The organism is Chachezhania antarctica (assembly GCF_003646465.1).
In the GTDB taxonomy this organism is placed as follows: Bacteria; Pseudomonadota; Alphaproteobacteria; order Rhodobacterales; family Rhodobacteraceae; genus Chachezhania; species Chachezhania antarctica.
On record NZ_QZEX01000018.1, the window covers coordinates 1 to 54,930 of the forward strand.

Consider the following 54,930-nt stretch of genomic DNA (forward strand, 5'->3'; position numbering starts at 1 on the left):
CAACGATTACTGGGTGGCGGATGGCGGCGCGGCCGAAGAGGGCGTGATCTGGCAGTCGCGGCAGTGGAGCGGGCCGACCGGCGGATACCTGTTCATCCGGCGGGTCAGCCGCTTCTGAGGCCAGGCCCGCGCTGATTCCGCCCAATTCCGCGGCAGCGTCCCCGGTTTCGGCCACAGGGAGAGGCCATTCCCGCGCATTGGCGGCCGGGGCCGGGTCCAACCTGTATCGAATTGGTAACGGTGGCAAATTTAGCGCGGTCGTTCCCCTCTGATGCGTCTTGGCAATTGAACCGCGAAAACTTCTCGTCTATGAATTAACGAAACGTAATCTCTATGGGAGTTCTCCGGCCATGAAATCGGGTATCAAAGTTCTGGCTACGGCCAGCATCGCATCGCTGGCACTGGCGTCCGTCGCTTCGGCCGGCTCGCTTCAGGAGCCTGTTGTTGAAGCTCCGATCATCGTCGAGGAAGCCACCGGCTCCTTCGGCGGCATGAGCACCGGCGCAGCCGTTGCAGCAGGCCTGGCCGCTCTGATCGTGGTTGGCGCCATTGCTGACGGCGACGACGACGACAACAACACTCCGGCCACCTCCACCCCCGGCACCTGATTGATCGTACTGTCCACGGCGAGCAGCGCATGGCGCTCCGCCGCGGGCACCGCGACCGCAGTGCACTGCTGTCTGCCCCGGCGGACGGCAGTCATCGAGACATAGAAGGGCGCACCCGCCGGGTGGGCCCTTTCTTCTTTTCCGGACGGACCATCCGCGATCCCCGGTGCGCCGCGGCCGTGGTCCGCAGGACCCTGCCGCCGTGATCCCTGCCGTCATCGGCGCCTCCGGGCGCCTGCCCGCGGCAGGGGCGGATTGGCGCCGGGCAACTTTGTCGTCTGCGCAACGGCCTGTTAATTGATCGGAAAGGTCCTTTGGTCTAGGCCTGACCCAAGGCAATCTGACCAACAAGGAATTCCCGCAATGAAACCGGTTCTCAAGGCAATGGCCCTCGCCTCCGCTGCATCGCTGGGTGTGGCCTCAGCCGCCTCCGCACAGCAGGAAGGCGGCTTCGGCGGCGTGGGTACGGGCGCAACCATCGCGGCGGCCTCTGCGGCTTTCGTCGTGCTGATCGCCGTCACCGACGATGAAGGCAACATCGTGGGGACCGCCACCACCACGACCGCCGCGAACTAGGCCGGTCACCCTGCGGCGGCCTGTCGGGCCGGTCAGGATCGAAAGACAAGTCGACGGCGGCCCCACCGGCTGCCGTTATCGGGGCGCGCTCCTTTCCCGGGAGCGGGCCTTTTCTGTTTGTGGCCTCCGGGGTTTTGCCATCTGTTGTGCCGGATCGGCGGCTATTGCGCCCCATTGCCCGGGGAGGACAGCCCGGATAACGGAATGACGTCACCCGCGCACACCGCGAGGATCATCGGGAACAGGCCGGCATGTCACGACTGAATATCTGGCGCGAACGGCTGGTAGGGATCTGGATCGGGGCATTGTGCCTCGTGCTGGCGATGGGGGGCTTCAGCCACCTTGTGCCGGGGAGCGACGAACTGTTCGGCCCGTTCAGCCGCACGATCGAAAGCCTGCGCGTTCACCTGCTGCTTCTGGGGCTGGTCCTGTCGCTGCTCTTGGCATGGATCGGGCGGTCCCGGGCCGGATATGTCTTCGCGGGGGCGGCGCTGGTCTTGCTGGTCGTCCTGGCCGCCGATTACCGGCAGCGCACGGCCCCGCCGGGCGCCGGGGCCGATCTCGACATATTGTGGTTCAACCTGCTCTTTAAGAACAAGACCCCGCCCGCCACCCTCGTGGCAGCGCTGCGGGGCAGCGGGGCCGACGTGATTGCCCTGGGCGAGGTGCAGCCGCTGCGGGGAGAGATGGACATGCTGGCCGATCTCTATCCGTTCCGCCTGGACTGCGGTCCGGGCGTGGCCTGCGACATGCTGATCCTGTCGAAATACCCGCTCGAGGATCCGCGGATGCGCGAGACATGGCTGGGCCCCGGACGGTTCGCATCCTTCGGCGTCCATCCCCCGGGCCAGCCGGCGGTGCAGGTCATGGTCGCGCATCTGATCAAGCCCTGGTACCTGCCGATGAGCCTCCGCGACGACCGCATCGTGACCCGGGCGCTGCGCCGGGCCGGGCCCGGTCCCCTGATCCTGGTGGGCGATTTCAACGCCGCCCCCTGGAGCCGGCGGATCCTTGACCTGGAGCGCCGCAACGGCCTGGAACACGCGGCGCCCCTGCCGATCGCGACCTGGCCCGCGGCTTTGGGGCCGGCGGGGATTCCCATCGACCATGCGCTGGTGCGGGGCGGGGTCGCGGTCACCGCGATCGCGCCCTGGGGCCGTGGGCTGGGATCGAACCATCGAGGCCTGCTGCTGACGGTCGACCTGGGCGGGACATGACCGGGCCGGCGCAGGGGCTGGACAGTTTGCGGATTTTGCGGGCAGATCGGCGTGAAGCGCCTGCACTTCGGCTGCCAAAGGCGGCATATCCGTGGCCGGCCCCGGTTTCCCGTCCCCCGGAGGCCGGATCGCGGCGGCTGCGACATCACAACAATTGAGCTTTGCCCGAAGACAGGTAGTGAAACAGGACGGTCTAACGGATACGGATGAGACGATGGCCCCCACTCTGATCACACCCGTCATTCTTTGCGGCGGATCCGGGACCCGGCTCTGGCCGCTGTCGCGCAAGAGCTACCCGAAACAGTTCGTGCCCCTGACCGGCCCCGAGACGCTGTTCCAGGCCTCGGCCCGGCGGCTCAGCGGTTCGGGCTCGGGCCTGTCCTTTGCCGCGCCCATCGTGCTGACCAATTCCGATTTCCGCTTCATCGTCACCGAGCAGTTGCACGCCGCGGGCATTGATCCCGGCGCGATCCTGATCGAACCCGAAGGCCGCAACACCGCGCCCGCGATCCTGGCCGCCGCCCTGCGCCTTGCGGAAACCGACCCGGACGCGATCATGCTGGTGGCGCCGTCGGACCATGTCGTCCCCGATGCCGAGGCCTTCCGCGCGGCCATAGCCAAGGGCATCTCGCCGGTCGAGGCCGGCGACCTCGTGACCTTCGGCATCGCGCCCACCCATCCCGAAACCGCCTATGGCTACCTGGAACTGACAGGCCAGCCGGGGGAGGACGGCGCCGCGGTGAAGCTCTCGCGCTTCGTCGAAAAGCCCGACGCCGCCACCGCGCAGACCATGCTGGAAGCCGGCAATTTCATGTGGAACGCGGGCATCTTCCTGTTCAAGGCGGCCGATCTGGTCGCCGCGGTGAAGGCCCATGTGCCGGGGCTGATGGAACCTGTCGGCAAGGCCGTCGCCGACGCCCAGGTCGATCTGGGCTTTCTCAGGCTCGATCCCGAAGCGTGGTCGGGAGCCGAAGACATCTCGATCGACTACGCGGTGATGGAACGGGCGACGAACCTGTCGGTCGTGCCCTTCACCGGCGGCTGGTCGGACCTTGGCGGCTGGGACGCCGTCTGGCGCGAGGCCGGCCCCGACGAGAACGGCGTTGTCGCCAGCGGCGAGGCCACGGCCATCGACTGCACCAACACGCTTCTCAGGTCCGACAGCGAGCGGCTGGAAGTTGTGGGCATCGGGCTCGACAACATCATGGCCGTGGCGATGAACGACGCGGTGCTGGTGGCGCCGATGGACCGGGCGCAGGACGTCAAGCTGGCGGTCGCGGCGCTGAAGGCAAAGGGCGCGGCCCAGGCCACCGCCTTCCCGAAGGATCACCGCCCCTGGGGCTGGTTCGAAAGCCTTGTCGTGGGCAACCGCTTCCAGGTGAAGCGGATCATGGTCCATCCCGGCGCGTCGCTGTCGCTGCAAAGCCATTTCCACCGGTCCGAGCACTGGATCGTCGTCGAAGGCACCGCGCGGGTGACCGTGGATGACGAAGTGAAGCTCGTGACGGAAAACGAAAGCGTCTACCTGCCGCTGGGCTGCGTCCACCGGATGGAAAACCCCGGCAAGGTCCCCATGGTCCTGATCGAGGTCCAGACCGGCGCCTATGTGGGCGAGGACGACATCGTCCGCTACGAAGACGTCTACGCCCGCAGCTGACCCCCGTGCCCGTCGGTGCCACGGCCGGGGTCCGCCCCCGGCCGGTCCGGCAGACCGGGTCAGCCCAGCCGCTGGAGAACCGCCTTGGTCGAGGTCGAACTTCCGGTCGTCTGCGTTGCCATCAGCGCGTTGGAGACCAGCGAGAAGCTGACATTGGCGGTGGCTGCGATGGGCAGCATGCCCACGGTCGCCGTGCCCTGGCGGCGGAAAGTCAGGCACTCCCCGAAGAACGATCCGTCGATGCCATAGAGCGTGACCCGCCAGGCGGCATTGCCGGAAATCTGGGTGTCGGCCGTGCCCAGGATCTGGGTCGCGGTATTGTCGGGCAGGGTCAGGTCCGCGCGGTAGACAGGGTAGAGATAGCCTTCGCCGTCGGTCGACACGACCTTTTCCGCGTAGCTGGTCTGGCTGGCCGTGAAGCTGAGCCCGCGGACCTCGCCCACGGCATCGAGCGCACCCATGTTGTAGCCCCGCGGTTCGGGGTTGCTGCCGGTGTAGCGGGCGAGGTTGACCAGCAGGTCGCCATCGCGGTTGTTCAGCTTGGAATAGATGAACTGGTGCGCGGCCGAGCGGTCCTCGTAGCAGACCGTCGACGAGACCGTGACCGTCGTGTCCGTCACAGTGGTGCCGGCGGCATGGTTCACCGCGACCTCGCTGCCCGAGACGTAGCCCGTGATCCAGGTCACCAGGTCGGCCCCGCCGCCGCCCGCGCCCGCGATCGTGACCGGCATGCCCTGGACCATCCAGTCCTTGAAGGGCGTGCCGGAGGTGACCGTCAGGGTGGTCTGTCCCGCGGTCATCTGGCCGGTGGTATTGGTGACCTCGGACTCGCCCTGTTCGGTCTTGACCTCTTCGAGATGGGTGCCCCCCACCGCGCCACCGGTATTCAGGATCGCGGCGATCTTCTGGCCGTTGCCCTTGATGTTGCGGATCACGCTGTCATAGAGCCCGGGCGCCGTGTTGATCACCGCATAGGCCTTGCAGCTGCCCCCGAACAGGTTCTCGACGCGGGTCCGCGACATCGACGATGTGCCGCCCGCGGTCGGGTGGAGACTGGTGTAGAACCAGGTATCGCATTTGGTGAAGGTGTGGTTCTCGTGGACGTTGTTTTCCGACCAGGTGTCGTAGTTCCGCTGGTGGATCGCATAGGTGTTCTCGGCCGGGGAGGTGCGGGTCCAGTCGTGGAAGTGGCACCCGTGGAGCCGGCTGTGTCCCAGGTCGTCCCACAGGATGCAGCCCGCCGGGTCGGTCGCCTCCGAGCCGTCGAAGAAGCCGCCCCGGACCTCCAGCCCCAGCCACGCGGCCTTGCTGCCCGACTGGTAGGCGCGCAGGAGATAGGTATCGGGCGTGCCCGCGTAATTGATCGTGGCCCCCGAGAAGTTCAGGACGGTCGGCAGGCTTTCCGATTTCAGAACCTCGAGAAACAGCGCCGCTTCCCCGGTCGGGTCGGCCGGGATCGCCGGGAATTCGATCCGCAGGGTGCCGCTGATCCTTGCATAACCGCCATGTTCGGACAGGTAGTCCAGCATTGCCTGCATGGCCGGCTGGGCATTCGTCTGGCCCGTCAAGTCGGCGCCGAACTGGGCCGGCGACAGCGGCGCGCTGCCGCGCAGGACGCCCAGTTTCACGCCGCCGGCGGTCACCAGGTGCGGGCCGGTCTCGCCCGAGGGCAGCACCTGGTAGAAGAAATCGTCCTGGAAGGCATGCACGATCTGGTTCTCGGTCACCTTCTGGCGGCCAAGACCGGACGTGTAGCTGAGCGACGTATCCGCAAGCAGGTCCGAGACCCGATCGAAGCTCCGCTCCGCATCGCTCATCCGCCGGGAGCGGATCTCGACATTGTCCTCGTCCAGAAGCGTCTTGCCGGTCCGGCTCAGGATGCGGATCCGGTAGGCCCCGTCGGCCAGGAAGAACCCCGCGACATAGCCGTTGGCATCGGCCACCACCGGATTGGCCTGGGCGAAGGTCAGGTTGCTGTCCTTGAAGATCGGGCTGAGAGATTCGCCACCCGCCAGATAGACGAAGATCCTGGCATTGGGTGAAGGTGCATCGGCGTAGCTGCGCAGCTGGCTCGTCTCGCCAAACGTGAAGTATCCCAATTGAAAGCCCCCTTTGAGAACGGACGTGTTCGGGGGGAATGTGTAAAATTTGACTTTAGGTTTTGTTGATGCACCGTTCGCACCCCCTGCGGGACCGGGTCGGGGGCCGGATGCAGGGGACCATACGGGGGGAAGGGGCCAGGATCCGACACATCCCGGATTAACCCGGAGCGGACTATCCCCGGGCGCGCGCCGAAACCCTGTAGGCATTGTTATGTTAAAATATGCATCCGTGGCCCGGTTCTGCCCCTCCCGTGACCTCCCGGATGTCCGAGCGTCGCAGCTACGGGGTTCGTCCTTGCAAAGGGTTGGAAACACGGCTTTCGTCACGGGGCATTCCAACCCTTCCAGCCGCGAGGCACGACGTGAAAGTTGCCATTGTCCACTACTGGCTGATCAGCATGCGCGGCGGCGAGAAGGTGCTCGAGAAGCTGCTCGAACTCTATCCCGATGCCACGCTGATTACCCATGTCTGCGATCCGGAAGCGGTGCCCGACATCGTCCGCGACCGCGAGGTCCGCGAGACCTTCATCGCCGGCCTGCCGGGGGCGCGGAAGCATTACCAGAAATACCTGCCCTTCATGCCGCGGGCGCTGGAACAGATGGACATGCAGGAATTCGACCTGGTCCTGTCCAGCGAGAGCGGCCCCGCCAAGGGGATCATCCCGCGGCCCGACGCGGCGCATGTCTGCTACTGCCATTCGCCGATGCGCTATATCTGGGACCATTACCACATCTACCGCGACTCCGCCGGCCGGCTGGCCCGCCTGGCGATGCCGCATATCGCGCACAACCTGCGGATCTGGGACGTGACATCGGCCGCGCGGGTCGACCATTTCATCGCCAATTCCAGCTTCATCGCCCAGCGGATCGAGAAATACTACCGCCGCGAGGCAGAGGTCATCGCCCCCCCGGTGGCGGTCGACGATTTCCGGATCGCGGACGCGGTGGACGATCACTACCTGCTGGCCGGAGAACTGGTCAGCTACAAGCGCCCCGACCTGGCGATCGAGGCCTTCAACGCCAGCGGCCGCAAGCTGACCGTGGTCGGCGACGGCGAGATGCGCAGCCGGCTGGAATCCATGGCAGGGCCCAATATCACCTTCCTGGGCCGGGTGCCCTTCGACAGGCTCAAGGCCGAATTCGCCCGGGCCCGCGGACTGATCTTCCCCGGCGAGGAAGATTTCGGCATCGTGCCCATCGAGGTCATGGCCTGCGGCCGCCCGGTCGTCGCTCTGAAACGCGGCGGGGCGCTGGATTACGTGATCCCGGGCCAGACCGGCGAATTCTTCGACAGCCCCACGGTGACAAGCCTGAACGCCGCCATCGACCGGCTGGAGGCGCATCCCACGCTGACCGACAGTGCGGGCGCGATCCGCGCCCATGCCGAGAAGTTCCACGGCGACGTGTTCAAGGAACGGGTGAAGGCCAGCGTCGACGCGACCTTGGCCGCGCGGAACCGGGTCTAGGCTCCTGCCCCCGGGGCCGGCGCGGGGCGTCAGGCTTCCGCGTCCACCGCGGCCCTGGGCCGCCAGGCCGACAGGTCGCGGCCGAATTCCCGCTCCGCCCAGTCGATTTCCGGCGCGAAGATCTCGTCCAGGCGGGCGAGCTCCCCGGGCGAAGGCATGGCCTCGGAGCTCTTGTCGATGGGCACGTAGATCGATCGCCCCAGCGCCCCGTGCTTGACCCGCCCGACGAAGTTCTGCAGCCCCATCTGCCGGGCCGCGGCGGCGCCCAGTTTCATCGTCCGCGCCAGTGCGAAGGACCGTGCGCGCGAGGCCGGGCGCACCACGCCCACGTCCTCGGCCGGCCGCGGCGCGATCCCCAGGAAATCGGTGATCTGGCGGGCATAGCCGTTCGGGTCGGTCTTCAGGTCGTCGAAGAACAGGCAGCACAGCCGGTCCTCGGGGAAACGCGCGCGGTAGCGCGGCACCAGGACCGAGTAGCGGGAATTCTCGATCAGGTCCGGGAAGCTCTCCAGCGCCTCGCCCAGGGGCTGGCGGGTCATGCCGCTGCGCTTGAGATAGAGGTAATGGGACACCGTCCGGGCACGGGGATTGCGCATCGACAGCAGGATATTCACACCCGGCAGGTCGGCCGCGATCCGGTCGGCGGTCTCGTCCGACAGGATGTAATCGTGCGAGATCTCGCCGCGCGCGATCTGGTCGGCCGTGGCGGGAGCGAAGAAATCCGCGTACCAGCCCAGCCCGCGACGATATTCCCGGTCAAAGAAGTAGATGTCCTTCGCGTCCGGAATGAAACATTGCGGGTGCTGGCGGAGATATTCGAAGATCCAGGTCGATCCGGTCTTGTCCGGCCCGATGAAGAGAAAATTGGGAAGCTGCATGATATCCGCCTCAGCCGGCCGAGCGGCCGGAACCCCGGGCGGGGAGCAGCGCGCTGTAGAGGGTCAGGTAATCCTCGGCAAACCGGGCCGAGGTGAAATGGCCTGCCTTCGACAGGCAGGCGCCGCGCATCGCCCGGGCCCTGTCCGGGTTGGCGATATAGGTCTTCAGAACCCCGGCCAGCGCCGCGGCATCGCCCGGTTCGACAAGGTCGCCGGTCGTGCCCGGTTCGATCATTTCCGGGATCCCGCCGATCCGCGATCCGATCACCGGGAGCCCCGCGCAGAAGGATTCGAACACCACCCGCGGCAGCGGATCGTTCCAGATCGACGGCACCACCGAGATGTCGATGCCCGACAGGAAGGTTCGCGTGTCCTGCCAGCCCAGGAACCGGACCCGGTTGTCCTTTTCCCCGAGCGCGGTCAGCCGCGCTTCCTGTTCGGGGCTGCCGCTGCCGGCGATCTGCAGTTCCCAGCCGTCGGTCCCGGCCAGCTTCTCGCAGGCGTCGAGCAGGACGTTCAGCCCCTTGGTGGGATGGAGCCGGCCCATGAAGCCGATCTTCAGCGGTCCGGGCGGCCGGGGGGCGTCGGCATCGTCGGGTGACAACGCCGCGCCGCCGGCAAAGCCGCAATTGATCACGCCCTGCTGCGGCACGCCGCCGAAATAGCCGCTGTCGAGATGCCGGCCGAGCACGGCCCGGCTGTCGCCCATGACCGCGTCGACCAGCGCGCTGTCGCCGCGCCGCCGGGCCGTCAGCAGCTGGCAGTCGCGGCACTGGGTGCCGCAATCGGCGCCGCCGCGGAACATCGGCCCGCGGAAGCAGACGAGGTAGGTGCCGAAGAGCGTATGCACGAGCGGCAAGTCCAGGGCGCGGACGGCATGCCAGATCCGCGTGGTCACCCCGGCCAGGTTGAAGGTGTTGACGATGTCCGGGGAAATCGCCGCGATCTCGGTGCGCAGCCGCTCGGTCCAGCCGCGGTCGGCGGCGGCGCTCAGATGCCAGTGCAGCCGCCCGATCGAACTGCGGGCCTCGGCCGTGGGGCCGGTGCCCGACAGGGTCCGGCCAAGCGCCGTGACAGCCATGCCCTCGTGCTCGAAGCGCTGGGTCTCGGCGGTGCCGGAATGGCACAGCACATGCACCTCGTGGCCGCGGGCCACCAGTTCCCGGCCCAGCGTTTCGACCGATTTCTCGGCCCCGCCCAGCATGTTCGGGTAGAAGAAATTGTTCGACAGCAGGATCCGCATCGCTCAGCCCTCCTTGCCGTCGACCATGGGTGTCTCTGCCAGCATGGCCGCCGTTTCCCCGGTCAGTTCGCCGACCCGGGCGGCCTCCTCCTCGGTCAGGACCGAGGTCCAGTAGGAATTCACCTTCGAGATGTCGCGATTCTGGTCGTGGGCCTTGTTTTCCTTCGGTTGCTCGGTCGTGGCGCTGCCTTCGGCCGGTGCGGTGTAGGCCGCGCGGATCTGCTGTTCGATCCCATCGGTCCAGGGAATGTCGAGATGGCGGTAGAGCGTCCGGTAGACCCCGACCGGCTGGGCGATCACGTCGTCGATGTCGACGAACCACAGGTTGTCGCGGGCGCGGAAGGCCTCGACGGCGCGGCGGTAGTTGACCGACCAGAGCAGCGCCGCGTTCTCGGCCGCGGAATAGCCCTCGGCGCCGAAGGATTTCGGCAGGCAGGGCGCGCTCCATGCGCCGAGCGCATCGAGCCGGCCGGCCACCTCGTCGGCATCGTTGCCCCAGCGCATGCGCTTGTAGCTTGCCGCCACCGCGAAGGGGTTGCGCACCGTGACGACCGACGGGATGTCCTGCATCGCGGGATGGCCCAGCAGCGGCAGGGCGAAGGGATCCTTCCAGATCAGCCGTTCGATTCCGAACCGGTACTTTGCCGCCAGGTAGGACAGCCGCGGACGGTGGCCGACAAGACGGGCCGCGATCTTGCGGTGGATCTTCTCGCGGTCGTAGCCGCGCTTCTTGTACGTCAGCTTCAGATGCCGGATGCCGTGGACGATCTCTTCGAGGTCGGTATCGTCGAACCCGGCCGTGCCGGGGATCTCGTAATGCCGCGAGACGCGGGAGAGGCCCGTGATCCCGTTCAGGGGCTCGTGCAGGGGCGCCGTGTTCCCGGGCAGGGACAGGTATTGCCCGATCGCCGTCGTGCCTGACCGTGGCGATCCCGTAACGAGAATGACCCGTTTTGGTGCGCTCATGAAATGACCTTTCGGCATGGGTTGCCGGTGGGCCCCGCAGGGCCCTCTGCCGGAAAAAATAAAAAAATCGCAAACAAACCGGGGAGGTCACCTTCCCGACCTGGCGCGCGCTCAGAGTTAAACAGACTGGGTTACGCCGCAAGCCCTCTCGCCGGCGCGAAATGACCCACCGGGGCGGCGCGACAGCATGGTGGCTGGACGACGCCCGCGCCGCCGTGACAGGATATTTCCAGACCCGATGAGAGCGCCATGATGACCGCCTTGCCCCTGAACAGAAGCGACCGCGCCGGCTTCATACTGCTCATGCTGTTCGTGGCCTCGCTCTTCGCGCTGTCGGTGCCCTACCTGGCGATGCTGTTCCTGTTCGCGGGGGCCGGGCTCTATTTCGGCCAGGTCGTCATCAGCAAGAAGATCAACAAGCAGGCGTTCTGCTTCGCTCTCCTGCTGGGCTATGTCACGCTCTGGGGGCTCATGTCCGGCGGGCTGGTGCCGTCCTCGTTCCTGGATCCGGCCTATTTTGCTGGCGAAGGCCGGATCTATGTCGCCTACCTGCCCATCTTCCTGATCTTCGCGCTGCCGACGCGGCTTTTCACCGAGCAGAACATCCTGCTCCTGGTCAAGCTGATCATGGCCCTGGGCATCGCGCTGTCGCCGCTCTGGGCCACCGGCCACATGGAAGTGCTTTTCGGCAGCCACCATGCCAACGGCTACGCGTCCTCGAACATGCTGATCATCTTCGCGGCGCTCTATGCGGCGCTCCGGCGCAAATGGCTGCTGGCCGGGCTCTGCATGGCGCTCCTGATGTTCATGTTCTCGAACTCGCGGACCTCCTTCATCGGTCTCGCAGCCGCCTTCATGATCTATTACCGCCGCGAGCTGCTTCACCCCAAATATATCATTCCCGCGGTGATCTTCATTTTCGCAGCGGGTTATCTCTGGTCGTCCATCAGCCCCTTTTCCTACGACCGTCTGATGGTCGTGTTCAAAGCCGAGACTTGGAACAGCATCATCACTCAATTCGCGATGGCCTCCGAGCTTTCGGACCCCAGTACACAGCAGCTCGACCGGGTGGGCCGGGAATATAATATCCTGACGCGTATCAATCTGTGGGCCCGGGCGCTTTGGTTCTTCGAGCAGTCGCCCATTCTGGGAATCGGCAGTTTTCGCTACAATGATTACATGCCATTTCTGCATCAGGTGATTCCCGGTGTGGCGATTGTATCCTCCGATTATCCTGCGTATACTGTTGCGACGGCACACAACTCTTATTTTCAGGTGCTTGCGGAAGGCGGGCTTGTCGGCATGGCGATCTACCTCATGCCCTGGCTGTACGCGCTTTACACGTTCGGGCAAAAACGTAAACCAACCCCGTTTGCCCGCGCCATAACCCAAATCGGCTCCCTGTCGACCCTATTCCTGATGTTTGGAGCCTTGACAGGACATCTCTTCGCCTCCCCGTCGGGGACACTCTGGGTGGTGCTCCTGATCGGACTGGCGCTGCAGCATCTGCGACTGTGCGAACAGAAGACCGTCGCCGCCCGGCAGGAGGAGGCCGGCAGGGCTGGTGCCGGCGCGGCGCCGCCGGTCCCGGCGGGCTACCCGGCCTGAATACCGGGCACGATGTCCACCGGGAAGGCAGACGCGCTTTTGCCGCGGGGCCGGTCGTCGCACCGGACATCGTGCCAGCTTTACAGGGATGCGCGAACTTCACAGAGTGCGGCCGGGAGCGCGCTTGGACACCGGCGCACCAACCTAGGAAAGTCGCCCCGCCATGGATGCCTCACCCCGTACCGACACGCCCGAGACCGGCCCATCGGTCCTGCCGAATTTCCTGATTGCAGGTGCGCCCAAATCCGGCACCAGTTCGGTGCATCGCTGGCTGGCAGAGCACCCCGAGGCAAAGGGATCGATCCGGAAGGAGACCTATTTCATGGTCGATCCGGGCACCCACATGTTCGATGCCGAAAACCACGTGTCGGCCACCGGGCTCGCCGGATATGCTGACAATTTCGAGGAGGGCCCGGACATGCCCGCGATCCTCTTCGAATCGACTCCGTCCTACCTCTACAGCGACACCGCCCTGCAGACGGCGGCCCGCTTCCCCAGGCCGGTGAAGGTATTCTTCGTTCTCCGCGAACCCGGGGACCAGATCTATTCGCTCTATCGCTACTTTCGCAGCAACTGGGACTGGATCCCGGCGGACATGTCCTTCGGCGATTTCCTGGAGCATGCCCACGCCGGCACCCATCCCTTCAAGGGCAACGAACTGGCGGTGAACTGCCTGCGCTTTGCCTGCTATGTCGATTACCTGCGCAAGTGGCGCGATGTCGTCGGCCCCGGAAACATCCGCGTCGATCTCTTCGAACGGGTGCAGTCGGATCCGCGCGGGATGATGCAGGATCTGGCCGCCTGGCTGGGCATCGATCCCGGCTTCTACGACGATTACGCGTTCCCCAGCATGAACCGCACCTACAAGGCCCGCAACAAGATGCTCCAGGCGATCAACCTGCGGGTCCGGCGCGCGATCCCGAAAAGCGCGCTGCGCCAGAAGATCCGCGCGGCCTATCACGCCGTCAATTCCGCACCGCCCGACAGCGCGGCCAGCGAGGATGAGCATCTGAAGCGGCGCATCTCGGAAGAATTCGCGGCCTGCAACGCGGCCCTGGCCGCCGAATTCGGCCTGGATGTCGGCGGCTGGCCATTGGCCGCCGGAGCCAGTTCGGGCACGGCAACACCATGATCGGAATCTCTGCGGCCGGATTGTCAGCGTGAGCACGTCCAAGGAACCCGAAGATCTCAGGCGCAGCATGTCGTGGTCGGCCATCGGCTACGGCGTGTTCATGCTGAGCCAGATCGCCATGATCATGATCATGACCCGCCTGGCCCCGATCGAGGATATTGGACGCTACGGTGTCGCCCTGTCGATCGCGACGATCGTGCTGACCTTCACCAATCTCAACCTGAGAATGGGCAATGTCACCGACACGACGACGCTTTTCTCGCCTGGCGTCTATGTCGCGACCCGCATCCTGTCGACGGCTCTGGCCATGGCCGGCATCGCGGTGCTGTCCTGGTTCTTCGGCGAGGATGTGCGCGCCTTCGAGATCGGCCTGATCATCGGCGTGATGAAGTGCGCGGAAGCGATGTGCGATCTGTTCTACAGCAATTACCAGAAGGCGGGACGGATGGCACTGATGGCCCGGTCACTGGTGCTACGCGGCCCGATCGCCATCCTCTTGTTCGGCATCGTGCTCTACCTGACGCGGGACATCCGCATAGCGCTCGTCAGCCAGATCCTGGTCTGGTGGTCGGTCCTGCTGTTTCACGACGTGCCGCAAGCCAACCGCCTCTTCAGCCTGCGGCCTGATTTTGATTTCGGCCAAATCCGCAAGCTGGTGCGGGAATCCATGTCGCTGGGCATTGCCGGGCTCTTGACCGCCATCGCCACCAATGCGCCGCGCCTTGTCGTGGCCCAGTTCCTGGGCCTGACGGCCGCCGGTATCTTCACCTCGGTGGCCTATATCCTGCAGGTCGGCACGGTCTTCGCAACTTCGGTGACCCGGGCGATCGCCCACCGGCTTGCCACGCTCTTCCAGGCAGGTAATTCGGTCCACTATCGGCGGCTGATTGCGAAGGTCTCCGGGGCAATGGGGGCTCTGGGCGTGGGCCTCTTCGTGCTGGCGCTGCTTGGTGGGCAGACCATCCTCACCCTTGCCTTCGGTGCCAAGTTCGCCGACCAGAAGACCCTGTTCGCGCTGCTCTGTATGGTGCTGTCCTTCCGGTTGGTTATTGCGGTTCTGCAAACCGGACTCCTGGCACAACGCGAATTTGTCCGCTTCGCGCGGCACCGTTTCTGGGTTGCGGCTCTGATGGTGGGTGGCTGTTCGGCAGGTGCGCTAATCTGGGGTATGATCGGTGTCGGAGCCGCGCTGCTTCTAGTTTCACTCTACCAGATCCTCACACTGTACGTTCTTCTGGGACAGCACCATCCCCGACAATCCGGCAAAGAAGGCTAAGACTCATGAACGAAGGCTATTTCTCCAAACAGCGCGCGGCAGTGATTCTCGATCCCGCGATTGCGACCAGAAATGCGGGAGATGAAGTGATCTCCCAAGCTTGCAGGCACTGGATACGGAAGGCACTGCCAACTCATTTCCTGAGCCCGGTGCCGACCCATGAAAAAATGGGTACCCGCAGCTGGCGGCTGCTCAAGCAAAGCGAATATGCGATCGTCGGCGGCAGCAATATCCTGACCTCCAATCTGCTCTTCGACCGAGGATGGCGCCTGTCACCGCGCGATGCCTTCTTTGCGAAAGATCTCATCTTACTTGCTGTTGGCTGGCGCGAATACCAGAAGCCCCCCAACCGAAGCACCAAGGCTCTGCTCAACCGGGTCCTGAGCCGCGATGGAGTGCATTCTGTTCGCGACTCACATACCTATGAAATGATGCGCAATGCCGGCTTCGAAAATGTCGTCATGACTTCTTGTGTCACGATGTGGGGCCTGACACCGGACCATCTTGCCAGCATTCCCAAGGAAAAGGCAGATGCCGTCGTCACGACCTTCACTCGCGGCAAGCCTTCTCCGGCAGACAAGGCCATGATCGACCTGCTGGTTCAGCAATACGGCAACGTCTATATCTGGCCACAGGGCTTCAACGACTATGATTACGTTCTGGAAATGTCTCAGGGTCGAGCTACGGTGCTGGCCCCGACTCTGGAAGCCTATGACGAGCTTCTGATGGGCGACGAGCCGGTAGATTATGTCGGGGTACGCTTGCATGCCGGAATTCGGGCGCTGCAGAAGAAGCGCCGCGCATTCATTATCGCAATCGACAACCGCGCCACGGAAATTTCCCGCGACACAGGGTTGGGCGCAATCCCGCGAGGAGAAAATCCCGATATCATTGCCGCTCGTCTGAACAAGCCCTTCGTCTCGGAATTACGCCTGCCCCAGGATGCGATTGATACCTGGCTCTCCCAGTTCTCCTAAACCGGGCCAAAGGCGCCTACACCCGTGCCGGAGTGAAGAACTTTTGCGCGGTTACCTGTTCGCCTTGGCCAGCGCGTCGAAGGCCTTCATCCGCGCCAGAAGCGGGGCGAGGTCTTCCAGCCGCAGCATGTTGGGCCCGTCGGACGGCGCGTTGTCGGGGTCGTCGTGGACTTCGAGGAAGACCGACGCCGCGCCCACCGCCAGCGCCGCGCGGGCCAGGACGGGGACGAATTCGCGCTGCCCGCCGGTCGAGCCGCCCAGGCCCCCCGGCTGCTGCACCGAATGGGTGGCGTCGAAGACCACCGGGTAGCCGGTTTCGGCCATCACCGGCAGCGACCGGAAATCCGAGACCAGCGCGTTGTAGCCGAAGGTCGTGCCGCGTTCGCAGAGCATGATGTTTTCATTGCCGGTCGAGGCGATCTTGTCGGCCACGTTGCCCATGTCCCAGGGCGCCAGGAACTGGCCCTTCTTCACGTTGATCGCGGCGCCGGTTTCGCCGGCGGCCAGCAGCAGGTCGGTCTGACGGCACAGGAACGCCGGGATCTGCAGCACGTCGACGGATTTCGCCGCCTGCACGGCCTGTTCCGCGGTGTGGATGTCGGTCAGGACCGGGCAGCCGAATTTCTCGCGGATGCCCGACAGGATCTCCAGCCCCGCGTCGATGCCGATGCCGCGCTTGCCCGAGAGCGACGAGCGGTTGGCCTTGTCGTAGCTGGCCTTGAAGATCACGGGGATGCCCAGCTCTCCCGCGATGCCAACGATCCGTTCGGCCAGCATTTCCGCGTGATCGCGGCTTTCGATCTGGCAGGGCCCGGCGATCAGGGTGAAGGGGCGGTCATTGGCGATCTCCAGATCGCCGACTTTGACAGATTTGGGGGTGACGGTTGTCGTGCTCATGACGTGCCCTCCCGGGCGAATATGCTTTCGATGCGGGCGACGTCCTGCGGATTGTTCAGCTCCCAGAAGACGCGGCCCTGCCCCTCGACCTCGACGCATTGCAGCACCGCGCCGTTTTCAAGGAAGCGCAGCTGTTCCAGCCCTTCGAGCTTTTCCAGCGGGCCTTCGGGCCAACCTAGGTAGCGTTCCAGCGCCGCCGGGCGGTAGGCGTAGATCCCCACGTGATGGAAGACCGGCACAGGCTGCGCGTCCGCGTTCCACGCCCCGGTATAGGGGATCACTTCCTTCGAGAAATAGAGCGCGCGATTGTCATTGCCGAACACCGCCGTCGTGCCTCCCACGCGGCCGGCGCGGCGGTCTTCCAGGAACATCGCAAGCGTTTCCGCATCGCAGCGCAGGACCGGGGTGGCCGCGTCGATGTCCGGTGTATCCTGCATCGCGCGGATGAGGCGCGACAGGAAATCCGGCGGGGTCAGCGGCGCGTCGCCCTGCAGGTTCACCACGATCTCGGGGGTGATCCCTGCCTTCGCGATGGCGTCGGCACAGCGTTCGGTCCCGTTGCGGCAACTCTCCGACGTCAGGACGACATCCGCCCCGAACCCGCGCGCGGCCTCGGCGATGCGGTCGTCATCGGTGGCGATGTAGACGGCGTCGGCCTCCGGCACCTGTCCCGCGACCTCCCAGACCCGCTGGATCAGGGGTTTCACGGCCCCCCCTGCCCCTTTCAGCCCGACAAGCGGCTTGCCGGGATAGCGGGTCGAGGCGAAGCGGGCGGGGATGACGATGGCGACACCCGTCATGCCACACCCGCGCGCAGACAGTCATGAATATGCAGAAGGCCCAGCACGTGCATCTCCTCGTCCACCACGAAGAGCGCCGATATCTTCCGTTCCGTCATGACTTTCAAGGCCTCCGAGGCCAGCATCCCCGGCCGGATCGTCAATGGCTGGCGGGTGGCGACCTCGATCGCGGTGGCCTCCATCAGCCGGTCGAGGTTCCGCCGAAGGTCACCGTCGGTGATGATGCCGTGCAGCGTGCCATCCGCTTCGACGCCCGCCAGGCCAAAACCCTTGGCGGTCATGGTCAGAAGGCCCTCGCGCATGGGCGTGTCGGGGGCCAGCAGCGGCACCGCATCGCCCGTGTGCATCAGCTTTTCCACCTTCATCAGCTGCGCGCCCAGCTTGCCGCCAGGGTGGAAGATCTCGAAATCCTCGCGCCTGAAGCCCTTGCGGTGCATCAGCGCCACGGCCAGCGCATCGCCCAAAGCCAGCGTCGCGGTGGTGGATGTGGTGGGCGCCACGCCGATGGCGCAGGCCTCGGGCGCATCGGGCAACAGCAGCGTCACATCGGCGGCCTGCCCCAGCGTGCTGCCGCCCTTGCGGGTGATGGCGATAAGCGGGATCGCGAAACGGCGGGAATAGGTGATGAGATCGGACAATTCCGGCGTCTCGCCCGAGTTCGAGATCACGAGGCAGACGTCCCGGGGCGTGATCATGCCCAGGTCGCCATGGCTGGCTTCCGTCGGATGGACGAACTGCGCCGGTGCCCCGGTCGAGGCGAAGGTCGCCGCGATCTTGGCGCCGACATGGCCCGACTTGCCGATGCCCGACACGATGATCCGGCCCTGGGCCGCTGCCAGCAGGTCGAGCGCGCGGGCGTGGTCCGGCCCCAGCTCCTCGGCCATCCGGGTCAGCGCCGCGGCCTCGATCCGCAGGACCCGGGCCAGCTGGTCCAGATCCTCCGGCGCTGTCGCCCGGGTCTCGGTCCTGTCCATGATGTTCTCCCGCATCCGCCCGCCCCCGGCGGGCGCGGCGGTCAGTTATTGTAGTACTTCGACCCGTAGGCGCCATAGCCGCCATAGGCACCATAGCTGCCGTAGGTCCGGCCATAGCTGCGCATCTTGCGCTGGTTGATCTGGTTCAGCACCAGCCCGTCGACACCCCGGTTGACGCCGTCGAATTCATGCAGCCCGGCCATGACCTGGGCCTTCAGCGTCTTGTCCCAGCGGACCACGAACAGCACCACATCCGCCAGCTGTGCCACGATCCTTGCATCGGGCACCACCAGAACGGGCGGCGTGTCGATCACGATCTGGTCGTAGGTCTCGCGCGCCTCCTGCAGGAGCGCCGCGAACTTGTTCGACGACAGCAGGTCGGCCGGGTTGGCCTGGCCCTTGTCGCCCAGCAGCACGTCGAAATCGTGATCCGGAACCTGCACCACCGACTCGGCCAGCGACCTGCTCTCGAACAGCACCGATCCCAGGCCCTTCTTCTCGGGCACGTCGAAATACTCGCCGAAGATCCGGCGCCGCACGTCGCCTTCGATCAGGAGCGTCTTGCGCCCCATCGAGGCGGTGTTCTGCGCCAGCGCGATCGACACGGTGGTCTTGCCCTCGCCCGGTAGGGAGGAGGTGACCATGATCAGCTTTGGCGGGTTGTCGATATTGGACAGAAGGACCGAGGTCCGCAGGTTGCGGATCGCCTCGGCCACGGCCGAGGTCGGCTTCTGCCGCAGGTAGGTGATGGCGTCCTTGCGCTTGCGAGTCGGGATCAGGGGGATCTGGCCCATCGCGGGACGTCCGGAGATGCGCTCCAGGTCGCCCGCGCTGCGGAACGTGTCCCGCGCTGCTTCGCGCCAGAGCACAAGCCCCATCCCCAGAAGCAGGCCCACGAACATGCCAGCAGCCATGATCAGCGGTTTGTTCGGCGCCGAGGGTCCACCCGGAATCACCGCTTCCGACAGGACGCGGCTGTCGGCCTGCTGGATCCCCTGCTGGACCGACGTCTCCTTCAGCCGGCTCAGGAAGTATTCGTAGAGCAGCCGGTTGGCCTCGGATTCCCGCGTCAGCTGCTGCAGCTCGATCAGGTCGCTGCTCTGCTGGTCGATCTGGTTCTCAAGCTGCGTCCTCAGCGATTCCAGCGAGGCGACCTGGTCATTCATCCGCGTCACGTCGAGCTGCAGCCGCAGCCGCGCCTGTTCGGCGTCGGGGCTCTCAGTCCCGTCATCGGCGGCGGCCTGCATCTCGGCCAGCCGGGTCTCGGCGGTGTCACGGGCGGCAACCACGTTGGCAATCCGGTCGCGGATTTCCTTCAGCTGCACTTCAAGTCCCTGCAGCGCCTCGGTGCTGACCAGGTCGGTATTGGCCCGGAACAGCTTTACCTTCTCTTCCGCCTCTTCCAGCTGGATCTGCAAGTCGGCAACGCGGCTTGACAGCCAGCTGGTGGCCTGCTCGGTCGCGCTGAACTTCGCATCCAGCTGATCGCGGATGTAAAGTTCCGCGATCGTGTCGGCGATCAGGGCGGATTTCCGCGGATCCGTCGTCTCGACGATGATCTGGAACACGAGGCTCTGCGGCACGACGCGGATGTTCAGCGACCCCAGCAGCTGGCTGATCGTCCCCTCACGCTGCCGCCGTGCCTGCAGTTCCGGCGTCGAGGACGCGCCCGACCCGCCCGAGGCGCCGAAAAACGACCTGATCAACTGCTTCAGCGAATCCATCGTCGACGGGGGCACCAGCGACCTGTTGAATTCCGGATCCGACATCAGGTCGAGCCTGTCCACGACCTTGCCCAGAAGGCTCCGGCTGCGCAGCACCTCGACCTCGGTCGCGATGATTTCGCTGCCGCCGCCAAGCCCGCCGACAACGCTTTCGATATCCACGACCTGCTCTTCACGGCTGTTGAGCACCACCACGGCGGTCGAGGTGAATTTCGGCACGGCCACGGCATAGGCATAAAAGCCCGCCAGCAGGGTTGTCGCGATCATGAAGGCGGCGATGATGAACTTGCCGCGCCAGAGCGCGCCCAGCAGGGAGCTGAGATCGATCGTGTCGCCTGCATCTTCGGGTCCCTGTCGCGCCTGGGTCACCTGAGACGGTTTCTGGGAAATCATGTCGACCGTATTCACTAAGGTGCTCTCCTGTCGCGGGGAAATCGCCGCTGCCACGGGCACGGCTGCCCGGGACAATTTTTAATCCAACTTCATATCCGGCTCCACTGTGGAATATCGTCCCAGCCACTTCCTGCCCGGTTCGGTTAATATCTGTGCTTTCGTTTCCGGCAAGACACCGGGGCAGAGGTCCGGAACATTCCGGTTTTCTGCATCTGCAGGCCACCCGGAGCCGGGAACTTTGCGCAATTCAGTTCGATATCGGGCCATACAGGCCGCATCCCCGGGACGATCCGGAATGTCCGTCGGACCGCGCCTGGTGCCAGATGCGATTCGCCCGGCCTTCGGTCGGGGCCCGGAGGGGCGTCAGAACAGGCCGTCTCCCATGTCGGGCAGCGGCACCCGAAGCGCGGTGCCAAGCCCCTCGGCCCCGGCGAAAAGGTCTTCGGCGTCGAACGGACCGTCGTCGCCGCGGACCTTCACCTTCGTGCCGTCGAGCTTGATCATCGCGCCCCAGGCGCGGCCCTTGATGACCAGCTGGTCCGGGTCCATCAGGCCAAGGGCGGCGCTCAGGTCCAGCCGGTCGATGCCGGCTTCGAAATCGGCGATCACGTGGCAGCCTTTCGCGACCGGCGCCAGGACGAACGTGTCCGCGCCGGCGCCGCCGAACATCTTGGTGCCCTTGCCGCCTGCGTCGCCGTCGCCGCTGACCAGAAGGTCGGCGCCCTTCTGGCCCTTCAGCGTGCCGCGGCCATCGCCCGCCACGAGGATATCGTCGCCGCCGCGCCCCGTCAGCACGTCGCGGCCTTCGCCCGCGATCAGCAGGTCGTCCTTGCCGCCGCCCTTGATCTTGTCGCGCCCCGGATCGCCGGTGCCGTCCCGCACCCGGCCCAGATCCGACAGGTCCAGATCCGACAGGCCCGCCGCCGCGGCATTGCCGCCGGTGCTTTCCAGGTGCACCAGCCGCCCGTCGGGCAGGAGCGTGAAGAGGCTCGATCCGCCCTCGCTGCCCGACACGGTCACGAAGCTCTGCCCGCGCACGGTTTCGACCGACAGGCGGTCGGCCCCGGCAAAGGACGTATCGGCGGTGTCGATCAGCTGGTCGACGGGGATCAGCCTGCCGCCGGGTTTCAGTTCCATCACGGTGAGAGAGCCCGAACCCTCGGCCGCCAGCACGGCCCAGGTCCGGCCATGGGCGTGGGCCAGTTCCAGCGCGGCGGGCGCGGCGATGCCCAGCCCGGTTTCCGCGCCGACCGCGTCCACCTTGTCGAGCACGCCCCCGCCGCCCACCCGGTAGCTTGCCAGCCCGGCCGAGCCGGTCTCGGCCACCACCAGAAGGCCGTCGGTGCCGGCCAGCGCCACCGCGCCATCAAGGCGGAAATCGCCCCGCGGCCCTTTCGTGCCCAGCGTCCCGTCACCGGCAGATGAGGCCGACAGCCAGCCATCCGCACCGATCCTGTACGCAATCGCCGGCCCGTCGTCCTGGGCCACCCTGAGGGACAGGCTCTGTCCCCCCCGGGCCGCACCCTCGCCAGATCCGAATTCCATGATTGCCGCCGACGGCAGGGACGGGCTGCCAGGCCCGTCCCCTTCCGCGGCGTTCTGCAGGTCTGCCGGCCACCCCTGCCCGGTCAGGCCCCGCACCTCTGCGCGCGCCCACATACGAAGACCCCCCGATCTCCCATTTCCACCGCAGACAGGTATGCCCCCGTCCCATGGCGGCCCGCGGACAGGAATGGGGCAGGAATGCGTCCTTTCGGTCGAATTGTCCGGGCCCCCGACCGTTCAGGCCGGGGGCGGAACGCCGGGAAAAGCGGGGGGCAACGCGCGGCGACGGGCCGGGCGCGGCGCCGGGGTCACCCCAGGTCAGGACGCTAGATGGCGCCGGCGCGGCTGAAGACGCCGAAGAAGTTGCCGACCAGGTTCGAGATCGTCAGCGCGTCGTTGATCGGGCTTTCGGTCGCGATCACGAGATCCTGCGAGTGGATCTCGAAATTCCGCGCCGAGAACAGCCCGTCGGTCGAGGTCAGATCCACCGTGAAGACCACCCGCTGGTGCCGCGGCCCCCGCGAACCGGGATCGAGCGCGGAAGGCGCGTATTCGCGCAGGATCAGCAGGCCCTGCGGATCGGCCTTGTTGTCGTTCACCCCGCCCATGATCGCCACCGCGTCCATGGCCGACACGCCATCCTTGGTGAAGCGGTGCACGGCCTCGGTGCCGGTGGCGCCGAAGGACAGGAAATAGCGGGTGTCGTTCTCGACGAAGACCCGGTCGCCGGCATAAAGCCGCGTGTCGAGGTTCGGGTTGTCCAGCAGGCGCTCGACCGAGGTGCCGTAGATCTGCCCGCCCCGCATCAGCCGGATCTGCGGGTTCTCGATCACGGGCGACACGCCGCCCCCCGCCGCGATCAGCGCCAGCACCGAATAGTTGCGGTCGGGCATCGGGTAGGGGCCGGGCCGGGACACGCCCGACACGAGGTCGACGGAGTTCGACCGCCCGCCGGCCATTTCAAGCTGCACCTGTGCCGAGGGCACGATGGCTTCCAGTTCCTCCTGGATCCGCGCCCGGGCCAGGTCGGGGGACAGGCCCATCACGTTGATGTCGCCGACATAGGGCAGGAAGATCGTCCCGTTCGGGCCGACACGGGTTTCCTGCAGCGTCACCTCGCGCTGGCCCGGGGCGGTGAGCAGCGAATTGTCGCCCGAATCCCAGATCCGCACCGCCAGCATGTCGCCGGGCTGGATCGCCTGGCTCAGCGGTCCGCGGCTGGCCTGCAGCCAGGACAGGCGTTCGGTGTTGCCGGTGGGCGGCCAGTGGGCGACGGTGGGCAGGAAGGCGCGGGTCACCGGGTAGACGGCGAATTCGGCATTGGCCGTGTCGGCCTGGGTGACGACTTCCTCGCGCACCGGTCCGCCCGAAGGCAGCCGGCCGCAGGCGGGGAGAAGACCCAGGGCGACGATACCCAGAAGAAGGACCGTCTTTTGCGGCGTGAAGCGCATGCGTGGTGGGACCCGGTGGTTGGCCGACCCGGCACGGGCTCGGGCCGGAATGCGGCACCGGGGACGGCGGACAGGACTTTTCTTTTTCGGTGCCGGCAAGATACTGGGCGGGGGCGGGGCGTCAATATCCGGTCGGGGCGGGAGGCAAATCATGCGCAATCTGGTGCTGGGCGCCAACGGCCGGATCGGACGGCTTTTGCAGGGGCTCTGGCCGGTGCTGGCGCCCGGGCTGGCCGCGCGCACGGACTGGGGCATGCGGCCCCGGGCCGCTGGCGGTGTGGGGACGGGGGCGGTGCGTGGGGACCACGCACCCTACGGCGGCCGGACGGTCGTGGCCGATCCCCTGGGCGATCCGGCGGGGCTGGCAGGCCTGATGGACGGCGCGCAGACGCTGCTGTGCTTGGCCGGCGTGGTGCCGGGGCCTGCGGCGGAGAACGCGGTCTCCGACAATATCGCGCTGGGGCTGGCGGCCGTCCGGGCCGCCCGGGGCACCGGTGCGCGGGTGGTCCTTGTCTCCTCGGCCGCGGTCTATGGCCACGGCGCCGGGCGGCTGGAGGAAGACCGGCCGCCGGCGCCGGTCAACGCCTATGGCCGGTCCAAGGCGGCGATGGAACAGGAGGCCGCGGCGCTGGCGGCCCGGCTGAATGTCCCGCTGACGAGTCTCCGAATCGGCAATATCGCGGGGCTCGATGCGATTCTGGGCGGCTGGCGGCCCGGGTTCCGGCTGGATCGATTCGATACCGGCCGCACCCCGGCGCGCAGCTATATCGGGCCGGTGAGCCTGGCGCGGGTGCTGGCCGATCTCTGCGAAGGCCCCGGCGACCTGCCCCCCTGCCTGAACGTCGCCGCCCCCGATCCCGCGGGCGGGGCGGTCGAGATGGGCGCGCTTCTGGACGCCGCCGGGCGGGACTGGACACCCCAGCCCGCGCCGGGGCATGCCATCGCCGAGGTGCATTTCGCGCTCGACCGGTTGTGGGCCACCGGGGTCACGCCGATCCCGGGCAGTGCGACGCCCGCAGCGCTCGTGGCCGAATGGCGCGCGGCCCGTGCCCTGGGCCTGCTTGGAAAGGAACGTTCATGACCCCCATGCCCGCCTGGAAACGCGCTTTCGACCTGGCCCTTGCGGGGGGCTTCGCGGTGATCCTTGCGCCGATCTTCCTGGGGCTGGTGCTGTGGCTCCTGGTGAAACAGGGGCGGCCGATCTTCTATGTCTCGGAACGGATGAAGACGCCCGACACCGCCTTCCCGCTGATCAAGTTCCGCACCATGACGACGGGGACCGAGGACGGCGGCGTGTCGGGGGGGAACAAGGCGGGCCGGATCACGCCCGCGGGGGCGACACTGCGCGCCACCCGGCTGGACGAGATGCCCCAGCTGATCAACATCCTGAAGGGCGACCTGAGCTTCGTGGGGCCCCGCCCGCCGCTGCGCACCTATGTCGACCGCGCGCCCGAGCTGTATGCCCAGGTGCTGGCCTGCCGCCCCGGCGTGACGGGGCTGGCAACGCTGGTCTATCACCGGCACGAAGCAATGCTCCTGGAGCGCTGCGACACGGCGGAAGAAACCGATGCCGTCTATGCCCGCGCCTGCGTCCCCCGCAAGGCGCGGCTGGACCTGATCTACCGGGATCACCGGTCGCTGTGCTTCGACATCGACCTGCTGCTGCAGACGCTGGGGGGCATGGTGCGGCGCGGAAGCTGACGCGGGCAGGGCACGGGTTAACGCAGCGCGCGCATCGCCAAGCCGGGATTAACGCCCCCGCGCCAGACTCGCGCGCGACGCCGACAGGAGAACTCCCATGCCCGAACAGACATCCCCCCGCCTTGCCCTGCCCCGCCTGCAGCCCGCACAGGCGCAGAAACATGTCACCGTGAACGAGGCGCTGGCCCGGCTCGATATCCTCGTGCAGATGCAGGTCGAAGGGCTGGACGAGACCACGCCGCCCGCGAGCCCGCCCGAGGGCGCGGCTTACGGCGTGGGCCCGGGTGCCACCGGCGCCTGGGCCGGGCAGGACGGGGCGCTGGCCGCCTTCGTCTCGGGCGGGTGGATCTTCCTCGATCCCGCCCCCGGCTGGCGGGTCTGGGATGCGGGCGCGGGCGCGCTGAAGATCTGGGACGGGGCCGCCTGGGTCCTGCCTGAGGCCGCGCGCGACAATCTGGGCGGGATCGGCATCGCCACCACGTCGGACGCGACCAACCGGCTGTCGGTGCAGGCGCCGGCGGTGCTGCTGTCCCATGATGGCGACGATCACCGGGTGAAGATCAACAAGGCCGCGGCGGGGGATACGGCGGCGCTGATTTACCAGTCGGACTGGACCGGCCATGCCGAGATCGGGCTGGCGGGCAGCACCGACCTGACGGTGAAGGTCTCCCAGGACGGGACCGCCTGGACCGATGCGCTGGTGATCGACGCCGGCGACGGGACGGTGACGGGCGCGGCCGTGCAAAGCAGTGCCACCGATACGGAAGCGGGCCGGCTGATGACCACCGGCGCCTTCGGGCTGGGGGAGACCTCCCTGCCGCCGTTCTTCGGCGATTTCGACGCCACCGACACGCCGTCGGGCTTCTACCGCATGACCGGCGCCACCCTGAACCGGCCCGCGGGCACCACCGCCGGGTCGGTGGCGGTGCTGCGCCAGTCGGGCGGGGGCTTTGCCCAGTTCGTGGCCTTCTCCGACGGATCGCGCGCCTCGCGCAGCTACAATGGCAGCAGCTTCACCGACTGGTCGGTCTCCTACGGGACCGAGAATATCGTGAGCACCGTCAGCCAGTCGGGCGGGGTGCCCACGGGGGGCGTGATCGAACGCGGCAGCAACGGGAATGGCGACTATGTCCGCTTTGCCGACGGCACCCAGATCTGCACCAACGGCAATGCCGCGATCACCACGGCTCCGGCGGCGTTTTCCGGCACGATCACGAAGATCGACGGTAACAAGCTCTGGATCGGGACCTGGTTCTAGACCGCGTTCCAGGCGGCAGGGGCCCAAGAGGGGCGCTGCCCCCCGGGATATCTGTGGGCGGAAGACGCCCGGGGACCGTCCCGGCTTCTCCGGTCTCCGAATACCTCCGCCGGAGGCGGTCCGCGGCCAGCCGCGCTCACCGGCATCCGGAGAACGCAGGGCGGGGTTTCCCCCGCCGCACCCCTCAGTCGGCGCCGAACAGGTCGCGGGTGAAGACCTTGTCCTTCACGTCCGCGATGTCGTCGGTCATCCGGTTGGCGACGATGACGTCGGCCTCGGCCTTGAAGGCGTCGAGGTCGCGGATGACGCGGGAATTGAAGAACTCGTCGTCCTCCAGCACCGGCTCGTAGACCGTCACTTCGATCCCCTTGGCCTTCAGCCGCTTCATGATCCCCTGGATCGAGCTTTGCCGGAAATTGTCCGATCCCGCCTTCATCACCAGCCGGTAGATGCCCACCACCTTCGGGCCCCGCATCAGGATCCGATCGGACAGGAAATCCTTCCGCGTGCGGTTGGCATCCACGATGGCGCGGATCAGGTTCTGCGGCACGTGGTTGTAGTTGGCCAGCAGCTGCTTGGTGTCCTTGGGCAGGCAGTAGCCGCCATAGCCGAAGGAGGGGTTGTTGTAATGCGCCCCGATGCGGGGATCGAGACACACCCCGTCGATGATCTGGCGCGTGTCCATGCCCGCGGCCATGGCATAGCTGTCGAGTTCGTTGAAGAAGGCCACCCGCATCGCAAGGTAGGTGTTGGCGAAAAGCTTGATCGCCTCGGCCTCGGCCGGGTCGGTGAAGAGCACCTCCACGTCCTTGTCCACGGCGCCTTCCAGCAGCAGGTCGGCGAAGACCTGTGCCCGGTCCGACCGTTCGCCCACGATGATGCGGCTGGGATGGAGGTTGTCGTAGAGCGCGCGGCCCTCGCGCAGGAACTCGGGGGAGAAGATGACCTGGTCGGTCTCCTTCTCGCGGCGGATATGCTGGACATAGCCCACCGGGATCGTCGACTTGATCACGATGGTGGCCCGCGGGTTCACCGCGATCACCTCGTCGATCACCGCCTCGACGCTGGACGTGTCGAAATGGTTGGTCTTCGCATCGTAATTGGTGGGGGTGGCGATCACCACGTAATCGGCATCGGCATAGGCCGCGGTGCCGTCCGTCGTGGCGCTCAGGCGCAGGTCGTGACGGGCCAGGTGGTCTTCCAACTCGGCGTCCACGATCGGGCATTGCCGCCCGTTCACCGCCTGCACCCGGACATCCGAGATGTCGACGGCGGCCACATCATGGTTCTGCGCCAGCAACACGGCGTTCGACAGCCCGACATAGCCCAGGCCCGCAACGGCGATCTTCATGTCATTCCCTCATCACAGCCCGCAGCGCCCCTTCCCTACCGGGACCGCGCGGCAGGCGCCAGCGCGAGGTGGGATCACGATGGGATCACGAGCTCTTGCGGTCCGCTTCGGGGGGCACGTAGCCTTCGACCCAGCGCAGGATCACGCCGCGCGCGGCCTGCGCATCGCCCGCGGCCAGCGCCTGGCGCAGCGCGCGCAGCATCGCCGCGACCTCGATCTCCGACAGGTACTCCTCGCGCGCGCAGAAGATCTTGGGATAGCGCGTGCCGATCAGGTCGTCGGTGAGCGTCAGTTCTTCCTGCAGCTTCTCGCCCGGGCGGAGGCCCGTGATCTCGATATCGATGTCGCCGTCCGGGTTGGCCGCGTCGCGCACGGTATAGCCCGCGCTTTCGATCACCTGCCGCGCCAGGTGCAGGATCGAGACGGGTTCCCCCATGTCCAGGATGAAGACCTCGCCGCCCTTGGCCTCGGCGCCCGCCTTCAGCACAAGCTGCACCGCCTCGCGGGTGGTCATGAAGAAGCGGCTCACCTCCGGGTCGGTCACCGTCACCGGGCCCCCGCGGCTGATCTGGTCCTGGAACAGCGGCACGACGGACCCGGACGAACCCAGCACGTTGCCGAAGCGCACCATGGCAAAGACCGTGGCCGCCCCCGTCTGCCGGCCGGTCCGGGTGGCCAGGTCCTGCACCACCAGTTCCGCCAGCCGTTTCGACGCGCCCATCACGTTCGCGGGCCGCACCGCCTTGTCCGACGACACGAGGATGAAGCGTTCGACGCCCGCCTGCTGCGCGGCCTGCGCCAGCGTCTGGGTGCCGAAGACATTGTTGGCGAGGCCGGGCAGCGGGTTGGCCTCCACCAGCGGCACGTGCTTGTAGGCGGCCGCATGCAGGATGACCTGCACGCCGAAATCGGCCAGCACGCCGCGCACCTGCCGCGGATCGGTGATCGAGCCCAGGATCGGCACGATCTCGATATCCATGCCCTCGGTCAGGCTCAGCAATTCCTGGTGCACGGTATAGAGCGCCAGTTCCGACAGTTCGTAGAGCACCACGCGCTTCGGCCGGCAGGTCAGCACCTGGCGGCAAAGTTCGGATCCGATCGAGCCGCCCGCGCCCGAAACGAGGATCGAGCGGCCGGCATAAAGCTGCGCCGCCCGGCCCAGTTCGCCCGCGCGCGACGCCCGGCCCAAAAAGCTCTGCGGGGCGACGGGGGCCAGCTTGTCGACAAGCGCCTCCTCCCCGATCAGCTGCGCGAAGGAGGGCAGCGTCTGCACCTCCAGCCCCATCATCTGCACCCGGCGCGCGATCTGCGCCTGTTTCGGCGGGCTGACGGACGGCATGGCCAGCAGCACCCGGTTGATGGCGCGGGTCTTCACGATCTCGGCGATCTTGCCGGGCGCCAGCACCGGCAGGCCCACCAGCATCATCCCCTGGAGCGACGAGTTGTCGTCGACGAAGGCCACCGGGTCGATGGTCTCGTGGCTTTTCAGCGCCAGCGCCAGCTGCGCGCCGGTGGCGCCGGCGCCGTAGATCAGCACCCGGCAGCGGGGCCCGGCGCTCTGGTAGATGGCGATGGTGATGTAGAGCATCGCGGCCCGCGCGGCGACCAGCGCCAGGAAATAGGAAATGCCGAAGATCACATGGGTGCCCGGCGGCAGGCCCAGCTTGGCCAGCCCGGTCAGCACCGCAAGGCTGCCCGCGACGGCCAGCGCGTAGATGCCCGTGAGGCCCACGGCATGGCGTTCGTAGGCATTCAGCTGGATCAGCGGCAGCCCCAGCCAGATCGACAGCCCCGCGGCGGCCAGCATCAGGTAGGGCAGCACCGGCCCCGTGTGCCACAGCGTGGCCATGGCCGGTTGCGGCAGGGCCTGGATGGCATAGGTGAACAGCAGGGTTGCGGGCAGCAGCAGCAGGTCGAGCGCCAGGAAGACGGAGCTTTTTTGCCTGCGGGTCAGCCCACTGATCAGGTTCAGCATCGACTGCCCCATCCGCGCGACCATTCCCGGTTCCTTCCGCAGTCCAGTTCCCGGCGCATCATCCGGAGCATTCCGTTCACCGCCGGTGGTGGCGGTCCGCCTGTCATTTCCAACAGCGTCCCCCTCGCCTTCCGGGCGGCCGGCCAGCGCGTGGCCGGAGGCAAATCGCACAACCCGGCCGGTTTTTGCGTAGCAGGATTTTTGTCGATACGTCAAACATCTCGGCGGTCAAAGGCGCTGAAACGGGGGTTTTTCCGCGCATGACCCCGTTGCATACCGGTTCCATGTCCCGGACAGGGACGCAGGGTGGCGGGCCCTCAGGGCCGGACGCGCCGGTCCGGCGGCCCCCGGCCTCAAAGCGGCGCGGTGAAGAAGGCGGGGACGGGCGCGCCCTTTTCCGCCCGTTCAAGATAGCCGCGCGCGGTGTCCAGCGCCTCGCGGATGGTGACATCCATGTCGAGATACCGGTACGTGCCCAGACGGCCGACGAAGCTGACACCTTGCGTGCCTTCGGCCAGCTTGACGTAATCCGACAGCATCGCCTTCTCCTTCACCTGCCGGATCGGGTAGTAGGGGATATCGCCGGGTTCGGCGGCGCGCGAGAATTCGCGGTAGCAGACCGAGCCTTCGTGGCTTTCCCAGGGCGAGAAATGCTTGTGTTCGGTGATGCGGGTGAAGGGGACTTCCTCCTCGCCGTAATTCATCACCGCGCAGCCCTGGTAATCGCCATCATAGGTGAAGCGTTCGAAATCCAGCGTGCGGTAGCCCAGGCGGCCGATCTCGTAGTCGAACCAGCCATCCAGCGGGCCGGAATAGAACACGTGGTCGTAATCGCCGGCCTCGTCGCGGGTGAAGGTCGTCTCCAGCTTCACCTCGATTCCCGGGTGATCCAGGATGCGTTCCACCATCGCCGTGTAGCCGGTTTCGGGCATGCCCTGGAACCGATGGAAGAAGTAGTTGTCGTCGTAGTTGAAGCGCACGGGCAGGCGTTTCAGGATCGAGGCCGGCAGCTCTGACGGGTGGCAGCCCCATTGCTTGGTCGTGTAGCCCTTGAAGAACGCCTCGTAGAGGTCCTTGCCCACGAAGCGCATCGCCTGTTCCTCGAAGGTCTGGGGATCCTCGATGGTGGTATCGGCCTGTTCTTCCGTGATGAAGGCGTGTGCCTCGTCGGGCCGCATCGTCTTGCCGAAGAACTGGTTGATGGTGTGCAGGTTGACGGGCAGCGAATAGACCGCGCCGCCGGTCGTGGCCTTCACGCGGTTCTTGTAGGGCAGGAACGTCTCGTAGCGGTTGACGTAGTCCCAGACCTCTTCGTCGTCGGTATGGAAGATATGCGGCCCGTAGACATGGACCAGAACGCCGGTTTCCGGGTCGCGCAGGGTGTGGCAGTTGCCGCCCACGTGGTCGCGCGCATCCACGACGGTGATCCTGTAGCCGGCTTCCGCCAGATGCCGGCCGATCACGGCGCCCGAAAGCCCCGCCCCCACCATCAGAAGATGACCTTTCGACATGCGTGCTCCTGCTTTCAGTGCCTGTTTGGGCCTGTTTGGGCCTGTTCGCGAATCTGCTGCCTCTTAAAGGCAAATCCGGGCCGGGCATCAATGGGGGCTCTGCCCCCGCCCGCGCCTGCGGCGCGGACTCCCCCGGAGTATTTTTGAAAAGAAGAAACAGGGGACGTCCCCGGCGTCTTTGGTCGTCAAATATTTCGGGGGTGGGGGGGGTGCGGGGGCAGAGCCCCCACGCGACGGTGGCGGCGTTCGCGCCGGCCTAGCCCTTGCCTTCCTCGACCACCGCTTTCAGGTAGCGGCCGTACTCCGTCTTCCCGAAACGCTCGGCGTGTTCCAGCATCAGCGCGTCGTCGATCCAACCCCTGCGATAGGCGATTTCTTCCGGACAGCTGATCTGCAGCCCCTGCCGTTCGGACATGGTACGCACGAAATTGCCCGCGTCCAGAAGGCTGGCATGGGTTCCCGTATCGAGCCAGGCATAGCCGCGCCCCATCGTCTGGACCGACAGGCGCCCCTCGTCGAGATAGGTCTGCAGCAGCGACACGATCTCCAGCTCGCCCCGGTCCGACGGCGTGATGGCGCGGGCGCGCTCGGGCGCTTCGCCATCGAGGAAATAAAGCCCTGTCACCGCGAAGTTCGAGGGCGGGACGGCGGGTTTTTCCACGATCTCGCGGGCCATGCCACCTTCGTCGAAATCCACCACGCCATAGCGTTCGGGATCGCCCACATGGTAGCCGAAGACCGTCCCCCCGGTCTCCTGCGCGTCCGCCGCGGCCAGCATCTCGGGCAGGCCGTGGCCGAAGAAGATGTTGTCGCCCAGCACCATGGCCGATGGCGCGCCGGCCAGGAAATCCTCGGCCAGCAGGTAGGCCTGCGCCAGCCCGTCGGGCGAGGGCTGGACGATGTAGGTCAGGTCCATCCCCCACTGGCTGCCGTCGCCCAGCAGCTTCCGGAACTGGTCCTGGTCGTGGGGCGTGGTGATCAGCGCCACCTCGCGGATGCCCGCCAGCATCAGGACCGACAGCGGGTAGTAGATCATCGGCTTGTCATAGACCGGCATGAGCTGCTTCGAGACACCGAGCGTCAGCGGATAGAGCCGCGTGCCCGAGCCCCCGGCCAGGATGATGCCTTTGCGTTGGGTCATGAGAGCGCTCCCAGCTCTGTCAGGACATGGGTCAGGTCGCGGTGCCAGTCGGGGCGGGCGATCCCCAGCCGGGCAAGCCGGGTGCAGTCCAGCCGCGAATTGGCCGGGCGCTGCGCCGGGGTAGGATAATCACGCGTGGGGATGTCGGCCACGTCGACCGCCGCGCCCGTCAGCGCGAAGATCGCGCGGGCGAAATCCGCCCAGCTGACATCCGGGCTGCCCGCGAAATGGTAGGTGCCGGTCAGGGACGGGTCCTCCGCCAGCCTTGCCGCTGCCGCAAGGCAGGCGTCCGCGATGGGGCCCGCGGCGGTGGGGCCGCCGATCTGGTCCGACACCACGGTCAGCCGGTCGCGGGTTTCGGCCAAGCGCAGCATCGTCTTCACGAAGTTCCCGCCATGGGCTGAGAACACCCATGACGTCCGCAGGATCGCATATGCCCCCCCTGCCCCGGCAATCGCCTGTTCACCGGCCAGCTTGGACCGGCCATAGGCGCTGAGCGGGGCCGTGGGATCGTCCGGGGCGAAAGGCACGGTGCCCTGCCCGTCGAAGACATAATCGGTGGAGATCTGGACGAAGGGAATGCCAAGGGCGGCGCAGGCCCGGGCCATGGCGCCGGGGCTGTCGCCGTTGATCACGGTGGCGGCGGCCTCATCTTCTTCGGCCTTGTCGACAGCGGTATAGGCGGCGGCGTTGATCACGGCCGTGGGCCCGGCCGTCCGGATCGCGGCGGCGCAGGCGGCGGGGTCGGACAGGTCGGCCTCCGCCCGGCCAAGGAAGGTCGCCTCGGGCGCGCGGCGTTGCAGTTCCTGCGCGACCTGGCCCGTCTTGCCGAAGACCAGCAGCGTCATGATCCCGTCCCCAGCCGCTGGCCCACGCCGGCGCGGTCCTGGAGCGCGCGCCACCAGGCTTCGTTCTCAAGATACCATGTCACGGTCTGGGCCAGACCTTCGTCCAGCGTCACCGACGGCTCCCAGCCCAGTTCGTCGCGGATGCGGGTGGCGTCGATGGCATAGCGCCTGTCATGGCCCGGGCGGTCGGTGACGAAGGTGATCTGGTCGGCGTAGGAGCCGCTCTCCTTCGGGCGCTGCGCATCCAGCGCCGCACACAAAGCCTGCACCAGTTCGAGGTTCGTGCGTTCCGCGTTGCCGCCGATATTGTAGGACCGGCCCACCTGACCTTCCGCCACCACCAGCAGCAGCGCCGTGGCGTGGTCCTCGACGAACAGCCAGTCGCGGATGTTCGACCCGTCGCCGTAGATCGGCAGGGGCTTGCCCGCCAGCGCATTGAGGATCACCACCGGGATCAGCTTTTCGGGGAAGTGGAAGGGGCCGTAATTGTTGGAACAGTTGGTCAGCACCACCGGCAGCCCGTAGGTCTCGTGCCACGCGCGGACGAGGTGATCAGCCGAAGCTTTCGACGCCGAATAGGGCGAGCGGGGATCGTAGGCGGTGGTTTCCGTGAACTTCACCTCCGGGTCGGGGGGGAGCGATCCGAAGACCTCGTCGGTCGAGATATGGTGGAAGCGGAACGTATCAGACCGGCCCTGCCGCACCCAGTGGGCGCGGGCGGCCTCCAGCATCTGGTAGGTGCCGGTGACATTCGTCTCGATGAAATCCCCCGGCCCGTCGATCGACCGGTCGACATGGCTTTCCGCGGCCAGGTGCATCACCGCATCGGGCTGATGCGCCTCGAAAATCCGGTCGAGCGCGGCGCGGTCGCGGATATCGGCCTGTTCGAACGCATAGGCCGGGGCGTCCGCGACCGAGGCCACGTTGTCCAGGCACGCCGCATAGGTCAGCGCGTCGAGGTTCACCACCGAATGCCCGGCGGCAATCGCCTGCCGCACCACGGCAGAGCCGATGAAGCCCGCGCCCCCTGTGACCAGAAGCTTCACGCCGTGGGCTCCCATGTGAAGGGGCTGTCGAACTCCTTCAGGAACGGCGCGGCCTCGTCCTTGGCCGACAGGACCGCATCGCCGACATCGGGCCCCAGATCGGGCCACGCGATGCCGATATCGGGATCGTTCCAGCGCACCGCGCCGTCGCACTCGGGCGCGTAGAAATCGGTGCACTTGTAGATGATCTCGCTGTCGGGTTCGAGCGTCATGAACCCGTGCAGGAACCCGGCGGGCACCAGCAATTGCTTGCCGTTCTCGAAGCTCAGCTCCACCCCGTGCCACTGGCCCCAGGTCGGGCTGCCCTTCCGCACATCGACGGCCACGTCGAAGATCCGGCCCTTCCCGCAGCGCACCAGCTTGTCCTGCGCATGGGGGGGCGCCTGGAAATGCAGGCCCCGCACGGTGCCCGGCGTGGACGACAGGGAATGGTTGTCCTGCACGAAGACCATGTCGATCCCGTGATCGGCAAAGCCTTTCGCATTGTAGCTTTCGCTGAAGAAGCCGCGGGCATCGCCGAACCGTTTCGGGACGATCTCCCAGACGCCTTTCAGCGGGGTCGCGGTGAAATCGGCCATCGGCGCTCCTTGATCGCGGTCGGGCCTCATCCGGTCGGAGGCCCGATCGGGGCTCGTTATGAGGGACCCACCCCCCGGATGTCCATACCGAAGGCGGGCGGCCACAGCCCTGCCCCTTCGGCCCCTCCGTCGTGCCCGCATCGCTTGACAGTGCCCGGGCCGCCTGCAAGGTCAGGCTCCATCCGAAACGGCCTTTCCCGGAGCGCCCTTGATGCTCACCCTGCAGCACTTTCTCCTCCCCGATCCCGCGATCTGCACCGAGGAGGCGCTCTATTACCACCCCCGCGGCCCCGTGGGCTGGGACACGGACAGCGGCGCGCTGATCATGGGGCCCGGCGCTGGCCTGGGCTTCGGCAGCTATTTCAACCTGTTCTCGCTGGGCAAATGGGCCACGGCCTGCACGCTCGACGGGCTGTTCGTGGAACTCGAGGGCGAGGGCCGGATGCAGCTGCGCGTCATCCGCGCCATCCCCGAACAATCCTGGGAGATCGTGACGAGCGCGGTCGTCACCCTGGCCCCTGGCCAGCCCCACGCGATCGACCTGTCGGCGCTGCTAGACCGTGACGCGATCGACGGCAACGTGCTGTTTCTCGATGTCACCAATCTGGGCTCTGACGCGCGCTTCATCGCCGGGCGCTTCGCCACGAAGACGGTGCCCGCCACCTGGCCCGCGCTGACCGTGTCGATCACCACCTTCAAACGCGAGGAACAGGTGCAGGAGACCGTCGCCCGGCTGGAAGACTTCCTGCAGGGCTACGAGCATGGGCCTAACATCGCCGTGCAGGTCGTCGACAACGGGCAGAGCGCGGAGATCCCGCCCTCCCCCCATGTCCGGCCGATCCCCAACCGCAACCTGGGCGGCGCGGGCGGCTTTGCCCGGGGGCTGCTGGAGGCGCAGGCCGCCGGATCGACCCATTGCCTCTTCATGGACGACGACGCGTCCTTCCACATGGAAAACATCGCGCGCGCCTATGTCTTCCTGGCGCTGGCGACAGATCCGAAGGTTGCGCTGGCCGGCGCCATGATCACCAATACCCACAAGTGGACGATGTGGGAGAACGGCGCCTGGTTCGACGGCTCGTGCCATCCGCTGGCCTGCGGTACCGACCTGCGCAAACCGGCGCAGGTCATCGAGATGGAATTCGACAGCATGGTGAACCGGCCCGCCACGCTCTATGGCGGCTGGTGGTTCTTCGCCTTCACCATCGCCCAGGTCGAACACCACCCCTTCCCCTTCTTCGTGCGGGGCGACGATATCAGCTTCTCGCTGATGAACCCGTTCCACGTGATGACGCTGAACGGCGTGGTCTCGTTCCAGGACGATTTCTCGGAGAAGGAAAGCGCGCAGACGCTGTACCTGGACCTGCGCAATCACCTGGTCCAGCACCTTGTCACGCCCGCGCTGGAACGGTCCGCCATGGGCACGGCGCGGATCGCATGGCGCTTCATCCTGCGCGCGGCGGTGCGGATGCACTACGACAGCGCCGAGGCGCAGATCATGGCCTGGAAGGACGTGATGGAAGGGCCGGGCTTCTTCGACAAGAACATCGACATGAGCCAGCGCCGCGCCGACATCAAGGCGCTGACGAGAACCGAGGCCTGGGGCCCGGTGGAGCGCCCCGGGGAACGCCGCCGCTTCACCCGCATCCCCCGCAAGCTGCGCGAGGTGCTGGGCCTGTCCAGCCTGAACGGCCATTTCCTGCCCTTCTGGGGGCTGCTGGGCGACCGGGTCATCGTGAAGATCAGCAAGCGCAGCCTCGTCTACCCGGTGCTGGGTGCGGCAGAGGCCACCTACCTGAACACGGACCGGACGAAATCCTACACCGTCACCCATGACAAGGCGCGCTTCTTCGCCATCCTGCGCGAGGTCATCTCGCTCACCCTGCGCTTCCGCCGCGATTACGAGACGATCCGCACACGCTGGCGCGACGGCTACGAGGACATGACCACCGCCAGCTACTGGGAAGAGACCCTGGCCCCCGAAGAGACCGGCAAGGATACGGGCAAGGATACGGGCAATGACACGGGGGCCGCCGCCTGAGCCGCACGCGCCGGCCCCCGGGGGCACCCGGGGGCCAGGCCGGCCGCCTGCCCGTCACGGCGGGCTGCCTCCGGCGGAGGTATTTGGTGACCAGAGACGTCCGGGCGCTCTGCCTGCTTCTTTGGTCTTCAAATACCTCAGGGGTGTGGGGACAGCGTCCCCACGCGACGGGGACGCCGGGATCGGCGGCCCATGATCAGACGTCGTGATCAGGCGGCATGATCAGGCGGCATGATCAGGTATCGGGGCGCAGTTCCTCGCGCATGATCCCGCGGACCATGATTTTGGGATTGTCCGCCAGCATCCGGCCCATCATGTCGGCAAAGCCTGCAAGGTAGCGGATCGTTTCGGGCGCGAAGTGATCTTCCGGCTCCAGCGATTGCGGCGCGTCGATGGCACGGGCCGGTGCGGCCTCCAGCGCATCCGTCATCGGCGTGCCGTCGAAGAATTCCGCGTCCAGCGCCCCGGCATCGGCGCGGTAATGCCTGACCACGTCCTTCGCCAGCGCCCGGTCGATCCCCAGCTTCGTGGCCGCGACGCCGTCCACCGGCACATCGCGCAGGATCCGCGCGTAATGCTTGCCCAGGCCCTCGTGCCAGTTGAAGCGGATCTCGGGGTATTTCGCGCGGATCTGCCGGTGCAGCGTGCGCAGCACCGCCAGGTCCTCGACCGTGGAGGCGGTGTTGAGTTCGGGCACATGGGTGATCTCGACCCCGGCGCCGCGGAACAGGATGTCGAAGAAATCCGCCACCACGTCGCCCTGCACCAGTTCCGGGCGCACCATCGGGCGCAGGATGAAGCGGTCGCCCAGCAGATCGCGCCACTTGCGGAAGCGCGGCGCGTAATCCATCCGGCCCACCCGCTGGAACCGTTCGAACATCCCCCGCATGGACGTGTCCACCGACAGCAGCTTGACGTGTTCGGCATAGCTCGACAGCAGCCGCTCCGCATGGGGGCGGACATAGGCCACCACGCGCATCTCCTCGGCCCAGCCGGGAAAATGTTTCAGGCAGGCGGCGTGGGTGACTTCCGGGTCGACGAATTCGAAATGCTCGCTGGAAATCACCACGTGGCGGGCGTCGCTGTCTTCCATCGCCTTGCGCATCGCGCCGAAGCGCTTGGTTTCGGCCTGGCGGCGGGCCTGGCGGGTCAGCGTCTTGGCCATGTCGGAATGGTTCATCCGCGCCGTGTACAGCAGCGATTGCCCCGGTGCCCGCCACGCGCCCTGGGACAGGACCGATTGCAGCGCGGTCGAGCCGGTCTTGCAGTCGCCGACATGCAGCAGCAGTTCCTGGGTCACGATGCGCTCTCCGGTTTCCCGGCCGTCTTGCCGGCCGTCTTCTTGCCACCCGTCTTGCCCGGACCCCCGGCCTTGCCGCCCTTGGCCTTACCGCCCTTGTTCTTGTTCTTGCCGGCGGTCTTTCCACCGGCCTTGCCTTCAGTCTTGCCCTGCGCGGACGCCTTCGGGCGCAGTTCCGGCGGCCGGGCGGCGCGGGCGGCCCAGCGGGGCTCGCGCTCGATCGTCATGGCCATGGCTTCGGCGAAGCCGCGCGCATAGCGCAGGGTCTCGGGGCTGAACCAGGTCTCGGCCCGCATGTCCTGCGGCGCCTCCAGCGCGCCGTCGCCCGCCCGCGCCAGCGCGTCCGAGATCGGCGTGCCGTCGAAGAAGGCGGCATCGAGCGCCGCGGCATCGGTGGCGTAGCGGTCCTGCAGGCGCGCGGCCAGCGCCCGGTCGATCTTCAGCTTGGTGCGCGGCACCGCGGGATCGGGCGGAAACAGCCCGGCCAGGTGGCGCCCCATCATCGTGGCGGCGCGGCCGGCCACCGGCCCCTTCGCGCGCAGGTGGGCGTGGATGTCGCACAGCAGCGCCAGGTCCTCGACCGACAGCGACGGGTTGATCGTGTCCGCGCTGTCCGTGACGGTCACCGGCGCGCCCTGAAACAGGTACTCCAGGAAATCGCGCACCACGTCGCCGTCCAGCAGCGTCGATCTGGTGTAGGGGCGCAGCGTGAACCTATCGCCGAAGACCCCGCGCCATGCCCCGAAGCGCTGCGCGTAGTCGAGCCTGCCGTTGCGGTCGAACTGCTCGTAGAGATCCATCGGCGTGTCGAGGCTCCGGCCCAGCTTCAGCCGTTCGGAATAGGACGACATCAGCCGGTCTGCATGGGGCCGGACATAGGCCACCACCCGCACGGACCCGGCCAGGTCTGGCATGTTGCGCGCCAGCGCATCGGCCAGCCGCTCGGGCGGCACGTATTCGAAATGCTCGGCCGAGATCACGCCCAGCCCGCCGTCCCGCTTTGCAAACCGCGTATTGAGCCGGGTCAGTATCTTGTCGGCCTGCCCGGGCTTGCCCTCGCCCACCATGGTGCCGGCCAGGTCGTTATGGGCCGACCGGGTCGGGTAGGCCACGCGCGCCACGTCCCCCGTCCAGCGCCGGCCGCGCAGCGCCGCCTGGATCGCGGAGGAGCCCGTCTTGCAGTCGCCGGCATGGATCACCAGTTCGTCGATCATTGCCGGGCTCTCCGCTTGCCGGTGGCGGGATCGTCGGTCGTGGCCCCTTGCGCCGCGGGACCGGGCCTGGCCCGACCCTTTGCTGCCCCCTTTGAGGGGCCTTTTGACGGGCCCGTGTTTGCGCCCGTGTCAGTTCCCGTGTCTGGGCCCCGCTCCGCGCCCTCCGCTGTCGCGGCGCCCTGCGCTTCGGCCACCCGTGCGGGCACCGGCTGCGACAGGTCGAGCCCGCGCAGGAATTCGGCGATGGCCGGGCCATGGTCTCCGCGCGGCGGATGGAACCTGAGCCCCGCGCGCAGCGCGGCAAGGCCGGTCTCGGCCGCCGCCTCCTCGGGCACCGGGCGGGGCGTGCGGGCCTCGTCCAGGTCGGGGAAGAAGCCGGGCCGGCCCGCCTGCTCCCCCAGCCATGCGTCGATGGGGGCGAAGCGGTCGACCAGCCGGTCCCGCAGATCGGCGCCGTAAAGCTCCACGTCGCGCGAGGGCGGCAGGCCCAGCTCGGGCGCGCGCCGGTCGAGATAGCCCTGCAGGTCCGACGCCGCCGGTCCGGGCAGCGCCCAGTTGCCGCGCCGCGCGATATCGACCAGCCCGCGATGCAGGCTGGCATTGGTCCGGTCGGGCTGGGTCAGACCTTCGGGCAGGCGGACGCCGGGGATCCGGCCCAGCACCTCCGTCATGTCGGCGATCGAGCCGCCCGCGGCCAGCACCTCGTCATAGGTCCGCAGCCGCAGCGTCGCGCCCGGGAAGGTCTGCGCCCAGGGTTCGATCATGCGGCGATAGTCGAAATGGGTGTTCTGGCAGTAGCGCAGCGCCGCCCCGTCGGGCAGCCGGCGGAACTTCTCGCCGAAGCGCAGCCGCTGGCCGTGCCAGGCGGCCAGGTAATCGTCGATCCGGCGCAGGGTGGCCATGATCGTCACCTCGGCCTCCGGGAAGGTGCGGGCGATGCGGCCGATCGGGCTGGTCTCCGGGTCCTCGAACTTCTGGCCGAAATTGGCGAAGACCTCGGAACACAGGATCACCGCTTTCGGCTTCAGGTACTCGACCTGGTGGCGCAGCGCGCGGAACATCTGCCCCGCCCCCGGCAGGCCCTTGTGGAACTCGGGCACGCGGCCCGACTTGCCGGCCTCGTCCGCCAGCATCCGGAAGGCCAGCGCATTGTGCGCCTCGCGCAGGTTGATGGGCAGCGCGCCCCCCTTCCCGCCTTTGCCGTCCTTGCCTTCGCCGCCGATATCCGGGGTTTCGCCATAGAGCGCGCGCGCCAGAAGCAGCGCCTGGCCCTGGGTTTCAACCGCCGGATAAAGAATGCCCGCGCGCATCAGCGCCACGGCGTTGCGCGACAGGAAATCCTGCAGCGCAGTCGACCCCACCTTGTGGTGTCCGATAAAGAGAATGAGCTTCATGCTGCTCCCGCTCTGCCCCGCCTTGCCCGTTCTGCGTGCGCGTCCTGCCTCGCGGCACCCCGATATCGGGCCGGAATGTCCGAAGCGCGGGAATGTGCGACTTCCGGCGAAAATGCAATGCCCCGGTCCCCGTCGCAAGCAAGTCGGACCGGACCGTGACCCTCGTGTCACCCGGGGCCCGGGATCGGGGGCCGAGTCGAGAGTCGGGGGACCGGCCCCCTAGCGGTTCAGGATCTCGCGGTGATAGCGGCCCATCAGCAGCGCCCCCATCGTCAGCGTGACCAGCCCGAACAGGATGACATAGGCAAAGCTGACATGGGTCGCCCGGTAGATCGGGTAGAAGCCTTCATGCATCAGCCCGGTGACATGGGTCAGCGGGTTGTACCACAGGATCTTCTGCGCGGTGGGGGGCATGTCGTCATAAAGAAACAGCACCCCCGAGGCGATGAACAGGGGCCGCGTCGCCACCGACCACGCCACCTCCCAGATCGGGAACAGCCCCATCAGCACCGCGTTCAGCGTGCCGACCCCCAGCCCCAGCAGCATCGCCAGCAGAAACGCCTCGACCACCGGCACCGGGTCCAGCACCACGCGGGTGTCGAGCGAGATCAGGATCCCCCCCAGCAGCAGCGCCGAGACAAGGATCCCCGTCAGGCTGTTCAGCAGGAACCGCGCCGTCAGCGCATCCACCCATGTCACCGCCGGGTAGCGCAGCAGCGGACGCGAGAAATCCACCGCGCGCGCCACCATGTTCGACAGGCTCTGGTACAGGTTGAAGGCCGTGTAGCCGGTGGCATAATACAGAAGGAAGCTCGTCCCCAGGGGCGGCGATCGCAGCATCAGGCTGAAGCCCAGGCTCAGCACCAGGATCGCGCCCAGGGGCTCCAGCACGGCCCAGAGATAGCCGCCCGGCGTGCGCCCGTAGCGTGTCGACATCTCGCGCAGCATCAGCGCCGTGATCGCCCGGAAGGCAACGAAGGACCCGCCCACCGACCGGGGTTTAAGCGCCGCTTGCGGCGACGGCTCCAGCGCAGGCGGCACCGCTTGCGGCTTCCCTGCCCCGCCCGCTCCCCCGGCGCTGCCGCGGCCCTTCCCCGGCCGCTTCCCCGGTCCGGAACCTTTGCGCGGGTGGATATCGGCAGGGGCGGTCATGGAGTGGATGCTCATCCGGGCTGTTCGGTCTGGAAGTCGGGCCAAGGGTCGGGATCGTTGTCGAGATCGTTTCGGGCCGCCCGTGGCGGCCCCGTGGCGGCACGGACCGCCCTGACCGTTCCGTGCACAGGACCGTCCGTCGATGCTGGCCTTTATGCCGTCGATTGGGTAGAAGTCGCAAACGGATTTCCCGAGAGCCCGCGGACAAACGCCCGTCTGGCGCCCGTCTCCGGCCGGAAACCCGCATAACGTGCCGACAGAACCGGCAGACATAACGGGCGTGCAGTACCCACCATGACCGAAGCCGCCAAATCCTCCTCCGATTCCGGCACCCCTTCCGAAAAAGACTCCGAAACCGGGTCCTCCCCCGGCACATCGCAGGGCGCGGCCGGCCGTGGCGGTGGGGGCGGCGGCGGCAGGAGCGGCTCCGGCCGCGCAGGGTCCGGGGGCAATGGCGGCGGGGGCCGTGGCAATGGCGGCGGCCGGGCCCAGACCGGAACCGGGAAAGCCGGCAGCGCAGGCCTGCCGGCCACCAAGAAAGGCGCCCGCCAGGCGCTCCGGGCCAGCGGCAAGGTCGGGGGCCAGGGCGGGGGTCAAGGCGGGGGCAAGGTCGGCAAGAAGGGCAAGGGCGGCCGCGCCGCCCAGGTCCCCGCGGTGATCGAAGTTCAGCCCGTCGCCGAAAAGGCGCGGATGAAGAAACGGCACTGGGGGCTTCTCGCCTCGTTCCTGCTGATGGTGTTCCTGCCCTTCGCGGGCGTGGCCGCCTACATGTGGGGGCTGGCCGAAGACCAGTATTCCTCGATCGCGGGCTTCACCGTGAGACAGGAGGAAAGCGGCGGCAGCACCGACATGCTCAGCCCGATCCTCAGCATCTCGGGCAGTTCGACCGCCACCGACGGCGACATCCTCTACGAGTTCATCCAGAGCCAGGAGATGGTGCAGGCGATCAACGCGCGCATCGACCTGCGCGCGGAATATTCGCAGGTCTGGCCCGAGGACTGGCCCGGGAACTGGCAGGGGGAGGCCGGCTGGCCCTGGAGCTGGGACTGGGCCGGGCTGACCGAGGGCGACTGGGTCTTCGGCATCTGGCCCGATGCCACGCTGGAAGACCTGGTGTCCTACTGGGGCCGGATCGTGGGCGTGTCCTATGACGGCTCGACCGGGCTGATCGAGGTGCAGGTAAAGGCCTTCGATCCCGACACCGCGCAGGCGATCGGGCAGGGCATCGTCGCCGAAAGCCAGGAGATGATCAACGAGCTCAGCGCCCAGGCGCGCGAGGACGCCACCCGCTATGCCGAGGCCGAACTGGACGAGGCCGTGGCCCGCCTGAAGATCGCGCGCGAGGCGATGACCCGCTTCCGCACCCGTACCCGGATCGTGGACCCGGCGGCCGACCTGCAGGGGCGCATGGGGGTGATGAACAACCTCCAGCAGAAGCTGGCCGATGCGCTGGTGGAATACGACCTGCTGCGCGGCTCGGTCCCGGAAAACGATCCCCGGATCACCAAGGCGCAAAGCCTGATCGACGTGATCCGCGAACGCATCGCATCGGAACGCCAGACCTTCGCGTCGGACGGCACCGAAACCGGCGATGTGGGGGAAGACTACCCGTCCCTGATCGCGGAATTCGAAAGCCTGACGGTCGACCGCGAATTCGCGGAAGAGGCCTACCGCGCGGCGCTCGCGGCGCTGGACGCGGCCAAGGCCGATGCGGCCCGGCAAAGCCGGTACCTCGCCACCTACATCCCGCCCTCGCTGCCCGAGACGGCGGAATATCCCCGCCGCTGGCTGATCACCGGGATCGCCGGGCTGATCCTCGTGCTGCTGTGGTCGATCACGGCACTGATCTTTTACAGCATCCGCGACCGTGGCTAGGACCGTGGCCAGGACCATGTCTAGAATCGGGGCGGCCCGTGGTCCCGGCCGCCCTGCCGCAGGGGGCGCTGCCCCCGCCCGCGCCTGCGGCGCGGACTCCCCCGGAGTATTTGGAGAAAGAAGAAACCCGGGCACATCCCCTGTTTCTTCTTTCTCCAAATACTCCCGCCGGAGGCAGTCCGCCGATGGGGCCAATGATTGGACAGGCGTTGCGCTGCGAAACCGGGAGACCGGCACATGATCCGCTTCGAGAACCTCACCAAGAGCTTCGCGCTGAAGGGCGAGCGCCGGGTGATCGTCGACGGGCTGACCCTGACCCTGCCCGCGGGCCGGTCGCTGGCGCTGCTGGGGCGCAACGGGGCGGGCAAGTCGACCTTGCTGCAGATGATCGCGGGCATCGTGCGCCCCGATGCCGGACGGATCGTCACCGACGGCACGATCTCGTGGCCGGTGGGCTTTGCCGGGTCGTTCCACAAGGACCTGACCGGCGCCCAGAACGTGCGCTTTATCGCCCGGATCTATGGCGTCGACACCGACGCGCTTTTGGCGTTCGTCGAGGATTTTTCCGAACTGGGGAAATTCTTCCACATGCCTGTGCGGCATTATTCGTCGGGCATGCGGTCGCGCCTGACCTTCGGGGCGTCGATGGGGATCCGCTTCGACACCTACCTGGTGGACGAGGTGACGGCGGTGGGCGACGCGTCGTTCAAGCGCAAGAGCCGCGCCATCTTCCGCGAACGCATGGCGCAATCGGGCGCGATCGTGGTGAACCACTCGATGAGCCAGCTGCGCGAGTACTGCGATTCAGGCCTGGTGCTGGAGCACGGCCGCGTCACCTATTTCGAGGACCTCGAAGCGGCCATCGCCTATCACGAAGCGCAGATGGCCTGAGCCCACCCCAACGCCAAGGTTCCCCGGGCGGCGATCACCTTCCGACGCCCGGTAGGGTGCGTGGTCCCCACGCACCGCCCGTCACGCCCCATTCACGCCCCGTCCCGCAGGCCCTTCACCCAGCCCTTCACCTCGTCCAGCGTCGCCTCCGTCCGCCCGCGCACGCCATCCCTGACGGCCCGGCGCATGAGGCCCAGGTAGATCTCCCGGTCGTCGCCGTAGCGGCGCGCGGCGCGATGCCATTTCACCGCCACCAGCATCAGAAGCGGCCAGAACAGCCACCCCGACGCCGCGCGGTACATGATCAGGCTGTTGCGGTGGATGTAATAGACCTTCCAAAGCGGCCGCACCGCGCGATGCTGGTCGTCCTGGTAGGTGGAACAATCGTGCTCGAACTTCACGTCCGGATCGAAGGCGATGGTGAACCCCGCGCGCCTCAGCCCCAACGTGTAGATCACGTCGTCTCCGTACAGGAACAGCCCCGCCTCGGGCACACCCACCCGCGCCACCATCTCGCGGCTCAGGAAGAAGCCCACGAAAGAGGTCATGTCGAGCGGTCGCCGCGCGCCCGCGTCGAAATCGGCGCGCGGGATGTGAAAGCCGTCGCGCCCCCGCCGCAGGGTCGCCGCGAAGCGCTTCAGCGACCAGAACGGGTTTTCCGAGGGCCGGTTCATCTCGCAGATCCGCCCGTCGGGGAAATAGACCGCCGCGGCGCAGGCCTCGGTCACCGGGCGCGGAGCTTCGCGGAAGGCCGCCAGCGCGCCGGGCTGGGGGCGGGCATCGTCGTCCATCACCACGATCCAGTCCGGGTCATGCACCTCGGCCGCGCGCGCGATCCCGGCGGCGAACCCGCCTGCCCCGCCGCGATTGTCGGGCAGGGTGACGATATCCAGCCGCGGATCGTCCAGCCCCGCCAGCCAGGCCCCGGTCCCGTCGGTCGAGGCATTGTCGACCACCACCGCCACGGCCAGCGCGTCATCCTCCAGCAGCCGCGCCACGGTCACCTTCAGCTGCGCCAACCGGTCATAGGTCACCACCACCGCCGCAAGGCGCATCCCGGGGGACGCGGTCGGCGCGGCCAAGGCAGCGAGATCGGGGGTATCGGGCAGGGCAGTCACGTCGGGTCCGGGCTCATTATCTTTCAAGGATGGTCTTTCAAAACTGTGCCCGCCATTGCACCGAAGCCGCCCGGGAAGTCAAACCGACCCGCCCTTCTCTGGTCTCCAAATATCTCGGGGGAGTCCGCTCCGGCCGGAGCGGGCGGGGGCAGCGCCCCCTTTCGCGGGTAGCCACTTGAGCAGAATCAAGGGGTTACGGAAAAACGTTTCGCGCGCGAAACAATCCATTTCCGGAATGTTTCGCGGTTGCGGGCGGGGAAGGGGGCGCTGCCCCCGCCGCCCTGCGGGCGACTCCCCCGAGGTATTTGAAGACCAAAGAAACCCCGCCATCACCGCGCTTCCAGCCAGGCCTTGAGATCGGCCAGCAGGCGGGCGTCGACCTGGTCGCCGGCCAGTTCGATACGGATGCCCGAGGGGGAGGCGCGGCTGGTCAGGGTCAGGCCCGCGGCGATGTCGTAGCGGGTGAGGTCGGGGGCGGGTTTGCCCGCCGGTTTCGCGGTGGGCGGTTCGGAGGGCGCCGGGGTGGCGGCCGGCGCCTCGAGCCCCGCCAGCGCGTCCTGCAGGACGGCGAGTTCGGTTTCCGGGTCGGGGGCCTCGGTCGTCTCCAGCCTGTCGCGGAGGGTCGTGGCGAAGCCGTCCGCTTCTTCCAGCGCGCGGGCGAGCGCCAGGCCCAGCCGTTCGGAGATTGCGGCCGGGTAGCGCAGGGCGCCGTCGAGCGCCTCGACCAGCGGGACGAAGCTGCCGATCTTGGAACGTTTCGACCGCGAGACCGCGCCGAAAAGCCCCTGCAGCGCCGCGCGCATCGTGGGATACACGCCCTCCTTCCAGGCCGACCAGGCGATGCGGGCGCGCTCGTAGTGGCTGAGGTTCACCCGGATCTCGTTTTCCTCGACCATCGCGACATAGGAGCTAGCCGCGTCGCCCGGGGCGATCACGCGGGCGGCGACCGTTGCGAAACGCGCCTCGCCGGTTTCCGCCAGAAGCCGCTTCAGCGCCGCCAGGCGCCGCCAGCCCGAGATCAGGCCATGGGTGCGGGGGCCGTCGGGCGCGGGGAGTTTCAGGACCTCGATGGGTGTCTGCTGGCCGCGGGCCTTGAGCGACGTCATCAGCGCCTGCATCTCGTCCTCGTCCAGGATCAGGCGGTCGCGGACAAGGTGGCCGGGGTCGATGGCGTCGAGGGGCAGGGTCTCGATCAACCGGCCTTGCGCACGGGCCGAGGTGAGTTCGGCAGAAAGCTCCGCCAGCGCGGCGGTGGCCGAGGCATCGCCCGCCACCTGCGCGATGGGCGCGGGGCCCAGCGGGCGGGCAGGGGAGGGGGCCTCGGGCGCTGCGCTGACGGGGCCGGCGGGGGCCAGCCGTTTACGTTTTGCCATGGGCCTGCTCCTTCTTCCTGTTCTGAAACCGGGTGGTCTGCTGACCCGATGACCCCGACGCGTCAGCGTCGGTTCGCGCCCGACCCGCCCCCGTCACGCCGGAGGCGTGCCTGCGGCACGACGGCGGACGCGAATGGATGAGGCGTTCGTCGGGTTTTGAAGTCGTTCGCATACCCATCAGCGTTCCCGGCGTTACCGTGCCCACCCTCGGGTCGGGCGCGAACCTTTGGGCGTTAAGGGGTGCGTTCGGGTTCAGGCCGTAGGGTGCGTGGTCTCCACGCACCGTCCGGGTGGACGTAATCTCCGACATATCCCCTGTCATCCTTGCCATTCCCTAACCCGCCCGTTCGGTCTGTGCTGCCCGTTCGGCCTGTGCATCAGCCAGATCCATTTCTTCCTTCCGCCAGATCCCCAGCAGCAGGCGTTTGAACGCGGCATAGGTCTCGTCGAAGGTCTCGCGGCCGCGGGCATAGGTCTCGCGGTTGAAATCGCGGTAATCGGCCTCGTAGATGCCCGACACCTGCTCGCCCGCCTGCCCGATCAGGGCCGTGAAATCCTGCCGGTGGGGGGAGAGCGTGTGGCCAAGATAGGACTGGATCAGCGCCGACATCTCGCCCTGCTGGGCGCCGTCGTAGCGGGTGATGACGGCGCGGACGGCATCCCATTCGAAGGCCGTCTCGGGCCTCCCCAGCGCGCGGGCGGCCATGTTCTCGCCCTCCTCGATGGAGGCGAAGGTGGAGTGGAGCATGTCGAAGAACCGCCCCGTCGAGTCGAATTCCAGGAACGACGCCCCGAAGGGCACCAGCAGGATGTCGGCGGCGGCCAGCCCGTTGATCGTCAGGTAGCCAAGCGCGGGGGGCGTATCGATGAAGACGACGTCGTAATCGTCCAGCACCCCGTCGGCGGCCAGCCGGTCCGACAGCGCGTCCCACAGCTTCCAGCCACGGGCCTGCATGCGCCAGACCGGGATCTGGAATTCCGCCCAGTAGAGGTTCAGCTGCGCGCCGATCAGGTCGATATTGGGCCAGTGGGTGCTCTGGATCACGTCTTTCGCGGTCATCTCCAACGCGGCCGACAGCGCGTCGTCCAGCGGCTGGGGGTTTTCGCCCCGGTCCATCCGGCGCTGGTTGTCGGCGCGTAGATGTTCGCCGTAATGGCGGGCGAGCAGCGGGAAGGCGGTGCCCCATTCATCCTCGACCCGGCCGTTGAAGATCGAGGTCATGGAGCCCTGGCTGTCGAGGTCCACCACCAGCACCCGGTAGCCATCGAGGGCGGCCGACATGGCGAGGTGCGCGGCGGTCGACGTCTTGCCGACCCCGCCCTTGAAGTTGGCGACGGCCACGAGTTTCGCGGGCAGTCCCTTGGGGCGGTAGGGTTTGTATTCCTTGGCGCGCGACCCTTCGGCGGCGAAATGGGTGCGCAGGCGCAGGACTTCATCCAGCGTGAACCACTTGGCGCCGCCCGCGGTTTCCGACAGGCCCTGGGGCAGGTCCGGGTTGGCGCGCAGCACGCGGCGGAAATGGGCCTGTGCGACGGGGATCAGGTAGCGCGTGATCTCCCATGTGGAAAACAGGCGCAACGTCCGCCCGCCCACCTCGTCCTTGCCGCGGCTGACCAGATCGGCCCGGCCCTTTGCGCAGGCCCCGGCGATGGTGGCGAAGCCGGCGGTATCGGTCGGGCCCTCAAGCTCGGCCAGGGCCGCGTCGGGGTCGATGTTGAAATAGGGGGGCAGGGCGGCGGCGCCCTGTGGGAGATCCTTGGCCATGGGATGCTCGATGTCCTCTGATAGCCGCATGTAACGCGTTTTGGCCATCGTACCGCAAAAGGCGCAACATGGGAAGAATCGAGTACAGGCGGGAGGGCTTTTCCTGATTTTCTCAGCTGATTCGGACGCTTAGGGCTGGGGGTTCCCGTGAAAACCGGGCCTTGGAAGGATCAGGGCTGATGTTAGAGTCCAGTTATATAAGTGTTACGGTCTCGGGGGCTTTCAGCCAATCCCCTGAGAGTCTTTGACAAAATCCGGCCCCTGCGACGCACACCGACTCTGAAACCCCGTTGAAGCGACTCCGATCCCACGCTGGGGCGACTCTGAACCCCCGATGAAATCGGCCCCGGCGATGGACGGGTCTTGTGGATAAGTGTAGGCTCGGCGTCACTGAAACCACGATAGAAAAGCCCCGCGAAAGGGGCCCGAATTCATAGCAGGATTACAGGCGAGTTCATGTCATTGCGTCCGTCGCCCGCCGGGGCGTCCAGCCTTCTGCCCGACCGGCACCCGCAGGGGGATTTCTTCCTGTGCGATGTCTTCGATGCGCTGCCCAAGGACGACATGGCGTCGATGGAGCATCCGCTGTTCTCGCTCGCCACCCGGCCCGACCGGCGGATCCTGAGCTATTCGCACAACGGCACCGACATCACGGTGACGCCGAGCGTGAAGGGCCTGGCCACGATCCACGACAAGGACATCCTGATCTTCTGCATCAGCCAATTGATGGCCGCGATCAATGCAGGCCGGCAGGTGAGCCGGACGCTCTACCTGAAAGCGCACGATCTGCTGGTGGCCACGAACCGCGAGACGTCGGGCGACGCCTACCGCCGCCTGCGGGAATCCTTCGAGCGGCTGGCGGGCACGCGCATCACCACCAACATCGCGACGGGGGAGACGGAGACGACCTCCGGCTTCGGCCTGATTGAATCGTGGGAGATCGTGCGCCGGTCCCGCGGCGGGCGGATGGTGTCTGTGTCGATCACGCTCAGCGACTGGCTCTACCGCGCGGTGCTGGCGAAATCGGTGCTGACGCTTTCCCGCGATTACTTTCGCCTCCGCAAACCGCTGGAGCGGCGGGTCTACGAACTGGCGCGCAAGCATTGCGGGCGGCAGCCGGCCTGGACGGTCTCGGTGGACACGCTTCTAAAGAAGTCGGGCAGCGCCTCGCCCCGCCGGGTCTTCCGCAAGATGATCCGCGACATGATCGAGGGCGACCACCTGCCGGATTACGTGCTGGAGGAAGTGGAGGGCGACCTGATCCGCTTCACCCAGCGCAACCCGGTGGTCGAGGCGGGCCCGCCCGTCCTGAAGGCCGACACGCTGGAGACGGCCCGCGCCCTGATGCCCGGCGCGGACGTGCATGCGCTGGAGGCCCAATGGCGCGGTGTCTGGGCGCGCACCGGCGCGAAACGCCTGCGCCACCCGGATGCCGCCTTCCTGGGCTGGGTGAAGAAACGGGCGGACTGACCCTGTGGACGCGGCGCCCCGGGGCGTGCGCCGGCTTGAACATGCCTGCCGGGTCCGGTCTTTGCTCCCGGAGGCGACGAAAGGATGTGTCATGAGTGAAACGCGCACGGCGCTGGTGACGGGGTCTTCGGGCTTCATCGGCTTCCATCTCTGCCGGCGGCTGCTGGCGGACGGGTTCCGGGTGGTGGGGGTCGATGCGCTCGATCCCTATTACGACGTCACGCTGAAGGAACGCCGCCAGGCGATGCTGCAGCAGAGCCCGGGCTTCCGCGTCCTCAACGACCGGATCGAGACGCCCGGCCTGATGGCGGGCCTGTTCGCGGAGGAAACCCCGGACGTGGTCGTCCATCTCGCGGCGCAGGCCGGCGTGCGCTATTCGATCGACAACCCGCGCGCCTATCTCGAGGCGAACCTGGTCGGCACGTTCGAGATCCTGGAAGCCGCGCGCGCCCATCCGCCCGGCCACATGCTGCTGGCCTCGACCTCCTCGGCCTATGGCGCCAATACCGACATGCCCTACCGCGAGACCGCGAAGGCCGATCACCAGATGTCGTTCTATGCCGCGACCAAGAAGGCCACGGAATCGATGGCGCATTCCTATGCGCATCTCTTCGGCCTGCCGGTGACGATGTTCCGGTTCTTCACCGTCTACGGCCCCTGGGGCCGGCCGGACATGGCGCTGTTCAAGTTCACCAAGGCGATCCTGAACGGCGATCCGATCGACGTCTACAACCACGGCGACATGAAGCGGGACTTCACCTATATCGACGATCTGGTCGAGGCGATCCGCCTGCTGATCGATGCCGCCCCGGTGCGCCCCGCGAACGGCGTGGTGGAAGAGGGCGACAGCCTGTCCCCCGTGGCGCCCTGGCGGGTGGTCAATATCGGCAATTCCGACGCGGTGCAGCTCACCGATTTCATCGCCGCGATCGAGGCCGCGACGGGCCGGACCGCCACGCAGACCCTGATGGACATGCAGCCCGGCGACGTGCCCGCCACATGGGCCGATGCAGCCCTTCTGCATCGGCTCACGGGCTACACGCCGAAAACCGCCGTGCCCGAGGGCGTGGCGCGTTTCGTGGAATGGTACCGCGATTACTACCAGGCCTGACACTGGCTCCTCCCGGCCCCGCCCCGACCCGGCCATGGCCTGGCCGGGCGCATCGGCCCGCCTGCGCGCCCCTGCTTCTTCTTTTCCCAAGTCCTCCGGGGGAGGCGCCCGGCACGGGCGGCGGGGGCAGAGCCCCCTTTCGGCCACGGGCCGCGATACGCCGTCCTGTGCCCGCAAAGCCGCTTTCGGCCAATAAGCGGCGCGGGGACCGGCGGAGTGTTGATCCCGGGCCGCGGACCGTGATCTAACGAATCCGATTTCAGGCGGCCCAGAGACGACGTAAAGAGCAGCAATGAACCGGTGCCGGCCCTTCCCATCTTTCCGACCCCTGTACCGCAGGACGCGCGCGGGCCTGCTGGCGACCGCAATGTCGACAGTCGTGTCGGGGGCTGTCGCGGGCCTGTGCCTGACCGCCCCCGCCCTGCAGGCGCAGGAGGCAGCGACCCCGGACCCTGCCCCGGACCTGCGCGCGCCCCCTCCGGGCGGCGCTGCGGGCGACTGGTTCGATCCCAAGTTCACCCCGCTGCCGCCCGTCAGCCTGAACTTCTACGGCCTGCCCGGGGCCATCGACATGCCCTCGGCCGAGATGATGCCCGACGGGCAGGGCGCCCTTTCCTTGGGCTATTTCGCCGGGATCGGGCGGCTGACCGCGGCGTTCCAGCTGTTTCCGTGGATGACCACCAGCTTCCGCTACACCGGGCTGAAGAACCTCGACCGCTACGGGTTCGACACCTACTGGGACCGGTCCTTCGATGTCCGTGTCCGGCTTCTGAAGGAAGGGACCTACCGCCCGGAACTGACCGTGGGCCTGCAGGATTTCGCCGGCACCGGCTTCTATTCCGGCGAATACGTCGTCGCCACCAAGGGCTTCGACGTCCCCGCCCTGGGGCAGTCGCGGCGGTCCGGGCGGATCAAGGTCTCGGCCGGCCTGGGCTGGGGGCGGCTGGGGTCCTACGGCTCGATCGGGTCGTCGGGCGAACGGCCCGCCTATGACGAGACCGACAGCGAGGGCGGCGAGCTTGGCTTCGACCAGTGGTTCCGCGGCCCCTATGCGCCCTTCGGCCTGATCGAATGGCGGGTCAACGACAAGTGGGGCGTGAAGGCGGAATATTCCTCGGACGCCTACGTGAACGAGACGACGGCGCCGTCGAACCTGTTCGAGCGGAAATCCTCGTTCAACTTCGGTGTCGAGTACCAGGCGAGCGAACGCTGGCGGCTGGGCGGCTACTACCTTTACGGCGACAAGCTGGGCTTTTCGGCGCAGCTTCAGTTCAACCCGAAATATCCCGCCACCAAGACATCCGTTCCCGCGCCGCAGCCGATCACGCCGCGGCCCGCGCGCGCGGCCGCGCCCGACGCCTGGTCGACAAGCTGGTCGTCCAGCACCGAGGTCAAGGCGGCCTACCGCACCGCGCTGGCAGAACCGCTGGCCGCGAACGGGCTGGTCCTGGAAAGCCTGACGCTGACACCCACGCAGGCCGTGCTGCGCTATAAGAATGCCCGCTACGGGGCGGCGGCCAACGGCGTCGGCCGGGCGGCGCGGGTGATGGCGCAGGTGCTGCCGGCCTCGGTCGAGACCTTCGTGCTGGTGCCGGTGACCAACGGCATGTCGCTGTCGGCGGTGACGCTCAGGCGCTCGGATCTCGAGGCGCTGGAATTCGCGCCCGAGGCCACCGCCGGCCTGCGTGCCGTGGCCGGGCTGGGCGAGGCGCCGCTGGGCCGCGATCCGGCGGCGCTGCCGGCCGAAGGGCTCTACCCGGACTTCTCGTGGTCGCTGGGTCCCTATTTCGAACCGGGCTATTTCGATCCCTCCGTTCCCTTCCGGCTGGATGTCGGCGCCCAGCTGTCGGCCACCTACCGGCCGGCGCCGGGCTGGGTTGCCAGCGGCACGCTGCGCTACAAGATCGCCGGCGACCTGGACGGCGGCCGGCCGTCAAACTCGGTCCTGCCCCATGTGCGCACCGACCAGAACCTCTATGCCCAGTACGACTTCACCATGAACAACCTCTTCGGCGCGCGCTACTGGCGGCCGGGCACCAATCTCTATGCCCGCCTGACCGGGGGTTACCTGGAATCCATGTATGGCGGGCTCTCGGGCGAAGTGCTCTGGGCGCCGGTCACCAACCCGCTGTCGCTGGGGCTGGAAGTGAACGCGGTGAAGCAGCGGGCCTTCGACCAGGGCTTCGGCTTCCAGGATTACGAGGTGATGACCGGCCACGCCACCGCCTACATGGAACTGGGCCGCGGCTACCTGGCCACGGTCAGCGCCGGGCGCTACCTGGCCGGCGACGTGGGCGCCACCTTCAGCTTCAACCGCGTCTTCGCCAATGGCTGGGAAGTGGGCGCCTTCTTCACGAAGACCGATGTCTCGGCCGAGGAGTTCGGCGAAGGCTCCTTCGACAAGGGGATCTCTTTCCGCATTCCCCTCAACTGGTTCCTGGGCAAGCCCACTCGGAACGGCCTCGGCACCGTCATCCGGCCGATCCAGCGCGACGGCGGGCAGATGGTCTCGGTCCCCGGCCGGCTTTACGGCCAGGTCCGCGATTCTCATGCCAGGGCGCTGGACGACACGTGGGCGAGGGTCTGGGAATGAACCGCGAACGTCCCCGCCTGATTCCGCGCCTGATTCCGGGCCTGCTCTTCGGCCTGGCGGCGCTCCTGGCCGGCTGCAGCAGCCGAAGCGCGGATCCCAACAGCCCGGCGACGGTCTACGAGAACCTGCTCGAGACCCAGCGCGAGATCGCGGCCCGGAACAAGGCGGCGCGCGCGCCCGCGCAGCCGCCCAGCCGCGCCCTGATCGACAAGCAGAACGTGCCGGTGATCGAACTCACGATCGAGAATCACGACCTCGTCGGCCATGCCTTCCGCCGCTTCACCCGCCAGGACGGCTACGGCGGCCGAATCGAGGTCTGGCGCTCGCTCGACAACGTGTCGTTCAGCTTCCGCAACGGGGTGCTGGTGGGCACCCGCGGCGCGGAATGGGACATGTTGTCGGCCGGCGTGGCGCTGCGGGGCGACGGGCCCGGGCCGGGCGGGGGCGCGCGCACCTATGTCTTCCGTGCGCTCGACAACCAGGCGGTCGACGTCGCCATGGCCTGCAGGACCGCCGACCTTGGCCGCCAGCGTCTGGTCATCGACGATCTGAGCCATGCCACGCGGCATCTGCGCGAAACCTGCAGCAACCCCGATGGCACGATCGTCAACGATTACTGGGTGGCGGATGGCGGCGCGGCCGAAGAGGGCGTGATCTGGCAGTCGCGGCAGTGGAGCGGGCCGACCGGCGGATACCTGTTCATCCGGCGGGTCAGCCGCTTCTGAGGCCAGGCC

At 67.3% G+C, this 54,930-nt stretch carries 43 protein-coding genes; 19 read left to right on the plus strand and 24 right to left on the minus strand.

The annotated features are described in order from the left end of the window. Window positions 1-350: 350 nt before the first annotated feature. The 4 genes from D4754_RS21975 to D4754_RS21990 all read left to right on the plus strand — a co-directional run bounded on the left by D4754_RS21975 (window position 351) and on the right by D4754_RS21990 (window position 4,058). The gene (locus D4754_RS21975) at window positions 351-608 is read left to right on the plus strand and encodes a hypothetical protein (RefSeq protein ID WP_121068142.1); all 258 of its coding nucleotides are present in this window, start codon (window positions 351-353) and stop codon (window positions 606-608) included. A gap of 363 nt (window positions 609-971) precedes the next feature. Further along, entirely contained in the window at window positions 972-1,184 is a 213-nt protein-coding gene (locus D4754_RS21980; RefSeq protein ID WP_121068144.1) for a hypothetical protein, read from the plus strand. A 251-nt stretch (window positions 1,185-1,435) separates the two neighbouring features. Beyond that, complete coding sequence (locus tag D4754_RS21985) at window positions 1,436-2,401, plus strand: endonuclease/exonuclease/phosphatase family protein (RefSeq protein ID WP_121068146.1); 966 nt, start codon at window positions 1,436-1,438, stop codon at window positions 2,399-2,401. A gap of 214 nt (window positions 2,402-2,615) precedes the next feature. Continuing rightward, the gene (locus D4754_RS21990; RefSeq protein ID WP_121068148.1) at window positions 2,616-4,058 is read left to right on the plus strand and encodes a mannose-1-phosphate guanylyltransferase/mannose-6-phosphate isomerase; all 1,443 of its coding nucleotides are present in this window, start codon (window positions 2,616-2,618) and stop codon (window positions 4,056-4,058) included. Window positions 4,059-4,117: 59 nt separating this feature from the next. Here D4754_RS21990 and D4754_RS21995 read toward each other — a convergent pair whose 3' ends face one another. Next, window positions 4,118-6,157 carry a hypothetical protein gene (locus tag D4754_RS21995; RefSeq protein ID WP_121068150.1) on the minus strand — a complete coding sequence of 680 codons (2,040 nt, stop codon included), beginning with the start codon at window positions 6,155-6,157 and terminating at the stop codon, window positions 4,118-4,120. 365 nt (window positions 6,158-6,522) lie between these two features. On the opposite strand from D4754_RS21995, the gene D4754_RS22000 reads away from it, so the two are divergent. Then, window positions 6,523-7,626: a glycosyltransferase gene (locus D4754_RS22000; RefSeq protein ID WP_121068152.1), complete on the plus strand. Its 1,104-nt coding sequence runs from the start codon at window positions 6,523-6,525 to the stop codon at window positions 7,624-7,626. 29 nt (window positions 7,627-7,655) lie between these two features. On the opposite strand, the gene D4754_RS22005 is transcribed toward D4754_RS22000, so the two are convergent. Genes D4754_RS22005 through D4754_RS22015 form a run of 3 tightly spaced genes read right to left on the minus strand, consistent with a single transcriptional unit; the run spans window position 7,656 to window position 10,713 of the window. After that, entirely contained in the window at window positions 7,656-8,504 is an 849-nt protein-coding gene (locus D4754_RS22005; RefSeq protein ID WP_121068154.1) for a sulfotransferase domain-containing protein, read from the minus strand. Window positions 8,505-8,514: 10 nt separating this feature from the next. After that, complete coding sequence (locus tag D4754_RS22010; RefSeq protein ID WP_121068156.1) at window positions 8,515-9,747, minus strand: glycosyltransferase family 4 protein; 1,233 nt, start codon at window positions 9,745-9,747, stop codon at window positions 8,515-8,517. Between the two features lie 3 nt (window positions 9,748-9,750). Beyond that, window positions 9,751-10,713: a sulfotransferase gene (locus tag D4754_RS22015; RefSeq protein ID WP_163026027.1), complete on the minus strand. Its 963-nt coding sequence runs from the start codon at window positions 10,711-10,713 to the stop codon at window positions 9,751-9,753. Between the two features lie 249 nt (window positions 10,714-10,962). On the opposite strand from D4754_RS22015, the gene D4754_RS22020 reads away from it, so the two are divergent. The 4 genes from D4754_RS22020 to D4754_RS22035 all read left to right on the plus strand — a co-directional run bounded on the left by D4754_RS22020 (window position 10,963) and on the right by D4754_RS22035 (window position 15,706). After that, window positions 10,963-12,321 (plus strand): O-antigen ligase family protein, encoded by a 1,359-nt coding sequence (locus D4754_RS22020; protein ID WP_121068160.1) that lies wholly within the window; start codon window positions 10,963-10,965, stop codon window positions 12,319-12,321. A gap of 163 nt (window positions 12,322-12,484) precedes the next feature. After that, window positions 12,485-13,453 (plus strand): sulfotransferase domain-containing protein, encoded by a 969-nt coding sequence (locus tag D4754_RS22025; RefSeq protein WP_121068162.1) that lies wholly within the window; start codon window positions 12,485-12,487, stop codon window positions 13,451-13,453. Window positions 13,454-13,481: 28 nt separating this feature from the next. Then, window positions 13,482-14,729, plus strand: a complete 1,248-nt coding sequence (locus D4754_RS22030; protein WP_121068163.1) for a lipopolysaccharide biosynthesis protein — start codon at window positions 13,482-13,484, stop codon at window positions 14,727-14,729. A gap of 5 nt (window positions 14,730-14,734) precedes the next feature. Next, entirely contained in the window at window positions 14,735-15,706 is a 972-nt protein-coding gene (locus tag D4754_RS22035; RefSeq protein WP_121068165.1) for a polysaccharide pyruvyl transferase family protein, read from the plus strand. Window positions 15,707-15,757: 51 nt separating this feature from the next. On the opposite strand, the gene kdsA is transcribed toward D4754_RS22035, so the two are convergent. The 6 genes from kdsA to D4754_RS22065 form a co-directional block, all read right to left on the minus strand. Beyond that, a complete protein-coding gene (gene kdsA, locus D4754_RS22040) occupies window positions 15,758-16,603 on the minus strand; it encodes a 3-deoxy-8-phosphooctulonate synthase (protein WP_121068167.1) in 846 nt (281 codons plus the stop codon). After that, on the minus strand, window positions 16,600-17,403 hold the full coding sequence (locus D4754_RS22045) for a 3-deoxy-manno-octulosonate cytidylyltransferase (RefSeq protein ID WP_121068169.1): 804 nt from the start codon (window positions 17,401-17,403) through the stop codon (window positions 16,600-16,602). The genes kdsA and D4754_RS22045 overlap by 4 nt, the downstream gene beginning before the upstream one ends. After that, complete coding sequence (locus tag D4754_RS22050) at window positions 17,400-18,377, minus strand: KpsF/GutQ family sugar-phosphate isomerase (RefSeq protein WP_121068206.1); 978 nt, start codon at window positions 18,375-18,377, stop codon at window positions 17,400-17,402. Before D4754_RS22050 ends, D4754_RS22045 begins: the two co-directional genes overlap by 4 nt. Before the next feature lie 41 nt (window positions 18,378-18,418). Then, window positions 18,419-20,509, minus strand: coding sequence for a GumC family protein (locus D4754_RS22055; RefSeq protein ID WP_338031163.1), 2,091 nt, complete (start codon window positions 20,507-20,509; stop codon window positions 18,419-18,421). 348 nt (window positions 20,510-20,857) lie between these two features. Beyond that, window positions 20,858-22,039 carry a calcium-binding protein gene (locus D4754_RS22060; protein ID WP_163026028.1) on the minus strand — a complete coding sequence of 394 codons (1,182 nt, stop codon included), beginning with the start codon at window positions 22,037-22,039 and terminating at the stop codon, window positions 20,858-20,860. A 326-nt stretch (window positions 22,040-22,365) separates the two neighbouring features. After that, window positions 22,366-23,490 (minus strand): polysaccharide biosynthesis/export family protein, encoded by a 1,125-nt coding sequence (locus tag D4754_RS22065; RefSeq protein WP_121068173.1) that lies wholly within the window; start codon window positions 23,488-23,490, stop codon window positions 22,366-22,368. A 151-nt stretch (window positions 23,491-23,641) separates the two neighbouring features. Here D4754_RS22065 and D4754_RS22070 point away from each other — a divergent pair, with 151 nt between their 5' ends. From D4754_RS22070 to D4754_RS22080, 3 genes are all read left to right on the plus strand, one after another. Further along, complete coding sequence (locus D4754_RS22070; protein ID WP_240453977.1) at window positions 23,642-24,571, plus strand: NAD-dependent epimerase/dehydratase family protein; 930 nt, start codon at window positions 23,642-23,644, stop codon at window positions 24,569-24,571. A gap of 5 nt (window positions 24,572-24,576) precedes the next feature. After that, a complete protein-coding gene (locus D4754_RS22075; RefSeq protein ID WP_121068212.1) occupies window positions 24,577-25,191 on the plus strand; it encodes a sugar transferase in 615 nt (204 codons plus the stop codon). A gap of 97 nt (window positions 25,192-25,288) precedes the next feature. Further along, a complete protein-coding gene (locus D4754_RS22080) occupies window positions 25,289-26,449 on the plus strand; it encodes a DUF2793 domain-containing protein (protein WP_121068175.1) in 1,161 nt (386 codons plus the stop codon). A gap of 184 nt (window positions 26,450-26,633) precedes the next feature. Here the strand turns inward: D4754_RS22080 and D4754_RS22085 are convergent, their stop codons facing one another. The 7 genes from D4754_RS22085 to rfbC all read right to left on the minus strand — a co-directional run bounded on the left by D4754_RS22085 (window position 26,634) and on the right by rfbC (window position 34,899). Then, window positions 26,634-27,800 (minus strand): nucleotide sugar dehydrogenase, encoded by a 1,167-nt coding sequence (locus tag D4754_RS22085; protein WP_121068177.1) that lies wholly within the window; start codon window positions 27,798-27,800, stop codon window positions 26,634-26,636. An 85-nt stretch (window positions 27,801-27,885) separates the two neighbouring features. Further along, the gene (locus D4754_RS22090) at window positions 27,886-29,775 is read right to left on the minus strand and encodes a polysaccharide biosynthesis protein (RefSeq protein WP_121068214.1); all 1,890 of its coding nucleotides are present in this window, start codon (window positions 29,773-29,775) and stop codon (window positions 27,886-27,888) included. 353 nt (window positions 29,776-30,128) lie between these two features. Beyond that, the gene (glf, locus tag D4754_RS22095) at window positions 30,129-31,286 is read right to left on the minus strand and encodes a UDP-galactopyranose mutase (RefSeq protein ID WP_163026029.1); all 1,158 of its coding nucleotides are present in this window, start codon (window positions 31,284-31,286) and stop codon (window positions 30,129-30,131) included. Between the two features lie 256 nt (window positions 31,287-31,542). Continuing rightward, window positions 31,543-32,427: a glucose-1-phosphate thymidylyltransferase RfbA gene (gene rfbA, locus D4754_RS22100; RefSeq protein WP_121068179.1), complete on the minus strand. Its 885-nt coding sequence runs from the start codon at window positions 32,425-32,427 to the stop codon at window positions 31,543-31,545. Further along, window positions 32,424-33,275, minus strand: a complete 852-nt coding sequence (rfbD, locus tag D4754_RS22105) for a dTDP-4-dehydrorhamnose reductase (protein ID WP_121068181.1) — start codon at window positions 33,273-33,275, stop codon at window positions 32,424-32,426. The genes rfbA and rfbD overlap by 4 nt, the downstream gene beginning before the upstream one ends. Then, the gene (gene rfbB / locus D4754_RS22110) at window positions 33,272-34,321 is read right to left on the minus strand and encodes a dTDP-glucose 4,6-dehydratase (protein WP_121068218.1); all 1,050 of its coding nucleotides are present in this window, start codon (window positions 34,319-34,321) and stop codon (window positions 33,272-33,274) included. The genes rfbD and rfbB overlap by 4 nt, the downstream gene beginning before the upstream one ends. Then, window positions 34,318-34,899: a dTDP-4-dehydrorhamnose 3,5-epimerase gene (gene rfbC / locus D4754_RS22115; RefSeq protein WP_121068183.1), complete on the minus strand. Its 582-nt coding sequence runs from the start codon at window positions 34,897-34,899 to the stop codon at window positions 34,318-34,320. The genes rfbB and rfbC overlap by 4 nt, the downstream gene beginning before the upstream one ends. Window positions 34,900-35,110: 211 nt before the next feature. On the opposite strand from rfbC, the gene D4754_RS22120 reads away from it, so the two are divergent. Then, window positions 35,111-36,940 (plus strand): glycosyltransferase family 2 protein, encoded by a 1,830-nt coding sequence (locus D4754_RS22120; protein ID WP_121068185.1) that lies wholly within the window; start codon window positions 35,111-35,113, stop codon window positions 36,938-36,940. A 235-nt stretch (window positions 36,941-37,175) separates the two neighbouring features. Here the strand turns inward: D4754_RS22120 and D4754_RS22125 are convergent, their stop codons facing one another. The 4 genes from D4754_RS22125 to D4754_RS22140 all read right to left on the minus strand — a co-directional run bounded on the left by D4754_RS22125 (window position 37,176) and on the right by D4754_RS22140 (window position 42,015). Then, window positions 37,176-38,240 (minus strand): hypothetical protein, encoded by a 1,065-nt coding sequence (locus D4754_RS22125; RefSeq protein WP_121068187.1) that lies wholly within the window; start codon window positions 38,238-38,240, stop codon window positions 37,176-37,178. Next, window positions 38,237-39,454 (minus strand): hypothetical protein, encoded by a 1,218-nt coding sequence (locus D4754_RS22130; protein ID WP_121068189.1) that lies wholly within the window; start codon window positions 39,452-39,454, stop codon window positions 38,237-38,239. Before D4754_RS22130 ends, D4754_RS22125 begins: the two co-directional genes overlap by 4 nt. After that, window positions 39,451-40,848 (minus strand): hypothetical protein, encoded by a 1,398-nt coding sequence (locus tag D4754_RS22135; protein ID WP_121068191.1) that lies wholly within the window; start codon window positions 40,846-40,848, stop codon window positions 39,451-39,453. Before D4754_RS22135 ends, D4754_RS22130 begins: the two co-directional genes overlap by 4 nt. 219 nt (window positions 40,849-41,067) lie before the next feature. Next, entirely contained in the window at window positions 41,068-42,015 is a 948-nt protein-coding gene (locus tag D4754_RS22140; protein WP_240453978.1) for an ABC transporter permease, read from the minus strand. Window positions 42,016-42,294: 279 nt separating this feature from the next. Between D4754_RS22140 and D4754_RS24610 the strand changes: the two genes are divergently transcribed. Then, the gene (locus D4754_RS24610) at window positions 42,295-43,875 is read left to right on the plus strand and encodes a KpsE/RkpR family capsule polysaccharide export protein (protein WP_276208643.1); all 1,581 of its coding nucleotides are present in this window, start codon (window positions 42,295-42,297) and stop codon (window positions 43,873-43,875) included. Between the two features lie 237 nt (window positions 43,876-44,112). Then, complete coding sequence (locus D4754_RS22155; protein ID WP_121068193.1) at window positions 44,113-44,766, plus strand: ABC transporter ATP-binding protein; 654 nt, start codon at window positions 44,113-44,115, stop codon at window positions 44,764-44,766. A 92-nt stretch (window positions 44,767-44,858) separates the two neighbouring features. Here the strand turns inward: D4754_RS22155 and D4754_RS22160 are convergent, their stop codons facing one another. From D4754_RS22160 to D4754_RS22170, 3 genes are all read right to left on the minus strand, one after another. Further along, window positions 44,859-45,911 (minus strand): glycosyltransferase, encoded by a 1,053-nt coding sequence (locus D4754_RS22160; protein WP_240453979.1) that lies wholly within the window; start codon window positions 45,909-45,911, stop codon window positions 44,859-44,861. A gap of 302 nt (window positions 45,912-46,213) precedes the next feature. Next, window positions 46,214-47,257 (minus strand): ParB/RepB/Spo0J family partition protein, encoded by a 1,044-nt coding sequence (locus D4754_RS22165; RefSeq protein WP_121068195.1) that lies wholly within the window; start codon window positions 47,255-47,257, stop codon window positions 46,214-46,216. Window positions 47,258-47,591: 334 nt separating this feature from the next. Further along, complete coding sequence (locus tag D4754_RS22170) at window positions 47,592-49,022, minus strand: AAA family ATPase (RefSeq protein ID WP_163026030.1); 1,431 nt, start codon at window positions 49,020-49,022, stop codon at window positions 47,592-47,594. 456 nt (window positions 49,023-49,478) lie between these two features. On the opposite strand from D4754_RS22170, the gene D4754_RS22175 reads away from it, so the two are divergent. The 4 genes from D4754_RS22175 (at window position 49,479) to D4754_RS22190 (ending at window position 54,921) form a co-directional block, all read left to right on the plus strand. Then, entirely contained in the window at window positions 49,479-50,492 is a 1,014-nt protein-coding gene (locus tag D4754_RS22175; protein WP_121068199.1) for a replication initiator protein A, read from the plus strand. A 91-nt stretch (window positions 50,493-50,583) separates the two neighbouring features. Then, the gene (locus D4754_RS22180; RefSeq protein ID WP_121068201.1) at window positions 50,584-51,603 is read left to right on the plus strand and encodes an NAD-dependent epimerase/dehydratase family protein; all 1,020 of its coding nucleotides are present in this window, start codon (window positions 50,584-50,586) and stop codon (window positions 51,601-51,603) included. A 367-nt stretch (window positions 51,604-51,970) separates the two neighbouring features. Continuing rightward, window positions 51,971-54,196: a YjbH domain-containing protein gene (locus D4754_RS22185; protein ID WP_121068202.1), complete on the plus strand. Its 2,226-nt coding sequence runs from the start codon at window positions 51,971-51,973 to the stop codon at window positions 54,194-54,196. After that, window positions 54,193-54,921, plus strand: a complete 729-nt coding sequence (locus tag D4754_RS22190) for a YjbF family lipoprotein (protein WP_121068204.1) — start codon at window positions 54,193-54,195, stop codon at window positions 54,919-54,921. Before D4754_RS22185 ends, D4754_RS22190 begins: the two co-directional genes overlap by 4 nt. The last annotated feature ends 9 nt before the right edge of the window (window positions 54,922-54,930 follow it).

What these genes read in the sequence shown, in the direction of transcription:
- glf (WP_163026029.1), bottom strand. Translation starts at nt 31,286, where the DNA reads ATGTCGAAAGGTCATCTTCTGATGGTGGGGGCGGGGCTTTCGGGCGCC.
- D4754_RS22070 (WP_240453977.1), top strand. Translation starts at nt 23,642, where the DNA reads ATGCGCAATCTGGTGCTGGGCGCCAACGGCCGGATCGGACGGCTTTTG.
- D4754_RS22135 (WP_121068191.1), bottom strand. Translation starts at nt 40,848, where the DNA reads ATGAAGCTCATTCTCTTTATCGGACACCACAAGGTGGGGTCGACTGCG.
- D4754_RS22180 (WP_121068201.1), top strand. Translation starts at nt 50,584, where the DNA reads ATGAGTGAAACGCGCACGGCGCTGGTGACGGGGTCTTCGGGCTTCATC.
- D4754_RS22050 (WP_121068206.1), bottom strand. Translation starts at nt 18,377, where the DNA reads ATGGACAGGACCGAGACCCGGGCGACAGCGCCGGAGGATCTGGACCAG.
- D4754_RS24610 (WP_276208643.1), top strand. Translation starts at nt 42,295, where the DNA reads ATGACCGAAGCCGCCAAATCCTCCTCCGATTCCGGCACCCCTTCCGAA.
- D4754_RS22120 (WP_121068185.1), top strand. Translation starts at nt 35,111, where the DNA reads ATGCTCACCCTGCAGCACTTTCTCCTCCCCGATCCCGCGATCTGCACC.
- D4754_RS22090 (WP_121068214.1), bottom strand. Translation starts at nt 29,775, where the DNA reads ATGCTGAACCTGATCAGTGGGCTGACCCGCAGGCAAAAAAGCTCCGTC.
- rfbA (WP_121068179.1), bottom strand. Translation starts at nt 32,427, where the DNA reads ATGACCCAACGCAAAGGCATCATCCTGGCCGGGGGCTCGGGCACGCGG.
- D4754_RS22010 (WP_121068156.1), bottom strand. Translation starts at nt 9,747, where the DNA reads ATGCGGATCCTGCTGTCGAACAATTTCTTCTACCCGAACATGCTGGGC.
- D4754_RS22175 (WP_121068199.1), top strand. Translation starts at nt 49,479, where the DNA reads ATGTCATTGCGTCCGTCGCCCGCCGGGGCGTCCAGCCTTCTGCCCGAC.
- D4754_RS22035 (WP_121068165.1), top strand. Translation starts at nt 14,735, where the DNA reads ATGAACGAAGGCTATTTCTCCAAACAGCGCGCGGCAGTGATTCTCGAT.
- D4754_RS22025 (WP_121068162.1), top strand. Translation starts at nt 12,485, where the DNA reads ATGGATGCCTCACCCCGTACCGACACGCCCGAGACCGGCCCATCGGTC.
- D4754_RS22015 (WP_163026027.1), bottom strand. Translation starts at nt 10,713, where the DNA reads ATGAGCGCACCAAAACGGGTCATTCTCGTTACGGGATCGCCACGGTCA.
- D4754_RS22065 (WP_121068173.1), bottom strand. Translation starts at nt 23,490, where the DNA reads ATGCGCTTCACGCCGCAAAAGACGGTCCTTCTTCTGGGTATCGTCGCC.
- D4754_RS21980 (WP_121068144.1), top strand. Translation starts at nt 972, where the DNA reads ATGAAACCGGTTCTCAAGGCAATGGCCCTCGCCTCCGCTGCATCGCTG.
- D4754_RS21985 (WP_121068146.1), top strand. Translation starts at nt 1,436, where the DNA reads ATGTCACGACTGAATATCTGGCGCGAACGGCTGGTAGGGATCTGGATC.
- D4754_RS22060 (WP_163026028.1), bottom strand. Translation starts at nt 22,039, where the DNA reads ATGGAATTCGGATCTGGCGAGGGTGCGGCCCGGGGGGGACAGAGCCTG.
- D4754_RS22080 (WP_121068175.1), top strand. Translation starts at nt 25,289, where the DNA reads ATGCCCGAACAGACATCCCCCCGCCTTGCCCTGCCCCGCCTGCAGCCC.
- D4754_RS22075 (WP_121068212.1), top strand. Translation starts at nt 24,577, where the DNA reads ATGCCCGCCTGGAAACGCGCTTTCGACCTGGCCCTTGCGGGGGGCTTC.
- D4754_RS22130 (WP_121068189.1), bottom strand. Translation starts at nt 39,454, where the DNA reads ATGATCGACGAACTGGTGATCCATGCCGGCGACTGCAAGACGGGCTCC.
- D4754_RS22140 (WP_240453978.1), bottom strand. Translation starts at nt 42,015, where the DNA reads ATGAGCATCCACTCCATGACCGCCCCTGCCGATATCCACCCGCGCAAA.
- rfbC (WP_121068183.1), bottom strand. Translation starts at nt 34,899, where the DNA reads ATGGCCGATTTCACCGCGACCCCGCTGAAAGGCGTCTGGGAGATCGTC.
- D4754_RS22045 (WP_121068169.1), bottom strand. Translation starts at nt 17,403, where the DNA reads ATGACGGGTGTCGCCATCGTCATCCCCGCCCGCTTCGCCTCGACCCGC.
- D4754_RS22165 (WP_121068195.1), bottom strand. Translation starts at nt 47,257, where the DNA reads ATGGCAAAACGTAAACGGCTGGCCCCCGCCGGCCCCGTCAGCGCAGCG.
- D4754_RS22170 (WP_163026030.1), bottom strand. Translation starts at nt 49,022, where the DNA reads ATGGCCAAGGATCTCCCACAGGGCGCCGCCGCCCTGCCCCCCTATTTC.
- D4754_RS22185 (WP_121068202.1), top strand. Translation starts at nt 51,971, where the DNA reads ATGTCGACAGTCGTGTCGGGGGCTGTCGCGGGCCTGTGCCTGACCGCC.
- D4754_RS22020 (WP_121068160.1), top strand. Translation starts at nt 10,963, where the DNA reads ATGATGACCGCCTTGCCCCTGAACAGAAGCGACCGCGCCGGCTTCATA.
- D4754_RS21990 (WP_121068148.1), top strand. Translation starts at nt 2,616, where the DNA reads ATGGCCCCCACTCTGATCACACCCGTCATTCTTTGCGGCGGATCCGGG.
- D4754_RS22190 (WP_121068204.1), top strand. Translation starts at nt 54,193, where the DNA reads ATGAACCGCGAACGTCCCCGCCTGATTCCGCGCCTGATTCCGGGCCTG.
- rfbD (WP_121068181.1), bottom strand. Translation starts at nt 33,275, where the DNA reads ATGACGCTGCTGGTCTTCGGCAAGACGGGCCAGGTCGCGCAGGAACTG.
- D4754_RS22005 (WP_121068154.1), bottom strand. Translation starts at nt 8,504, where the DNA reads ATGCAGCTTCCCAATTTTCTCTTCATCGGGCCGGACAAGACCGGATCG.
- D4754_RS22085 (WP_121068177.1), bottom strand. Translation starts at nt 27,800, where the DNA reads ATGAAGATCGCCGTTGCGGGCCTGGGCTATGTCGGGCTGTCGAACGCC.
- kdsA (WP_121068167.1), bottom strand. Translation starts at nt 16,603, where the DNA reads ATGAGCACGACAACCGTCACCCCCAAATCTGTCAAAGTCGGCGATCTG.
- D4754_RS21975 (WP_121068142.1), top strand. Translation starts at nt 351, where the DNA reads ATGAAATCGGGTATCAAAGTTCTGGCTACGGCCAGCATCGCATCGCTG.
- D4754_RS22155 (WP_121068193.1), top strand. Translation starts at nt 44,113, where the DNA reads ATGATCCGCTTCGAGAACCTCACCAAGAGCTTCGCGCTGAAGGGCGAG.